The following is a 57,671-nucleotide window of genomic DNA, read 5'->3' on the forward strand; positions in this document are numbered from 1 at the left end:
CCCCACTGCCCGAAAACCATAAAACACACGCCCAAAGCAACAACCCCTAGCTCTGTCATTAATAAAAAAGGCGCAAGTGCTTTAGCTTGTGCCAAAGAAACGATTCGATACTGGGCAATCATCGCTGGCAGCGGGGCCCGTTTACCGAACTTGTTGGAAAAGCCTATCAGCAATACGGTAAGAGCAACGAGATTGACTGACAATACCAACAGCGATGCCCAGTGGTTTGTCACCTCCATTAGTGTTTCCCCGCGTGCAGAATAATCGGCATGGCGGTATCGCTCACATTGATATAACGCTGAAACTTACCTTCGACGGAATACACATCCAGGCCCATATTGACGTTGGTTACGGCCAAGTACGGCGTTTTTGAGTGCGTCACCTCAATGGAAAAAGCGTTATCCTTTAGGCTCAACTGTGCGACCTTGGTCTGGCTTTTTACATCAAACTTCCAGATCGTCTCACCACCGAATTTATGGCTTCCGTCGTAGCCGTTTTCGTGCATTACAACGTAAAGGTGGCCCTGTTTGTCCAGAGCAGAAATTTGCCAGCCACCAGGGCGCCAGTTGTCACCTTGCTCAGCTTCATTTACCAAAGACCAACCGGGCAAAACTTTAGGCTCTTCGCCGGAAATATCGATGGGTTGTATCTTCCCCTGGTAGCTGATGAAGTACGCGGTGGTGTCATCGAACACGGCTTTATCAAACAGCGGGTCTTGGTCGACATTAAAAAATGGCTCGTGTTGCTTGCGGCTTGTTTCCTGACCTTTTTCGTCCAATTGCACCGACAGCATTGCGCCGTTACTGCACAGCGACATAAAGCCTCTCTGCCCCAAGGGAAACGCCAAGGCACAACCCGCGATACTGACATCGTTGACCACTTCACGGGTTTTGGTATCAATAACGATGATGGACTGTGCCGGCGTAAAACCGTAGATCAACAGAAATTTATCGTCGTCGATCAACTGCATGGCATTTTTATTGGTGACGGTTTGACCCCTGTTGGTATTTGGCAACAGTATTTCGTCGATCACCTTTAACGACGACCTGTCATAAACCGTGACCACGTCGGTACGCTCACCCCGGGTGTTACGGGCATAGAAGGACTCCGCCACAAATAACACCGGCTGGTGTTTGGATTCAGCAAAGGTGGCCATTTGCGCGGCGTCGATCATGCCCTTGACTTCTTGGCTATCGGCGGCGACATCGACAATGACAACCTTACCGGCAATTAGGCTGTGAAAATTGGCATCGTGGGCAAACAACCAGGTATCTGGGTAGGTTTTGGGCAACGTGGCCACACTGGGTATGGGCTCCGGGGCCAGCTCCGCCGCCACACCGGTTGCCCAGCACAGTGCCAGAGGCAAGCCGACCTTAAAAAACGTTTTAAACATAGAATCCTCGCAAGCTAAAAAATGCATTAACAGTTACCACGTGTATTTCGCAGAAACGCCCCACCAACGAGGCTTACCGTAGTACTGCTCGGTGATGCCAAAAACGTCCAGACCAGAAAGGTCAAAGGTTTGTACCAAGTATTCTTCGTCGGTGACGTTATCCAGTGAGGCTATAAGCTGCCAATGTTCATCGGGCGAGGTGTAGCTGATGCTGGCGTTGAACACGGTGTAGGCATCCTGAGCCACGGTTTCAGCACCGGTGAGCGCAAAAAACACGTCGTCGCGGTAAACAAAATCGCCCTGAATCGCAAAGCCACCCAATGTGGAAGGAATTTCGTAGCGCAGTAGGCCATTAACGTTCCACTTAGGCGACTGGATTGGCGTTTGTTTGGTGCCATCCAACAGCTCTGCTTCGGCGTCGTTGTAGGCTAGACCAAGCAGCACATCGAGATGGGCACTGGGGCTCATTTGCAGCTCCAACTCAAATCCTTGGGAGTGTGCATCCGGACTATTAATGGTGAAGGTATCTAAGCCAATGATGTTGAAAATCTGGTAGTCGGAATAGTCGTAATAATAAGCCGCCATATTTAATCGGCCGATATTACCCACATCCATTTTTAGCCCGATTTCATAGGCATCCAGCTGCTCCGGCTCGTAGGCCATGGTGGCATCATCGTAGGTATTAGGAGCAGATAAAGGAAATATAGGGGCATTGTATCCGCCACCTTTTACGCCCCGATTCCAGCTGGCGTAGGCCAACATGGCGTCATTTACAAACCAATCGAGCTGCAGCCGACCTGCTAGTTCGGTATCTTTTCGGCTGCTGCTGTATTGGCCTAGAACGGCTTGCAACACCTGATTGTTTGCTGCGTCGAAACCCGGCGTGGAATCTGGGTTTAAAAATTCAACCACATTAACGCTGAAATCAAAGTCCTTTTTATCTTCAATCACCCGCAAGCCGGCAACAAAATTAAATTTATCGGCAAAAGGAAATTCCCACTGTGTAAATAACGATGTGCTGGTCAATGTCGATTGGTAAGGGTTGTAAAGTCCACCTTCACTTCCAACCTGAGTGGTTCCGCCACCGCCAAAAAATGGATCGCTTACCGCGCCGTTGCTGTCATTAATGTCCAAATCCATATAATACATTCCCGCCACCCAGCGCGAATCACCCAACTCCCCTTCCACGCGTAATTCTTGCGATAGTTGCTCGGCGTCGGTGGTAAGAAAGAAATTAAACACGGACACCGGTGACGCATCAGTATCTTCGATATAGGTGCGCTCAACGGTGGAGGTATCAGTGATAGAAACCAACTTTAGACGATCGCTCATCTGCCAATTAATAGTGGCTGTAGCGCCTTTAGTTTCCAGCTCATTAAAACCCGGGTCGTCGTAGTCTCCGGCATAGACATCGCCATCGTTATCGATGTAGCCCAGCACCGGGTTAAATTCGTTCGGCGTTAATTCGCCCGCCCGCACAGAACTGACGTTTTCAAAAAAGCCGGTGTCAATATCCTGCTCGCTGTAACGAAGGTTAAGCAGAACATCGAGCGTATCTGTGGGCATGTATAACAGTTGCAGGCGCGCGGACTGATCGTCGGCATTGTTTAGATCTTTGCCGGTGTAACGGTTTTCGATGTAACCATCGGCTCGGTTTATATTAAAGGACAATCTGGCCGCTAGATTATCGGACACACCCCCACCCAGCGCACCTTCCAATTTTGTTTGGGAAAAGTCTCCGCCGGTAAACTTGGCATAGCCTTCAAATTCTTGTGACGGTTTTACAGTAATAAAATGCACCAATCCGCCGGTGGCGTTGCGGCCAAACAGTGTTCCTTGGGGGCCGCGAAGAATTTCCACTCGCTCTAAATCGTAGAGGGCAAAACCCGCGCCGGACATTTGGCTGATATAAACCTCGTCCACGTATATGGCCACGGGGCTTTCCACGTTAGTGGTAAAATCTGAATTGGTAACACCGCGAATACCAACAGAATAATTGGCTTCGCCGTTGGGCTGTACGGTTTGCACTCCAGGAGCCATGGCCGTCACCTGCTGGGCATTATCGAAACCGAGCGCCTCCATCTGGTCGCCGGTCATAGCGGTTACGGCAATGCCCACATCTTGCACACTTTGTTCTCGTTTTTGAGCCACCACGGTAAGTTCTTCCAGAACCGCAGAAGCACACATTGAGCTTTGCACAAAACACGCTAGCCCTACTGTGAATGTTGTTAATTTATCCATTTTCGATACCGCCCCTAATGGTGTTGAGTGGTGTGTACTTTCCCGAAATAGCATCCATGCAAAATCACGGAGACAAAATTGGAAGAGCCTTTTCCTGCTTAATCTCCTGCTGTGTGAAACCTGATCACACGTGCTTGAGCGTAGATTTATCCTGAATCGGCAGCTGACAGCTTATTGAAGGTCGCTGTTAAATCGATGCCTTCAAACCTCCTTGAGCAACCCCCATGCCAAATTGGTACGCACGAACCATTTTGGAAAGGCGATGCTTTTGCAGGCAGGCTCCATTACACTTAGCAGCCAAATAATTCACACAACAAAAGCAGGTTGATCAACGTTGGCCACAGAGCAAGAAACACTCGTCAAACGAGGACCCTACAAAAGCGGAGTAGAGAGAAAAAAACAGATTATTGAAGCAGCACGCTTACAACTAATTGAGCAGGGATATCACAATTTCTCGATACGAAAGGTTGCCAAGCGGGTTGGCTTATCGGCGGGTAATGTGCAGCATCATTTCAGCAGCCGGTTGGAATTGATAGCCGCTATGCTGGACTATGTGATCGAAAATTACTTCACAGAATTCGACCAAGCCATTGCCAATATTAAAGACCCAAAAGAAAAACTTTTTATTATTATTCAACACGTTACGCGGGATTTAACCACGCTAAACACAACAGTGTTCTTTCCCGAGATGTGGTCACTGGCCAACCACGAACCTGAAATCGACGAACTGGTAGAAGAGATGTACCGAGTTTATCGTAACGTGTATGAGAGACTCGCCATCGAAATAAACCCGGCCTTGTCGCAAACCCAGGCAGAAAACTTCGCGTTGTTTTTAGCCTCGAGCTTAGAAGGCCACACGGTGTTTATTGGCCACAATAAAAAGCACACCCACGCCTGTGAGGCCGTAATAACCATGGCCTACAATATGGCTCTGGGTATGCTAAACAGCGGTAACATTCCAAAATAAATTCTGTTCAAGTGCGAGCTTTTCGCCACGCCATTGGTACGTTTGCAAGGCGTGAAAGTGAACAGCGCATTATGTTGACCGAACCTTGGTGAGCCTGAAATTGGTGCACCCGTACCATTTTGGCACTATTTTAGGCTGTTTTTTAGCCAAAACAGCGGCAGTTAAAATTGATAGGTCAACGCAAGGTAGGCGTAACGCGCATCCCCCTTGCCCACATGCTCCAGCACATCGCCTGCCGCCAAATAGGCCGCTGTGGCATCCAGCAGCCAGGGCGCACTAGGCCGCCAACGCAATCGCAATGACGCCTGGCTACCAATATATCGACTGCTGGCTTGGTTGCTCGTTATGCCTGCCGCTGGCAAGCCACCGGACTGGCTGGCCAGCCAATAACCTCTGGCCATTGCCTTAAGCTGCCACCGTGGAGAAGGTGATGTTGTGAGTGATAGGCCAGGGGTATTTAGGTTGGTGCGTGTAAAAGGCCCAAAAATACCCGTGGGCCCGAAGTCTCCGCGCCGGCCTCCGAATAAAGAATCGAACCCCTGGCTACGCTGGTCTGCGGGATTGTCATCGCCGGTAACATCGCCGGTAACATAGTCATAATGCAGCGCCCAAAGAGTATTTCGGGTTGAATCTATTTGATAGCCACCGGTTAGGTGAAAAAAATAAGCGCTGTGTTTCTGTCTGCCCTGTGATCCACGCCAAACTTCCCCCCATTGTGCGGCTGTCTCTACCTCAGCCATCCAACGCCCTGGGCCGGGTGTCGTTGCCAAGCTCACTCCTAAGGTATCAATATTACGATTGGCACTGGGCTGATTGACCGCATCCTGCTCTTTTAAGCCGAACCAAAACCACTGCGTTTTAAGCGCCCCGGTTTGCGAGGAGTTGTGCAAACCCCAAAAACGAGCCTTGGCTTGCACCTGATCGGTTTTGGCTCGGTTGTCCAATGCTAATCCGTCCACTCGACGCTGCACCGGTGAAGTATAAAACGCCCGCCATTGGCTGCCTTGCGCCCCACCCCATGACCATTCCAAGCCTGCGTAGCTATTGATGGTGTTACGGGTGCCGTTGCGAGTCACAAAGCGGCCGCTGCCTAGGTCCATGGTAAACCGGCCAAGCTTTAGCACGCCCGGGCCGAATTTAGCGAACTGCCCGGTGTTGAATTGCAGGTTGGCCTGCAGAACATCCAGCGGGTTAATGGTACTGGCAGACAGCGGCGAGCCGCCATCGGCGATGCCCAACACGTGGCGGGCATCCAACACTTCGGTTTCCAGCAGCACTGAACTAAACCTTGCCCTTGCCCGCACATTGGTGCGTAAGAATAAGCCTTGGTCACTGCCCTCTCGTCCCACCCGATATTGGCCGTGCAGTTGTTCAAACCGCAACCGCGATGCGCCGTCCAAACTGAACCAGTGTGGCTGGGTGCGCTCACCAGGTTGAACTTGGCTGGAGCAACACAAAGAAAAAAGTACACCGGCCGCCGTCAACGCGCAGCACAGTAAAGGTCTAAGGCAAGCTACCAACATGTTAATCCCCGTTCACCATCGTTGAAAAAATGATGAGCGAGATTTAATCAGCGGCCAGACACTGTTACATTTTTATTACTTGGCTTTTTGATAACAATTTCTATCGTTGCCGAGCGTTAAATTGCACGCATAAAAAAACCGCCTCAAATGAGACGGTTTTTTGTGTTGCGTTTGGTTATCGAGCTTTGGAATTAATCCAAAGAACCTTCGATAATCCATCCTGCCCACCAGGCGTCTGCCGCTGCGGTGCCAGGCTCAACCGCACCGATGAAGCCAGTGGAGTCAAAGGTGAAACCAGAACCGTTATCTACTGGTACAAAAGTAGGCGCAGTTACAACAGCTTCGGCGTCGGTCAGGGCGTAGGCGCCATCTACTGTTACGCTGTTCGCCTGTACGATACCGGCGGTAGCGTCTGGCTCTTCGTGGGAGTAGAAGTCCTCGTCACACTGGCCAATGACGTTGTCCAGAGTTACGTCAGACAGTGCCATGGTGCCAGCGCCATCGGTATCGGCGTCATCAATACGCACACAGTCGGTGAAGGCTGTGATAGCGGTGTTGTACACACGAGAAGTCAGCGCGCCACGTAAACGCATGGCTGGCTCACCGCCGGCTTTGTTCATATCCGAACCGATGATTAGGATATTGGCCAAGGCACCTTCGGTTTCAGGGGTGTAATCCTGATCACTGGAGTTAGCTTCGATGGCACGTGGGTCGTTAGAACCTTGTGGCGCAGTTGCGGTTTGATCCTTGCGAATAATCGCGTATTGGATGTTACCTTTATAACCTTCATCGAAATCGATATCGTCGTCATCGTTGCCCGTTAACACCAAGTATTTCGCGTTAACAGTACCACCAAACCACTCGATACCGTCGTCCAAGTTTTGGTGAACTTGCACGTACTCAACGGTAGTACCGTAACCCACGCCTTGCAGGGTTAAACCGTTAATTTCGTTGTTAGGGCCTGCAATTTTGCCGCCTTCAGCGATACGTACATAGCGAATGGTACCGCTGTCGTCAGCTGGATCGTTACCACCGAAGTTACCAACGACGGTACCGCCCTCGCCTTCAACATTACACACGTTGCCAGAGCCGTAACAAGCACCGGTGCCGCCTTGGCCGTACTGTGGCGCAAAACCTTGAACAATAACGCCGCCCCACTCACCGAGGCCTTCCAGGTCGTCATCTGCCGCACTACTGAAAGTAATTGGGCTTGAAGGAGTACCGGCCGCTTCTAATTTCGAACCACGAGTCACCAACAGAGAACCGTCGTCAAAAGCGCGTACGTGAACGCCAGGTTGAATGGTTAAGGTAACGCCGTTATCTTTAACCGCTTGCACGTCGGCATCGGTTGCTACGGAAACGTTGCCTTCACCCACAATCACTTCACCGCTTAAGCGCCACTCGTAACCCGCAACAAAGGTGTAGTCTTCGTCGATACGACCAGTCACAGTACAAACGTCGTCGGCACAGGTAACGAAGCTGGCTTCAGCTGGCTCTACCGCATTTACCGAACCTGGGATAGTCCAACCTTCCCACCAGCCAGAGGCCGCCGCTGGGTCAACCGCTCCGATGTAGTTGGTAGGGTCAAACACAAAACCGGAACCGTTATCCACTGCAGTAATGGACGTTACGCTGTCTAGCTGAGCAACGGGCTCGGCAATAGCGCGGGTAGCGGTGAAGCTTAGAGTGGTGTTGATGTCGGTGTTGGTTTCAACATCGGCAGCACGTCGTGCGTAGAAAGCATCGTCACAGTCACCAATGACATTTTCCAAGGTAACGTTAGAGAAAGAATCTACTGTGCCGTCACCGTCGGTATCGGAATCATCAATGCGAACACAATCGGTGAAGTTGGCTACCGCAGAGTTGTATACACCGGTAATTAATGAACCGCGCAAGCGCATACCTGGCTGGCCATCATCACCGCTGGAGTTAGCCGCTTTGTTCACTTCAGAACCGATGATGGTAACGTTAGCAATAACTGCGTCGGTTTCTGGGGTGTAATCTGCGTCACTGGAGTTGGCTTCGATACCGCGTGGGTCGTTAGAACCTTGTGGGCCGGAAGCGTTAGGATCTTTTTCAATTAAAGCGTACTGGATATTACCTTTAAAGCCTTCATCGAAATCGATATCGTCGTCATCATTGCCGGTTAATACAACATACTTGGCGTTAACAGTACCACCGAACCACTCGATACCGTCGTCCAGGTTTTGGTGAACTTGTACGTATTCAATAGTAGTGCCGTGGCCAACGCCTTGCAGAGTTAAACCGTTAATCTCGTTGTTAGGACCAGCAATGCGACCGCCTTCGGCAATACGCACATAGCGAATAATACCGCTGTTGTCGTCGTCTTCGTTACCGCCGAATACCGATACGTCGGTACCGCCTTCACCCTCGACGTTACACACAGTGCCAGTGCCATAACAGGCGCCGGTGCCACCTTGACCGTACTGAGTAGCAAAACCTTGGATAATGACACCACCCCATTCGCCTAGGCCATCAAAATCGGCATCGGCAACACTGGAAAACGTGATGGGCTCTGCAGCAGTACCGTCGGCCATCAACATAGAGCCTCGAGTAACCAACAAGGTACCGTCGTCGAAGCTGCGAATGTTAGTGCCAGGCTCGACAGTCAGTGTTACACCGGCGTCTTTTATGGCTTGCACGTCGGCATCGGTGGTAACGGCCACGTTGCCTTCACCCACCTGAACAACGCCAGCCAATCGCCATTCAATACTGCTTACCAGGGTAACATCTTCATCGATAATACCTTCCAAGGTACCTACGGAATAATCTGAGTTGTAAGTAACGAACGCTTTAGAAGCATCTGGAGCGCCATCTGGCAATACGCCAGTGCCACCAGAGCCGCTGTCGCCACCATCGCTACCACTGCCGGTGTCGTCAGTAGTTTGCTCAATGTTAATGGTAACGTCGTCGCCGTCGTCACCGCCACCGCAACCGGTAAGCACTGCAGCCGCAGCCAACATTGCAATGAATATTTTGGTTTGTTGCATGTCTACACCTTAATTGTATTGTGCTTAAAAGTGATGTTACGCCCGATATGTGGCCGCCAGGCGAAACTGATTTCCTTAGGAAAATTAAAATTCGTAGGACGCGCTCAAAGAGAATGAAATACCATCTTCAAAGCTCTCAATTACTCGACCGCCTCGGCTCCACTCAACCGGCTCGTTAAGTAAATTCTTAACTTTTGCCTTTACGGTTAACGATTCGCCGATCAATTTTTCATAGTTCAAGTCAACCAGTGTGCGGCTGTTGTATACAATCGGATCGAATGCCGCGCCGCGGGATACTTGGAATATTTTGTCGTCAGCGTAATTCACTAGCAGCGTCAGTTTTTGCTCTGTGGCGAAATGGTCGAAACCTAGCTGTAAGTTAGCCAAACGAGGCGCCTGGCCTTGTAAATCACGGCCTTGTTGGTTTTCACCTTCCAAGCGCAGGTTGCTAACACCCAGTGTTACCTCGGACTCGATAAAGGTCAGGTTACCGGATAAGAACCAAAGCGAATCGGCATTTTCAAACAGAGTTTTATAGGCGTCGATTTCCACCCCTTGCAGCGTGGCTGATTCGGAGTTTCGGAAGGTAATACCATCGGTACCAGAACCGGACGCATCGGGAACGGCGCGCTCTACTGGATCGGTAATATCTTTGTAGAACAACGCCAGGGTGACATTCTCCTGATCGTTAAAATAGTATTCAAAGCGCATATCAAAGTTATCGATTGTGCTAGAAACCAAATCAGGGTTACCGAAAATGGGCTTGTCCGTTTCAGGGTCGAAGATAACGGATTCAGATCGCTCAATAATTCCTGGGTAAGAAACCGTGCTACTGAAACCTGCGCGGATTTGCAGTTCTTCTGTCACGTTGTAGTTAATCGATAACGCCGGCAACAGCTCTGAAGAATCGAGGAAGTTATTAGAGCCCGCCGCATTAGGGTAAGTGATTTCTTGGCTGAATTCTTCTTGTCGCAAACCTAAAACTACAGTCCAACTGTCACCAATCAACGTTTCCGTTGATAAGTAAACGGCTTCCATTTCCTCGTCGGAATTATAAGAGTCAGTATTCGTGGTGATGGTGGCCAAGCGAACCACATCCAGTGCGAAGTTTTGGTAGGAGAAAATCTCCTCTAAATTATCGTCTCGCATCAGAGAAACTTGGTCGCCGTTGTCACCCAACCCCAAACCGAAACGATACATTTCCCATTCACGGGATTTATCTGAGTACAAGCCGCCAACTTTAACAATGGTGGAAATTGAGTCGCTTAAAGTAAATGGGATGGAATAGTCCACAGACACATCAATGCTGTCTTCCGCCAGATCTGCCCAACGGCGCTCAAGGGAAGTAGTACTTAGGAAGCCATTAATGTAGGAATAGCCTCGACGATCTGGCTCGTAACGATTGGTTTGAGAATAGCCCATTCTCCAGTCTAGAGTGTGGCCCTCACCAATATTAAATAAGTTAGAACCGGTAAATTGCTGAGAAATAAACTCTCGCTCTACCCACTGTAATATAAAGCGGTCTTCCTGAATGCCTTCTTGATTGTTAACGGCTTCTTGAAAACGCACAGTATTATCGGTGCTGCGCAACCAAATGGATTTACTCTCAACAAGGTTAGCGTCACCGTATTCGTAACCTGCAACTAAATACCCACTCAAGTTATAACTTTCAGTACTGCGCTGGTAGTCACCTTCCAGTCCTACCGCATCGCTCAGCGTGGCATCAGCTCGGTTTTTAGTAGAGTGACTGTAATCCGCGGCAGCGTAGAAACCGAAATCACCATTAGCCAGTGCGTATCGATCACCGTACGCCAATGAAGCGCCGAAGTCCGGATCACCGGAATCACTCTTAATATTATAATCGTCTTGGAATTTGACACCCAATGCGGCGGCTTCTAATGGTGGCGTACAAATATTGGCGTCCACCGACAACTCACAAATCGTTAGGTTTTGAGCCTGATTGGTCGCACCTAATACACCGCTGGGCAGCTCGCGCAGGCCACTGTCATAGCCCCAAACGTCGGTGCTACTATCTTTATAGGTAACGTAATCTTCACCGGTGACCTCTGTGTTATAACCGCCCGATACTGACACTTTACGGACCGGCTCATCGGGGATACCGCGCGTAGTCATCCGTACGCTACCGCCGGTGGAAGTACCCAGCAGGTCGGCGCTGAAGGTTTTTTGCAGCTCCACGCCCCCTAATATATCGGAGGGGAATAAATCCAGTTGTACGTCCCTGCGCAGCGGGTCAGTACTGGGCATCAAAATGCCGTTAAGTGTGGATGAGATGTATCGGCCATCTAAGCCGCGCACAACCACAAACTTGTCGTCTGCCAGAGTAACACCCACTAGACGGGTCAAAGCGGCGGCAACGTTGGTATCACCAAAGCGTTCCAACTGGCCAATATCCAAGGCATCCACCACGCTGGTGGCAAAGCGCTCAATACCTGCGGAAGAGTCGGATGGGTTATAGGTGCCCATAATGACCACTTCTTCCATCTGTGCAGGGGCTTGCAGGGTTGGTGCCTCGATGCCACCGATGGAGGTCTCCACCGCTGCAGACCTCATTCGAGCAGAAACTACCACACCCAATTCCGCGGGCACGCGCACATCGGCAACGTCAACGACCTCAAAATCAGGGTGGGAAATCTCCACAGCGTATTCACCACGAGGCAGGGCTATCTGGTAAGCACCATTACGGTCGGTTTTAGCTGTGTATTGGCCATCCGCTACAGAAACCGTAGCGTCATAGATGGGTTCTCCACCCTGGGTGGTTACCACCCCGCCAACAAAGCCTTCGGCCAGATCACCCGGTGCGTAGGCCTTGATGGTGACACGCGGCTCGTCTGCCTCGGAGGAAAACCGAATGCTTATCTCAACGTCGTCCTGGGAATCAGCATCGAATGATACATCGCCAAGAGTCGCGCCAGAGCGCTGCAGTTGTAGCTGGTGTTGGCCGGCATCAATATTGTGCTCTGCACTGCCCAATCGGTTTGTTTTACCAACTACTTCACCGTCGATTACTACGTCCACACCCTGAAGTGGGTCGTCATCGTAGAGAACGTTGACGAAGGTATCGGCGGCCATTGCTCCTTGTGATACCAGTGCAATTGCCAATGCTAGTGAACGCGGTTTGAAAATCATATCAGCGGCCTTGAATTCTCTGTTTACCTGCCAGCAGCTGTATTCCGGGATACAACTGCACACAATACGTATTGGTGAAAGCTTGTTTTTTTACGCCAAACCTGCGCTGCAATCGACGCAGCATCTGTTGGTAGCAAGGGCCTCGGCAACGCTTCATTAGCTGCGCTGCTATAGGCTGGCCGGGTAATTGTTAACCAGATACCTGGCTATCCAACCTTGCCTAAAGCCCAAATAACTGCCTGGCGCTTATCAAAATCGACGGTAGGTTAGTTGGGTTTTATTACACTATTGTTTCAGGCGCGTATTATTTCGTAGGCAATATGGGAACTTTAGGCTACACCGCTGCAGCCCAGTAACCACGGGGCCTTCAGCGGCAATACAACGTATATCAGAGGGATTTTTTTGCGGGGCTAGAAGTTTATTTGGCGACCCAGTAAGGAAATAGGCGCCGGATTTGACCGTCGGCTAGAGATTCGGTCAATTGAATATTTCGCTCGGGGATAGCGTCTGGGTCGGCGACGCCGGCCAGCACCCTCGTTAGGCTTGCTTCTCTAATTAAATGGAAGATTGGATACGGTGAGCAATTGGTGAGGTTGCTTTGATCCTGCGGTGAACTGCCTTCAAAACAGTAACGAGGATGGAAACTGGCCACCTGAACCTGGCCAGACAAGCCACCCAAACCGATGAGCGTATCCACCACGGACAAAAACTGGTTGTAGTCCTCAAATTCGGCGAAGGCATAGGGTGTGATCAGAAGGCTCGTCTCCAGCTTTTGGACCGGCGTATGGACCAACCGCTGGAGCTCGGAGTCTATAAAGGCAGCAATATCTTGCTCAGCTTGCGCATTGCATACCTCAAACCCAATATTGCCCAGGCGCCGGGGAGCCGCCGCAAAGGGGCACAATCCCAGCCCGATGACTACGTCATCCAGCCACTGCTGTACCGCTGCCACTACAACGCTATCGTTAGGAGTGATGTCGACCACGGGCAAACCTAGGGCGCTAAACGTTCGATCTGCCAACGTTCATCCGCTCGGCGGGTATATTGAAAGCGGTCGTGTAGGCGATGGGAGCCGCCCTGCCAAAACTCAATCTCACTGGGTTTAACCCGGTAACCGCCCCAAAAATCCGGCAGCGGTATCTCACCCTTGGCAAACTTAGCCTTGATGTTTTCAAATTGGGACATCAGCAATTGCCTCGACGAGATAGGCTGGCTTTGGGCCGAGGCCCAGGCGGCCAGCTGACTTTCCTTTGGGCGAGACGCGAAATAGGCCAGCGATTGTGTCGCACTGACCTTCTCAACAACGCCACACACCTTCACCTGCCGCTCCAGAAAATGCCAAGGAAAATGTAAGCTGACCTTGTTGTTGCTGCTGATATCCTGAGCCTTGCGACTGCCGTAATTGGTGTAAAATACAAAGCCGTCGTCATCCAGTTGCTTAAGCAGTACGATGCGCTGGGACGGTTGGCCAGAGGCGTCCACGGTGGCCAGTACCATGGCAGTTGGGTCCTTCACACCGGTATCCACTATTTGGCGCAGCCAGAGATTGAATTGGTCAATTGGGTTATCGAGAAGATCTTCCTTCTTTAATTGCCCGAGATTATAGTCCCGCCGCAGGGACTGCAGATCGTCAGCCATGTGTGGTCTCGCAAGTTACGGTGTTAATTGGCGCTAGTTTAAAGCCCCGGTAGAATAAGACCAATACGCCATAGCATGATGAACCAGATTCCCCGCGCCAAATCGGATACAACTGGCGCGACCATTAAGACATCCCATTTCAAAACATGACGATGGTAAGCCAACCAGGATGCTCCAACCTCAACCGACCACACAGCCTATTATTGTCGGCGCTATCTTAGCCGGAGGCGAAAGCAGGCGCTTTAACTACCAAACCAAAGCCCTGATAGACCTTAACGGTAAGCCACTGATAGAACACTGTTTGGACCGGTTAGCCCCCCAAGGTCTTGCAACCATCGCAGTGTGCGCCAACCAAAACCCCGCGCTAACCGAATATGGCCTACCGTGCATAGAGGAATTGGATTGTGCCATTGCGGGGCCACTACGCGGCCTGTATAGCGCCCTAGAATGGGCCCATAAGGCGGCAGGCGACGCGCTACTATTGACCGTACCCTGCGATACCCCCTTACTGCCCCTAAATTTAGTCGAAGAATTAACCAATACCCTGTTGCTCACTCAGGACGACTGCGTGATAGCAAGCAGCAACGGAAGGCTACACCCAACCATTGGCCTATGGCGCACCAATCTACTGCAGCGCTTGGCTGACCATATAGCCGCCTCGCAAAAAGGCAGCCTGAAAGCGTGGCTGAGCCAGTGCAGGTTTACAGAGGTTAATTTCTGCTCAACTCAGATTGATCCGTTTGTAAATGTTAATTCTCAATCGGATTTAAATAACCTAACCCAGGCCTTAGCACCAAAATAAAGCCCAACGATTTTTTTTGCTTCCACCAAAGCTAAATTTGCTGCTCTTTTGACCAGTGATTCTTCTCACACGAACCACAAAAATGCACAAAAGAACCATAAAGGTGCATTTTAGAAGAATCTTAAATCACCATTTTAAGACACTTTATTCTTCACCACTCCATTTTGGTGCCACCCTAAACATGGGTAAATGCCTAACTCCTTTCTGGGGCAAGCATTTAAACATCTGTTTTTACTGTGTTTTTTTCTGATTTTGTGATTTTTACCAGCGTTGGCAAGGGTTTTGCGATTACAGGGCAAAGCATCAGAATTTTTAATTACAAACATAGCGTCACCAAAGGAGCCTTAGATGAGCGGTAGAAGTAATGAAACAAAAACTCTCATGGAACGACTCTCCAGTCTGCCTAAAAAACTGATCAGTACTTCCATAGCGTGCATAAGCATGTCTGTTGCAGTACCTGCGTTTGCGGAAGAGTTGGATGTTGAAAAAGAAGATTTAAAATTCGGTTTTATTAAATTAACCGACATGGCTCCTCTGGCTGTGGCCTATGAAAATGGTTACTTCGAAGACGAAGGTCTTTTTGTAACTTTGGAGGCGCAAGCTAACTGGAAAGTGTTATTGGATCGCGTCATCGATGGGCAGTTAGACGGTGCCCACATGCTGGCCGGCCAGCCCTTGGGCGCCACCATCGGCTTCGGTACTCAGGCTCACGTTGTTACTGCATTCAGCATGGATTTAAACGGTAACGGCATCACTGTATCGAATGAAATTTGGGAAGAAATGAAGCCCAATATCCCTAAGGATAAAGATGGCAAGCCTGTTCACCCCATTAAAGCAGACTACCTGAAACCTGTTGTTGAAAAATATAAAGAAGAAGGTAAGCCTTTTAAAATGGGTATGGTATTCCCGGTTTCTACTCACAATTATGAGCTGCGTTACTGGTTAGCCGCCGGTGGCATTCACCCCGGATACTACGCGCCACACAAAGGCGATACTTCTGGTACCTTGCAAGCAGACGCTTTGCTTTCTGTAACACCGCCACCACAAATGCCATCCACTCTGGAAGCCGGCACCATCTATGGCTACTGCGTGGGTGAGCCATGGAACCAACAGGCCGTATTTAAAGGCATTGGTGTTCCAGTCATTACCGATTACGAAATTTGGAAAGACAACCCAGAAAAAGTATTTGGTGTTTCTTCCAAGTGGGCCGAAGAAAATCCAAATACCCACCTAGCTGTGGTTAAAGCGATGATCCGTGCGGCCAAATGGTTGGACGAAAACGACAACGCCAACCGCCCAGCGGCCGTTAAGATTTTGTCTCAGCCGAACTACGTGGGCGCCGACTACGACGTAATCGCCAACTCTATGACCGGTACTTTTGAATACGAAAAAGGCGACAAGCGTGATGTTCCTGATTTCAACGTATTCTTCCGTTACTACGCGACCTACCCGTTCTACTCCGATGCCATTTGGTACTTAACTCAAATGCGTCGCTGGGGCCAAATCGCCGAGCCCAAACCAGACAGCTGGTACATGGAGATCGCCAAAAAGGTGTACAAACCAGAGATCTACATGCAGGCCGCTGAAATGTTAATCGAAGAAGGCAAAATGGATAAGAAAGACTTCCCATTTGGCACCGACGGTTACCGCGAGCCACAGACTCACTTTATCGACAACATTACTTACGACGGCCACAAGCCTAATGACTACCTCAAGCAATTTGAGATTGGCCTGAAAGGCGACACCGTACTGTAACACGCCGGGACGGGCCAGCCTGCTGTCCCGTCCCCTTAACGAAGCTTTAGCAACGAAACTTTAGCAACAAAATTTTGTAGCAACACACTTATTCATTACCTAAATAGGTATCCAACTATGTTAAATCGCAGTGTTCGATTTTTTGAGTTAACGGGGTTAGTTTGGTTAATACCTATTGCCAACCTGCTCGCAGGTAAAAACCCAAAACAGCAGCTTACCAACCTAGCCACGTCTGTGGGCGTGCCTATGATCGCCTTCCTGATCTTCCTACTGATGTGGAGCGTTGCTGCACAAAACGTAAAGACAAGTTTGGGTAACCTGCCTGGCCCGGTGCAAACCTGGGAACAATTTCAAGGCCTGGTGGTAGAGCATAATGCTGCGCGAGAAAGAGAAGCGTCTTTCTACCAACGCCAGGATGAACGCAATGCGAAACGCGTTGCTGAAGGCAAAGAAGCTAGAGCCATCCGCCCCTACACTGGCGCACCCACCTTCTTTGACCAAATCCTTACCAGCTTATACACCGTATTTGTTGGTTTTATCATAGCCTCGTTAATCGCTATCCCCGTTGGCATTGTCTGTGGTTTGAATAACACTATTTACGCAGGTCTAAACCCTCTAATCCAAATTTTTAGGCCTGTGTCTCCGCTGGCCTGGCTGCCTATCGTCACCATGGTGGTCAGTGCGCTGTATGTTTCCGACGACCCACTGTTTGCAAAATCGTTTGTTATTTCTGCCTTTACCGTAACGCTTTGTTCTCTGTGGCCGACGCTGATCAACACCACCGTAGGCGTTGCTACTATGGATAAAGACCTAATTAACGTCTGCCGCGTGCTGCGTCTTAACTGGATTACCAAAATTTTCAAAGTGGTGATCCCCGCTGCACTGCCTATGATTTTTACCGGTTTACGTCTGTCCCTTGGTGTGGGCTGGATGGTACTGATCGCCGCAGAGATGCTGGCGCAAAACCCTGGCCTAGGAAAGTTCGTTTGGGATGAGTTCCAAAACGGTAGCTCAAACTCACTTGGCCGAATACTAGTGGCTGTGTTTGTCATCGGCATCATCGGTTTTATTCTCGACCGCATTATGCTGACGCTACAAAAAGCCGTTTCGCACGACAAAACACAAGAAATCCGCTAATTAGGCCAACATATTTAAGGAGCTAATCATGTCCGCACATTATTTAGATATTTCGGGCGTTTCCATAGAATTTCCTACTCCCAACGGCCCTTTTAAAGCGTTGGATAACGTCAACTTAAAAATAGCACAAGGCGAGTTTATTTCGTTAATTGGCCACTCCGGCTGTGGTAAGTCCACGGTGTTGAACATTGTAGCCGGCCTGTATAACGCCACCCAAGGCGGCGTTATTTTACAGGGCAAAGAGGTGTTACAACCTGGGCCAGACCGTGCCGTTGTGTTCCAAAACCACTCGCTGTTTCCGTGGCTTTCCTGTTACGACAATGTGCGTTTAGCGGTAGACAAATGCATGAAAAACAAAAGCAAGGCCGAACGCCACGAGTGGACCGAACACAATTTAGAGCTGGTTCATATGGGCCACGCCATGCACAAACGTCCTGCCGAAATCTCTGGCGGCATGAAGCAGCGCGTGGGCATTGCTCGTGCGCTGTCCATGCAACCCAAAGTACTGTTGATGGACGAACCCTTCGGTGCGCTGGACGCCCTCACCCGCGCCCACATGCAAGATTCACTCATGGAAATTCAGACTGAACTAAACAACACGGTGATTATGATCACCCACGATGTTGACGAAGCTGTACTGCTGTCCGACCGCATCGTTATGATGACCAACGGCCCAGCGGCAACCATTGGCGAAATTTTAAAGGTTGACCTAGAGCGTCCGCGCGAGCGTTTATCACTGGCAGATGATCCAACCTACAACCATTACCGCGCGGATGTCTTGAAATTCCTACACGAAAGACACGCCAAAAAAGATGTGCCCGATACAAAAAAACTGAGGGCGGTTGAAACCGAGGATACCCCAGATTCAGCCGCAGACAGCAACGCAGCGGCGTAGTTTTTCCTGTTTGTAGTGAAATATCCGCTCAGTGTTTGCAGTAACTGAGTTGCGGAACAACCCATAATAAAAGTAGCTCCATACACGCTTGGGGGAGCAAAAATCTGCACGAGAACAAGCACACTTTTAGGTTTTTATTTTTTCTTGGAGATTTAAATAAATGAAAAAATTCAATCAATCGCTGTTAGCAATGTCTGTCGCTCTTTCTGCCACAGGGTTTGCATCGGTTAGCAGTGCGGAAGATTTTTTAACCGAAATGCTTGCCGACGCTAAAGTCTACGGCGATCTTAACTTACGTTACGAGACCGTAGACGACGACAACGCAATAGACGACGGACGCGCCCTCACCTTGCGTACTCGCCTAGGCATCAATACCGGCAGCGTGGGTAGTTTTTCTGCCACCGTAGAATTTGAAGACAGCCGTCCAATTTTAGGCGTTGACGAATACTCTGTACCGCCCACAGGCTACAACGTTGGCGAATACGGCGTTGTTGCAGACCCACAAACCACCGAACTGGACCAAGCGTTTGTTCAGTACAAAAAAGACGGTGTTATGGCTAAAGTAGGCCGTCAGGTTATCGCATTGGATGGCCACCGTTTTATCGGCCACGTTGGCTGGCGACAAGACCGCCAGACATTTGATGCGGCTTCCGTTACCTTTACCCCTAGCGAAGATCTGAGCATTTTTGCCGCCTACATTGGCCAACGCAACCGTATTTTCGCAGAAGATGCCGATATCAACTCAAAAGACGTATTATTGAATGTTGGCTACAATACTGGCGCGGGCAAATTAACCGGCTACTACTACGGCCTAGAAGTAGATGATAGCGGCGCTACCTTGGACACCATGGGCTTAAGCTTCAGCGGTAAAGCAGGTGACGCCGATGGCGTAACCTTCCTATACGCCGCCGAGTTTGCCACCCAAGAATCTGACAACGGCGCTGCCGACTTTGAAGCTGACTACCTAATGTTAGAGGGCGGCTTAACTGTCTCTGGTGTCACTGCTAAACTGGGCTACGAGGTGCTGGGTTCGGATGACGGCAACTATGGTTTCTCTACGCCGCTGGCAACCTTACACAAATTCAACGGCTGGGCCGATAAATTCCTAGGTACCCCTGCCGTTGGTTTGGTAGACACCTACGTAACTCTTGGCGGCAAGGTAGGCCCAGGTAAACTGACCGCCACCTACCATATGTTTGACGCCGACGATGCCTCGGAAACCTTGGATGAATTAGGTACTGAAATTGACGTGGCCTACGCCAGCAAGTTTGGTAAAGGTTATACCGCCGCCGTTAAAGCAGCGTTTTACAGTGCCGATGACTTTAGCGTTGACTCTACTCGCTTGTGGGTATGGGTAAGCAAGTCCTTCTAATTTAGGGGCTTTAATCACCGACTAAAAAACCGCGAGTCACATCGCGGTTTTTTGTATTTACTATTCGATTTGTGCGCGTAAAAACGGCTAGCAAAACTGCGCCCATATTCTACCCTTTGATCGTTGCTCTGTTCTATCTATTCACTTTTGCCTTTTTACCTGGCCTTTTCACGCTCCACTTCCCCCCCCTTTTCCAATTCTCTTTTATCCAGAGTTCACTCACCAAGGATAAACGCTTTAGTCGATAACGTTGCCGTGTATGCGCCGATAACGCCACAGGCTGGCAGCAATAAACCAGATAACGATGCTGTACACTAAAACCTTTTGCAGTCGCTGTGTCGGTAACCACCCTACAGGATAAAAAGTGACGGCCACGTAGGCCAAAACCAACAGCATAATCATCAACCCCCATAGGATAGGCAACTGCCTGATATGGGCTCGGTACACAAGCGTAAAGCACAAGGTGGCTAAGAAAATACCCGATAACCAGGCGGCCACGGCCCAATAATGAGCATCAAAGTAAATGGTATACGGGGTAAAGCCCACGGCGATAACTCCCAGCGCTGAGACTAGTCCAGCGCCAACACAACCCCAAACACTTATGGATTTACAACCGCCCGCCAACATTGAGCTGTAAAAGGTAAGCATACTGGCCGCCATGGCTACCAAGCTAATGGCAAACAAACCGGGCGCTATGGGGTTGTCAAACCCTGCTGCAGTGGTGGGCAAGCCCAGATCGCTAAAATAATTGTAAGAAAATAGATAGCCATCAGCGTTCGGGAAAGCTTCAGCGCCCCCGGGGTAGACCAGCATGGCCAACCCTGATAAGACAACAAAACACAATTGGCAGGCAATGACTGCTATACAAACACCTTTTGACACTGCCAGCGGCTCCCTAAGTGTAAAAGGCCCATGTTAGCTTGGAATAGTCACCGGCACTACTGATCAACAGCGAGAGGGTGGCCCCTGGGCCGTCGCCGTGGCTCAGCTTACCTTGGAGGATACGAAGGTGATTGGCTATTGCCTTGGTGTCACCGCAGCGTTCATCCACGCTGATGGGCCAATGGGCCGATCACGCATCACCTAGACATTAGCCAATAGACCCTCCCACGGCCACGACGCCCTTCAGAGCCCGCACCCCTGATAACAGGAGGATAACGAGTGTCAACGGGTTGTGCGGGATTAACACCGTATTAGCAACACTATGTAACCAAAACTTAACCTCAAAACCAACGCCTTGGTAGGGTGCTATGCGTTTAAATGTGCTGACTGGGATTGTCGTCGCTGTGTGTTTACTGGTCTTTATTTGGGCCAATAACCACGATACGGCGTCGATTCCGCTCTTAGTCTTCGTCTTGGGTGCGTTGGGCTCGGTCATTAGAGAACAAGTAGCAGCATTGGCACTAATAAAAGAACAACCCTATTCAAAGCCCGAGCTACTCTACGCAGCGCCCTTTATCGGCGGGTTATTGGCGCTGCTGTTTATGCTGTTTTTGATGTCGGGATTACTGGGCGGATCGCTGTTTCCGAACTTTCTCATCAGCGATACCGCCTTCGAATCGGCGAGACATTCCCTACGCTCAGGCATCAGCCTGGCCAGCAATTTGGATTTCTACAAAATGATCGCCTGGTCTATCGTGGTCGGTTATTCAGAGAAGATCGTCGTCAGCCGGCTGGACCAGATTGCTAATTCTCGTCCGCAAGCCTAAATGCCACACATCCGAGACGGGTTTTACAAATTCTGGGATTGAAACCCCATCACCACTTCACCAATTCGGTAACGACTGGCAAAATGCGTAAGATCCACATTCACATCAAACTGCTCCGCCAGGGTATGAATGATCTCGCAATAATCTACCGAGTTAATCCCTATATCCACCAAACACAGATTATCAATCAGCGCATCGTTGGCTGTGGGCCTCTCTGGTACGGGGCCAGAAGTACCCTCAGAAGAGTTGACAGCACGGATATATTCGCGAGCGAATTCTGATGTTTCTGCCAAAGCGACAAGCAGAGATGACCGGATAACGTTCTGTTGTAACATGCTTTGCTCCAAACGAAATGGGGAGGTGGGGACGCAGCAACGAGGTAAGCATTAGCAATGCACGGCGATACTGCGGACTATAGTAACGGCAGGCTAACTCACAGATAGCGACACACATCACGCAAAAACAATCCCTGACAGAGCTGAACGGAATGCCTACCTCAACTACGACGACATTTTAGCGCATTTTTCATCATGTCCGTATCCAGGCCTAACGAGGAATCGTCAGTTTTACTGTCGTACCGCCGATATCGTTGTCCTTGATCGCTAAACGCCCAGCATGCATAGAAGCAATTTTATTAACAATGGCCAAGCCCAACCCGTAACCACTGGTTTCACTACTTTGAGTGTTGTCCATACGATAAAACGGTTGCAGTACTTTTTCGCGATATTCCTTGGGTATGGCACTGCCGTCGTCAGACACCATAATATACACGTTATTTTCATCGCCAGTTACGGTAATCCACACGAGTGACTTACCATACTTTTGCCCATTGGATATTAAGTTTACCAAGGCTCGTTCAATGCTCTTCTTCTCACCGTAAAAATCAACATCCCCCACGCAATCGAAACTTATTTTCAGCTCCGGTTTGAGCGGGCGTAAACGCAGACAGATCTCCTGCAATAGAGTGTAAGGCGAGATTAAAGACCGCTTCAATTCTGCCGATTGATAACAAAATTTAGAATAGGCCATAAACTCTGTCACCAATTGTTCGAGTTGCTCTGTATCTCTTTCCATCTCGCACAATTGGGCGTGTAATTGCTGCGGATTTCTTTCTTTTTTGGCTATATCCAGAGCCAAAAATAAGCGTGTAATCGGCGTGCGAAACTCATGGGATGCTGAACTCGTGAGTAACTCTTGCTCGGTGATAAGCCGAGTGATGGTGCGAGTCGCTCTATTAATTGACACTGCCAACCGGTCCAGGGGCTGCGGCAAATCCTCGGCGACCTCGCGCCCCAAATCCCCTTTGGCGATAGCGTGGGCCGCTCTGACCATTGTGTTGGTGTGCTTAATCATTGGCCAGGCAACGAAAAATACCGCTACCCCAATACCCAACACTAAAAATACCAACAAGAACACAAAATACAGAGCATCGCTGCTAATATCGGCAAGCGGTTTATAGGTAACGAAAAGATTAATGCAACGGCTAGGGTAAACGAAACTAACAATCCGTTTTCCAAATGGGCTAAGTTGTGTGGTTATGGATCGGCCGTTACGGTTTAACTCGGCTTGCTGGGCGGTTGATAAAAATGATCTTTCTACGAGCTGAATTTTATAGCCGTAATTCACCTTGAACGATGCCAATATTTCGGGCATTTCGTCAGGGTTAGACTCGCACAATTGCGGCTGCAACAAACCGTGCACCGCTTTTACCGCAGACACTTGGCTTTGCGCTACTGTTTTATTGACTTCACCAAAAAAAAGTACTCCAGCTAAGAATATACTGGTCAGCACTACAGCCGAAATTACCAGAAAAAATCGGACGAACAGACTTAGCATAATTTACGTGCGAAAAGGTACCCTTTGCCTCGAACGGTCCTTATATACTGAGAAGCTTGACCATGATCACCCAGTTTTCTGCGTAGCATACTTACTCGTTGGTCAACTGAGCGATCTGTACCGTTGTAATCCAGCCCACGCAGAGAGTTAAATAACGTATCTCGCTCCACGATAGAACCGGCGTTTTTCATCAACAACACCAAAAGATCGAACTCGGCATCGGTAACGTCAACCGGTTGGCCCGCTTTTGTAATGCTGCGATCCAGTACGTTAACTCGCAAATCCTGCGCGATGAGAAATTCATCACTTGGCGGAAGAGCTATTTCTTTGCATCGACGCAGCAATACATTGATTCGAGCGAGCAATATATGAGGCCGGAACGGCTTAATAATGTAGTCGTCAACGCCGGTATTGAGGGCTGAGACTTCGGTAAAGTCGTCATCCTGTGCGGTGAGCATTACGATTGGGCAATTTAAAGAGGTTCTTAGTCGGCGGCAAATCTCCAGGCCGCTCATACCAGGCAACATTAAATCCAAAATGACTAGGTCTACAGTGCGGCTGAGGATTTCACTAACAGCGTTATCCCCGGAGTACAATGTCGTTACGTCGAAGCCTTCGCTTGTAAGATAGGTGCTTACTAACTCTGACAATCTCTTGTCGTCTTCTACCAGTATCAACTGTTTTGCCATTTCTCTCCAACCCTGGAATCGACATTTACCAAGCACAGTTGTTAACAAATTAACAAACGTACATCAGCGCTTGCTTATTTTAAATTTATTTACAGTAGTTTTACTACGAAAATATTTCAAAAGCCGAAGTTTCAGCAACTAAACAAGCTTACGAGATTGTTTTCGACTGAAGAATTGTATTAGGAATGCGCGCTACGGGAAGGACTTGCCTGCTTTGTCAGTATTTGTTGTGTTCCGTAACTGGCCAGTATCGGAACCAATACTAGGGTGATCATGGTGGCGAATACTTCACCAAAGGCAAGCGAAACGGCAGCGGGAATCAGATACTGAGCTTGCTCTGACGATTCTAAAATTATTGGAGCAAGGCCAACAACCGTGGTGATCGTGGTTAGAAGGATCGGTCGAAATCGACTACAGGCCGCGGACATTACTGCTGCTTCATTACCAGCTCTTTTTTCAAGGTTAATGCGAGATATTAAAACCAAGCTATCGTTTACAACAATACCTGCGAGAGCCAGCATGCCAAAAAACGATAACAAACTCAGCGGAATGCCGATCAGTGCGTGACCAAGGGCCGCCCCCACAAAACCAAAGGGCACCACACTCATAATAATAAGCGGTTGCCAATACGACTTTAGCGGAATAGCCATTAATATATAAATTAAAAGGCAGGAGATAATCAGCGCTTTCCACAGAGAATCGCTGATTTCGTCCTCTTGCTGCAACTCACCGGCGGGCTCTAGGACAATATGGGAGTGAGACTTCGACCACTCCTCCAAATTACTCATCAGCGCTTGATAGACCTTGGGGGCCGAAGTCACGCTTTTATCAATGGACGCCTGGATGCTGGCACCGGCTTGGAAATCCTTGCGCCAAGACCAATGCGGCACATAGTGCGACTCCACCGTGGCTACGGATAGCAGCGGTACCCACGAATCATTGGGAAGAAGTATCTCCAACTCGTACAAATCGTTTAGCGTGTTGCGATTTTGCTCTGGGAACCGGGCGTAGGTTTTGACTTCGTCTGAGCCCCTTTGAAAGCGCTGAATTTCCACTCCGCCGTAGGCGTTACTTACCTGCCGGGTCAACATCTGCGTGTCTAACCCCAAAGCGATACCATTTTCATTCAGCGTTAAACGCAGCTCGGGTTTGCCCGACTGGACATTGCTCCAGGCGCTCACCACACCGGGAATTGCATTCAATTGATCAATCACAGCGGTGGCCGCAGGCAACAGTTCTTCACCGCCGGGACCGAATAAATCCAATTCGAACCCTCCTACTGCGTCAATTACACCGGAAAACTCCAGCTTAACCGCGCCTTCCAGCTCACCCGTTGCCTGCCGCCATTGATCGACGATTTCAAGCGTGGCCAAAGGCCTTGAATTGGGTGGGGTTAATTCCGCGTATATCTCAGTACTCGATGCGCCCACGACAGCAACCATCAGTTTTTCAATGGGCGGCCGATCCAAGGAGAACTCCTCTCCCCAGCGTTGGTTTAGTTGCTCCGCCGCAGCGACGATAGCGCGGGCGTTGGCCACCGTTTGGTCGTGATGAATGCGGCCGTCGGTCTCCATGGTAACGGTAATGATATTGCCGGGAATGTCCGGGAAAAACGTGGCTCGTATTAAACCCAGCGATACTAGGCTTGAAACCAAATAGCCGACGATAAAAAACACAGCAATGGTCTGCCATCGATGGGCGAGGCAGAACTCCAGCACCGGCCGATAGCACCGACCAATAAAACCTTGCAATCCGTTGTTAAGTGCCCGCTGCAGGGCGGCAAAGCGCCGCACCAAGCCAAACCGAGATTGGCTGCCATCGCCAATAGACGATTGGGCAAGATGACTGGGCAGAATAAACTTGCTCTCAATTAACGAAAATACCAAAGCGACAATAACCACCACCGCGAAACTGCCAAAGGCCTGGCCTAACGGGTCGGTAAATACCGTCATCGGATAAAACGCGGCTATGGTGGTGAGCACACCGAAAAGGGTTGGCATCATCACTTGGTGCACGCCCTGCTCTGTGCCTTTGATAGGATCGGGTAAACGTCCACGAGCGTCAAAAACACTCTCGCCCACCACGGCATCGTCGACTAAAATACCGAGCACTAAAATCATGCCAAAGGTGGTGATGTCGTTTAGCGAGTAATTAAAAACGCTGCTGCTCATCACGGCCACGGTGCCCGCCAAAGCCACAGGAATGCCCAGGGCCACCCAGAAAGCGAGCTTGGCATTTAAGAACAGCGCAAGCACCAGAAACACCAGAATTAGCCCTTGCCAGGCATTGGTGCTTAACATCGAGATTCGCTCCTGCGCAAATCCGCTTTGGTTTGCCCACACCGTGGCCTGAACGTGGCCGTTGAGGATATCGCTGGATTGGGCGATAACGTCATCCACGGCTTGGCTAAGGGCCAATAAATTACCATCGCTGCCTATGACAGCCTCAAAGCCGATGGCCTGCTGGCCTTGGAACTCAACCAAAACTTCTTGATCCTCAAAGCCGTCTCGTATGGTTGCGATATCGGCCAAGGTAACGACGCCGACTTGGGCGCCCCGGAATACGGGAATGGCCTCCAGTTGCCGCACATCTCGGGCGAGGTTGTCGGAGCGAACCTGTACCCTACCCGCCTGCCCTTTGAGTTCTCCAGTACGGTATTCCAACGAGCTCTGCTGTACCAGCTGAGCGATGTCATCCAGGGTCAGTTGGTAGGATTTAAGTGTCTCTGGCGGTATTTCAATGATGATTTCGCGCTGCTTTAACCCCCATTGGTTAAGCTGGGCAATTTCTGGTCGCGCTAACAGGCGTTGTTTTAACATCGTCGCAGATTTTTGCAGCTCATGGGGGCCAACGTTGCCGTACACCTGTACGATCAAGGCTGGGTAGTTGAACTCCGCCCGCCGCACCTGCGGCCGCTCGGCCAAACTTGGCAAGGTGGTGATGTTGTCGATACGCAGCTTTACGTCTTCGATCAGCCGCTCTAGCTCATAGTGATCCTGGCGCTGAACGTAAACCGTGGCATAGCCCTGGGCAGAAATACTGGACACCGTTTTAGCGCCGGGTAGCCCTTCCAGGGCTTCTTCCAAACTGCGTGTGACGGACTCTTCTATCTGCTGGGCGCTGGCGCCAACTTGCACAACGGTGATTTCCACGGTATCCGGCGGCAACCTTGGAAAGCCCTCAATCCGAACATCCATCAACGCCACCGCACCAGCCGCGAGAATAAGCAGCATCAGCATGTTGGCGGCAACGGAGTTGCGAATAAATAAGCCGACCAGTGCATTCATGGCGTGGTAGAGCCCTGTACGGCCAAGGTTTCTTCAGCGGTATTCGGCATCAGCTCTTCCACCGGCTGGCCCACGGTGAATCTCGCTTGAGGAAAGCGAACCACCCGAATGGGCTCTTGCTGATCGAATGGCGAGTGACGATCGATCACCAACACATTGTGGTCCGCAGTGAGGAGCTCTACCGGCTCCTTGGCCAAGCGGCCCTGGTCATCAATTAGCCAGATATGAGAGTCTCTGGTAAAAGCGGATTCCGGCAGGCGCCAAACTTTGTGCAACGTTCGGCCGGGTAACGTCACCTTAACCAAACGGCCGGGCAGCATGACGGCATACTGATTGGTTGTTAGGGTGTTGGGTAACAGGCGGCTGGCGTCACTGTCGGCTTGCGCAACCACGGAGTCGCCGGCCAGTGATTGCTCTACATCCACATCGATGTAGACATTGCGTAGTTGCGTGTCGGATTCCACAAACAGCCCGGTAGAGCGGATTTTTGCCGGCAGCTTTTGCTCCGCGCCGGGCAGTTCAACGTAGGCTAAACTCTGCTCGGGCTCAGCTTCCAGCAATGCCCACTGACGCTCGGTTAACTGGGCCGTAATCTGGTACTGCCCCACGGACATAACGCGGCCCAATAATTGGCCCACACTGACCGTTTCGCCGGGGTCGATATCCCGCGTTACCACGGTGCCTTTGTAGGGGGCTCTGACGGTGGCGTAGGACAGTAATCGCTGAGCCCGCTTTAGGTTTTGCTGCGCCGCAGTGACGTTTAACTTGGCGGCGTTGAGTTGCGGTTCTCGAAACACCAACGGTGAGTAAGGTTTTTTATTTTTGCTGGTCTTAGCCCACTCACGCCGCGCTTGCTGAACCTCTCGCTCCTCTTTTAATAAGTCTATCTTTGCTTGCGAAAGCGTATACTTGGCGTTGGCCACCTCAGCCCGCAATTCGCTGTCTTCTATGCGGATCAATACGGTGCCGGCATCAACTAAGTTGCCTTCGGTAAATGCGGGCTCCACCGAGGCCACACGGCCATCGACCAAACTACTGAGCTCGCTGTCGTACAGCGGTTCTATACGCGCCAGGGTTTCTATTTCTACGTTGTGTTCAACCGGATTGAGCTCAACCACGGAAACTTTGAGCGGGCCCTTTTTAAGCACGTTTGTAGTACTGGCCTGTTGTTGTTTTTCCAGCTCGTCGACCACCACCAATACGGTAAAGCCAAGCAACACCACGCCAATGGTGACAGCAAACCTTTTGATGTAGCGCGTCCATCGCTTCATAACAAAACAACCCTAAAACTTTACTTTTCAGCCACATCCAAACCGTGGTCAAAGGCTAGCCGGCTTGGCAGCAGCGACATCAAATAACAGTAGCAGCCTGCCCAGCTTCTGAAGAGGCAGGCGATAAGTTTTTGGCTATCCCGTTGCTGCCATGGTGGCTGTCTGCTTGATCGTTTTCCCACGATACTATTTTTCCCTCTTCGCACTTAAGAATGCGATCGGCGTGGTGAAAGTAATTGTCATCGTGGGTAATGACGATAAGCACTTTACCCTTTGCTTTTAGTTCTGGCAGAATTTGCTCGTAAAACACGCGTTTAAACACCGGGTCTTGGTCAGCCGCCCATTCGTCCAACACTATAATGGGTTTGTCTTCACACAACACATGCAACAACGCCAAACGCTTACGCTGCCCCTGGCTTAAATCCAATTGACTGAGGCGAGATTCGCTGTCGACTTTAATTTTTGGCGCAAGGCCAAAGCGTTGCAGCCAACGTTGAACAAACGCAATATCCCCAGGATCACCCTTAGCATCCACCACCTGTTCATAGAGGTAAAAATCCGCGCTTATAAGCGCAAAGTGTTCTCTGAAGGCGACAATATTGTCGCGGGTTACCGACACGCCTCCGAGAGCAATATTACCACTGCTGGCCGGATACAACCCGGAAAGCACCTTAATAAGCGTGGATTTACCACTGCCGTTACCACCGATGATATAAGTTAATTGGCCTGGGCAGAATTCCACATCAATGGGACCCAAGCTAAAAGTCTGCTCTCCACTGTCATTTTTTTTACTGTAGGTATAGCCTACATTGTTTAACACCAAACCTTGCTCGCCACGCAGATTATTGCTTATGCCGTCAACCGCAAATTTATTACCGATGTTTGCGTCTGCTAAATCATCAAAAGGATTATTTAAAGCCGGCTTTAAATTAAGCTTGTCGATTTTTTCAAAGGCCACCTGAGCCTCGACAATCTCGTCTGCACTTTTGATAATAATTTCTATGGGCTCCAGCATAAATAACATAGTCATCACAAAGGCCACGACCACTTCAGTGGTGAGATCAAAATACGCAGCGGAGAAAAACACAATGCCACCCAAAATGACGAAGAGCGCCACCTGCGCCCACTGCTCCATTAGAGCAAGCACGCTTAACACGTTGCGCGTTCTAGCTCGCATACCAGCCAATGTCTGTAACACACTTTGGCCGTAGGCCCGTCGGCGGTTCTGACTAAGGGCCATTTCTTTAGCACCCAACACCAAGCACTGATAGTTGCCCATCATGGTATCGATTAGCTCACGCAGTTCGACCCGCTGTTGCTTTGTACTTAACACCAGTAAGGTGATACCCACGCCTATGACGACTATGCCAACACACACTATTGCGAACAAACCGGGCGATAAATAGGCCATAAAGGCCAATCCACAAAGCACGATTGCTATATTGATAAATAGCACCGGTAACACATGGAAGAACTTAACCGCTTTTTCGATATCCTCCGATAGTGTGGCAACCACCTTAGATAACCCTAGGGACTCCAATTGCGCTAGGGGAGTGGCCGCCACTCGGCCCACCATCACTTCCTGGATATCGAAAATGACTTTAGCGTAGAGCGAGGAGCGAATTAATTCTGTAATCAAACCTAGTACAAACAACACGCTGATGACACTAAAGAACCAGCCGGCTCCGAAGCTCATATCATCCAAACCATTACCGATGGCATCACTGATGATGGCCACAACCATCATGCTGGTCATTCCCAACAATACGCTCATCGGTACAGTGATTAACAGGTACCATTTATACTTTAAATACAATTGCTTTAGCATAAGATCGCCTCAACAGGGCAGACAGGCTTAGTAATACCCATTCACAACCTACAGCCGACTTGCTCAGCGCGATGGCCAAGATAAGGGCAAAGAGAATGAGTATTAATTCGTTATAACGTAAAAGGATCTGACTCGGGTAAAAACGGAAACTGGCTCCGAATCCCGGTCAATGCGGTTTTATCTAACTGAGTAAAATGCACCGACTCTTGGTGGCTCAGGTGAACCTGGCATCGGCCCATGGCGTCAACCACCTGGCTGTCACCACTGTAAGAAAAATCATTGCCATCAATACCCACTCGGTTCACCGCCACCACATAGGCCTGATTTTCGATGGCTCTAGCACGCAGTAACGCCATCCAGTGTTCACGCCTAGACTCTGGCCAACTGGCCACAAACAAAGCGGCATCGTAGAATTGCTGTTCAGTATTTCTACACCAGGCGGGGAACCGCAGGTCGAAGCAAATAAAACTGGCGAACTTCCATCCATAGACATCCACCACACACTGACGATCGCCAGCAGAGTAATTGTGGTGCTCCCCGGCAAAGGTAAACAGGTGCTTTTTGTCATAGGTGACGGTGCTGCCGTCGGGAAAAACCCAAAATAGACGATTGTAATATTTATCCTCATCCTGGGTGACCACACTACCCACCAACACACAGTCCAACCTGGCAGATTGTTGCTGCATCCAGGTTACGGTTGCACCGTCGCTGCTCTGGGCTACCTTACCCGGCGATTGAGTAAAACCGCTGCTGAACATTTCTGGTAACACCACCAAGTCAACATCCGTGGTCAACGAGGACAATAAACCATCGTAATAACGCTGGTTAGCCGGCCAATCTTCCCAGACTGGGTCGGCCTGAACCAACGCTACATTTAAGCGTTCTTTAATGGGTAGCGACTGGCCAATCATAACCACTCCTGTAATGATTAGTTTTCGGTATTAACGGTGGATGTTGGACGCAAGGCGTATTTACCGTCGGAGTCCTCGCCCTGCTCTTTAATTAACCAAATACCGCTGTCATCTTGTGCAAACCATTGCTCCGTGCGTTTGCGCTTTGATTTCATCGCTAATCTAAGGCAGTCCAGTCGCTGGCCCTGCACCTCAAGCTCGGCACTATCGAGCTGCGTTACGGCGGTTTTTTTAATTTTAAAATCGTTCAAGTCCAATATTTTTAAAGTCGCCTCGGTAACGCCTCGGCTTAGGTAACGATTAGCAAACACCCAACCAATACTCAATGACGTCGCATCGTACTCCCCGGGCGGCAATAAAGCCGTGAAATTATCACTTTTTTTATCACCGGTAGCGTTAATATCCAACCCTTCAGCCGTCGCCTGAGCAACAATGGTTGACTCACGGTCGTTCTCGTTGGATTGCCCCTGATAATAAATCACCGCGGAGTCTTCAATAATCAGTTCTTCGTGTGCCTCCAGGGCATAATCGCCCCAGAAACTCTCTACCTCGATATTGATATCAGTGACTATGGCCACTCTTGCCAAGCCGGCTTTTGTAGTGGAGCGTCGACGAATGCTATGCACCTTGCCAACCACCTTTTCCTTGTCGCCACTGAGAATTTCCAGCCGGTGCTCATTGGTAAAGTGAATCTGAGCCTCTTGTGGCATTTGCTGTAATGTTTCTGATTCCATGTTTTGACCGTAAATAGTGGTTGCAAACTGAATGGCTGCGCAAGCGCTAACGCTGGCCGATGAAGTAATCCTCATCGTCGTCATCGTCTTGGGAAAGGATTTCTGCCTGCGGGCCTTGGCTGGCCACGCTATTGATCCACCCTCTTTGCTCGCAGTAATCCAAATACCGATTCATAATCGTTTGATCGAAATCTGGGTACTGGACAAAGGTTCCTGCCAATAACCCAGTAATGGCACTGGTGTCCCAGCGACCTTTCTCGGTAAGGTCTAAATCTTCAAATTCATTCATCAGCATGCCAGCAAAATCGGTGAACATAGATCGATAGACCTTGCCATCACGCATAATTCGAGTGTCTTTGATGGCCGAAAAGTAGTCTTCACTGGGGACTTCATCAATCCGGTAGCCTTTATTCCGAACCCCTTGAACCAACTGGTTGTAAGTGATCGGTGCGCGGCTGGTGAGGTGGTAGGTTTGGTGATTGGTTTGGTGAATATTCAAACCGACAAACAGAGTGGCCTGAGAGACATAGTCCACCGGTGAAATATCGAAATTCTCTTCTGACGTGTAGGTAAGGCCAGTTTCTACTAAGGTTTTGATAATTTCGTAATAGATGCCTTTAACCTTGGTTTCAAACAGGGGGTAGGCCCCGGTTTGACTGTCGCCCCAAATATTACCCGGCCGCACAATGGCCCAATTAAGGCCTCTCTCGGAAGCATTATGAATCAGCGTTTCCGCCTCAAATTTAGAACGTTCGTAGTTTAAATCGGGGAAGTTTTGGCCGCGATCTAGCTCCGTTTCCAACATGGTTACGTCGTGATACAGATCATCGCCAATGACGCTAAAACTAGACACAAATATCAGCGGAATCTGTCCACAGAGGCAAAACTCAACCATGGTTGCCACGGCATCGACGTTGGTTGGTTTTAACTTTTTAAACGACGCAATTAAACTCACATTGGCGGCGCAGTGATAGACGATATCTGTAGATTCCGTAAGCTCCTGGTAAACGTCCTCCGCTAGACCAAATTGAGGCTCTATCAAATTACCGAGTACCGGCACAATTCGCCAGCGCTGATCTTTGCTGTCCTGGACCGTATCGTATACATCCACCAAAGCATTGATTCTTTCGGCGGCGTCAGCGGCTGACTTAGCTCGACTTAAACAGTACACCATGGCATCCGTGGTGCGTAACATTTCTAACAGCAGGCGTGCGCCCATTACACCTGTGGCACCGGTCATAAAGATATTGTTAACCGAAGTTTTGCCTTGATAACTCATTCCAGCAATACACCTATGTTTTATTAAATTTGGCCCACTCGCATACCACCGTCCATTTCAATGACCGTGCCATTGATAAATGTGGTTTTACAGGTAGCGAGAAAGGTAACAACCTCAGCGATATCCTCCGGCGTGCCAAAACGGCCACTGGGTACCATCGACTTTTCCAATTTGCTGGCGTTTTCGGAAGCCGAAGCCTTCTCGACATTAATAAACTGGCCAAACATATTGGTTTTACAGATTCCCGGTGCAACCGCGGTGACCACGATATTCAGCGGCCCAAGCTCACGCGCCCAGGATTCGGAGGCCTTGATAAGACCGGCTTTGGAGGCGGCGTAGGCAGAGCCACCCGAGGCTCCCCAAACACCGGCGATAGAGGCGATGTTTATAATGCGGCCGTAGCGCTGCTTGGCCATTTTACGAGACAGCACCGAAGTACAGTTAAAACAGCCCTTGAGGTTAACATCAAAAATTTTATCCGCCGCCGGAGGCCCGGTGTCTTGTAAGCAGTAGTTTTTTTCTAAAATCCCGGCGTTGTTCACCAAAACATTGATGTTTTCGCCCACATTGGCCTGGATGGTATCGGCCACCGCTTGCACTTGGGTGATGTCGCATACATCCATCACCATGTACGTGTAGCGTGATGACGCACCAAGGTGTTCTGACAGTGCCTCTAAACGCTGCTGGCTGATATCAGCCAGCACCACGTGATAACCGACATCGTGCAGTGATCTGCCAATGGCGCTACCAAAACCACCGGCGGCACCCGTTACCAACGCTACCTGCTTGCTCACGCACTGGCCTCTTCTTTAAATGCCAGGTCGATCATTTTTTTGGCTTCGGTCAGTGAATCGTGAATTCGATCGGCAAAGAAATCCACATCGCTTTCGTTCAACATTAGGTTGGGATACAAACGCGATAACGGCGAGAACTGCAGACCAAAACGTTTGGACACCTCTCGGATGATGACATCGCCGAATTTGGTTTTATCGGTATAACCTTCCGACCGATCAACCAACTGACCTTGGGAGTGATAAACCAAAGCGGTTGGCATACCTTGGACAACCATTTCCATGCCCACGTCCACGGCGGCGCGGACAAATACGTTGGAGATTTTGCCCATCAATCCGCCCATGCGCTCATAACAGCCTGGGTCATTCTCAACAATCTCATAGGTCGCTTGCACCGCAGCCAGCCCCAGTGGATACCCGTTAAAGGTACCCGCATGGATAACACCGCCTTTGGTGTAGAGGTTCATAAGGTCTTTTTGCCCGGCTATCAAGGAGATTGGCATAGAACCGCCACCGAGCGCTTTGGCGAATACCGATAAGTGCGGTGTAACGCCTAGGATTTTTTGTGCCCCACCCAAGCTAACTCGAACACCGGTAATGACCTCGTCGAATATAAGGACGACATTGTATCTTTCGCACAGCTCCTTGGCCTGCTGTAGATACCCGGCGCGCGGTAAAATACCACCGCCGTTCATACAAATGGGCTCCATTAATACCGCCGCTATTTGGTCGCCGAAACTGCGCAGGGTATTTTCTAGGGCGTTAATGTCGTTCCAGGGCAGAATAAAGGATTGCTCCTGCAAGATGCCATCCGCGCGGCCTTTTGTGTCCATCAAATCGCCACGGTACATTTCTGGTACAGGCCAGGACAGATCCTGCGGTTTGCGCCCGCCCATCACGTTATCGGCATTACCGTGATAATGCCCCTGGAAGCGAACAAACCGGTTTTTACCGGTGTAGGCGCGCGCTAAGCGCAACGCATTTTGTACCGCCTCGGTTCCGCTCAGTGCAAAGCGAACCATCTCTGCGCAGGGGATATGACGAGATAAGGTTGAACACACTTCGTATTCCAAGTCACAGGTATCGACTGACGTGACCTTGTCCATGTATTTACGTAATGCCGTCATGTAGTCGGGATTATTATGACCCACAAACATAGCACCAAACTTGGCAAACAAATCCAAATGTTCGTTGCCGTCTAAATCCCACACCCTTGAGCCTCGGCCTTTATTAAAAGGGATCACCAACGGGCGTTCTGGGTCGGCAAAATTATAGTGGGCTCCGCCCGGCAACAAGTCCCAGGTTTTTTTGTAGTACGCTTTAGACTCTTTTAAATTAAGCTTGGTTGTTGCTTCGGTTACTGTAGACATCGCCGTGTTTCCTTCTAAAGGTTGCGTGGGGTTGCCATGATGCTCACTTGCGGGCGTTGGGCCAAAGCTGTATTGGAGTGAACCAACCAGCTCTTTTATTTTGCTAACAGATAGTACGGGGCTAGCCGCCAACGCCGGCGGCACTATTACGCCCAAATTCTTTAACACCGCGACCCGCGCGAGGTAGGCCGCACCAAACATAATATTCTCAGCAATGGCCACCACGGAGCGAGTTTTTTCCATGCTGCTACCTTGCAACCATTGGTTACAGGTCCCCATGGCTGGGCCACACCAAATTTGATAATCCACTTTGCGCTCGTCGTTGCCTTCAATGGCCCACTTCGATGACTGCCCAAGGTACCACTGGAACACCAACGCCATTTTCTTTTTGGCATTGGCTTCGGCCTTGGCGACGATATCCTGCATATTACGGGACTCGAAAAACGCTTTGGTGTCCGCCCATACAGCTGCCAGCGGTTGGCCAAATACGGTTTTTTCTAACACCGAGGTTTCTTTCTCCGGCAGCGCCTCCATAGACTCGTACTGTTTGTATAAGCTATACAGCTTTTGTGCGCGTACGCCGTACATGGAGTTGGCTTTTAACACCTGAACTTTAGCGCCCAGTTCGAACATATCCGCCGAAGGCGCCGACACAACGTCGGTGACAGTGGCGGCTTTTAGCAGCTCACGAGCAGTCTCGGAGGTGCCTGATTCTTCGCAGGCCTGGTTAATTGAACCGGTAACAATATAATCCGCGCCCATAGCAAAGGCAGCCCAGGCACCCTCCGGTGAACCGATACCGCCAGCCGCCCCCACTCTGGGAGCCTCCGGGTAGTTTTGCTGCGAAGTTATTTGATTACGCAGGGCCACTATCTCAGGGAAGATACAAGACAGCACACCGTGGTCGGTGTGGCCGCCGGAATCCGACTCCACGGTAATGTCATCAGCCATGGGCACTGATTTGGCTAGGGCCATCTGTTGTTCAGTGACTAGGCCTGCTTTTGCTAACTTGGATATCAATTTCTCCGGTGGTGGCATTAAGAAGTTTTTGGCCACCTCCGCCCGAGATACCTTAGCGATAATTTTGTTATCGCTTACTACCCGGCCATCTTCTAACTGCCTTAAGCCAGCAACCCGGTAATACACTAATGCAGCGGATAAATTAATATAGGCGGATGCCTCAACTAACTTTACGCCTTTGTTAAGGCAATGTTCTACACACTCCATTTCCCAGGTTGGGTGGCCAGGATTGTGCAAAAGGTTTATCGCGTAGCGTTTTTCTGGCAAAGCCTGATTGAGTTCATCAATAGCGTCTGCCACTCGCTGGGCAGATAATCCACCAGCACCAAAAGACGATAAAATACCCGCCTGGCCCAGAGCAATAACCATAGCAACGGAGTTAATACCGTTGGCCATGGCACCAGCATAATAGGGATAACGTGTGTTATAGGCCTGGCAGAAGGTTGCGTTACCAAGATTCATGGGTGCCAGTGAGTTGATCATACCCAGGCAACCAATACCGTCGTCATCCACGGCAGCCAGTCGGCCGCGCTCTTCCAACACAACGTTGCCGTTAATATTAAGCACGTAGAGCGGCGTTTGCAGGCTTTGCAATAACCGCCGGACTTCCGCTTCGGTTTGATAAACATCGCGTGGTGCGCCTTCCCACACAAATGTCTGGTTGCCCTGCGCCACCGAAAGTTGCAATACCGATTGTTTCATAGGTGTCTCTAACCTTTAATAATGTCTATTCTTCGCCGCTGGTAAAACGCATGCCTAAGTTGTCACAAATGCCGATGACTTTATCTCGGTAGAGTGTTTCGGCAATTACATGCAATGATATTTCAGTTATGTCGCTGGCGGTGTTTTTCTGTACTGAAAAGTCTTTCACCGACAGTCGATAGCGCAGCTTGTCAACGGCACACTTCACCTCACCGCGAAACTTGGCGCTGTAGTGGTGATCTTTAAGTAGCGACGCTTTGAGGTGCGTTAAACTGTGAATACCAAGATAATAGGAATAAAAGCGTAGTACTTGCTCTGCGCCCTCCACAATCAAGGTGCCTGGTAGTACTGGGTCATTTTTGAAATGGGCTTTAAATGCCCAATGGCTGGGGTCGATATCACGTTCACCAATGATTTGACCCAACCCCCAAGCGCCACCGGTTTGGTCTACCTGTAGAATTCGGTCTAACATTTTCGATTGTGTAGCGTATAAGCCAGGGACTTTCGCGTACCCAAAGCCTTGACCAAAACACGCGGCCAAATCACCTCGTTGTACCGCTTCAATATCGCCGCTGCTGAATTGAGTTTTTTGACATCGCAAAATGGGTGCGGGTGCAGCGTTAGACTGGGCACTGGCAAATAACTTTTTGGTGTCGAGGTTTTTTGATTTTTCAATATCTTTTAATGGGAAAAACCCGGAGGTAGCGGTCAATTTAAAACAGTGCCGCTCACCGACATAACCATCGTATTCATAGTTAATCAGAATATTTTTGCCCACCTTGGTGAACGAGTGAATTTGAACTCGTCCTTTTAATACCTCACCGGCTTTTGGCATGGGGCTAAAAATTTCGGTTTTGCTGTCGATTGCCCGATATCGTAACTCCCCCTTAAACATTTGATCGCAACCAATGTAGGTGAAGGCAACAATCATGGCGTGGGAGGATTCTAGGCTTACAAACGCTGGCACGGAGCCGTGATAAACAAACCAATCCTGCGGGTGTAAATCGTACTCCCATTGAATCTCGCAGGGTTCCAGCTTACCGGGTTGGGCGGTAAGTTTTGTAATGCGAGATACAAACATATAGGGTGGCGAAGGCATGCGAGTGCGTATGGCGTAGGTGTCAGCTTCGGCATAGTCCGGGCCTAAAACCTTCGCCACCGAACCGTTAGTGATCTCTACTAACTGACGTTCGTTTAACAGACATGAGGGATTGTACAATTGTTCCAGAGGCACCGCCGCAGGCCGTGCTGCCACAGGCTGTGTCATGCCATGAGCTGCCGTCAATTGCGCAGTATTAGGCTGCAAGTTGTTGCTTTGAGCCACGCCGTTTCGGCTCATGGCCGCCCCCCAAGCGTCACCTCGCAACATCGAGGCGACACGATTGTAAAATCGCTGTTCAACTTGCAAATACTGGAGGTGTGTCGCTTCCGCACGTTGAAATTCGGCCTGGGACAAACGAGCCAACTGCTGCTGGAACGCCTCAGGTTGTGACTTAGCCGCTTGCCCGTTGGCAGCAACCATCTGGCTGGGCTCAGCCTGATAACTTGGTACTGTTACAGTTTCCGGGCTGGCTTGCAAAATCGGTTGTGAATTCGATTGAGAGATTGGTTTCGAGATCGGCTGTGAGATCGACTGCGCCACGGACTTTGCTATTGGCTCAAGCCCAAGTGCCCGGCGATTGTCGTCATTAACAATCTTGTCGGCGATGGTTTTATCGCCACCAATATAAATGGTCTTCAACAACGACCGCTGTTGCGCTCCGGAGTCAAAGCGTTGCTCACTTAAGGCTTTATATTGAGACGCCTTAGCGGCACTTAGGATCATGTGCGCATAGCAATAGTCGGCACCTAAGCTGTTTATCGCCGCGTATCGGCCCTGGCCTTTAGTTGGCCAATCTGAGGACTGTTGTAAAACCTGCAAGCCGGAGCCATCGTTGAGCTGAGGATACTTTGCCCCCTGCCAGTTCGGTGTACCCGGCAAATATCCCTGGGCCAAACATAGACAGGTTTTTAACAAACTGGCCATGCCGGAAGCACTGCCGGTATGGCCGTAATTCGCTTTGACCGAGCCAACGGTCATGGGCCGCGCAGGGCATGCGTATAATTCAGCCAGTGCCGTTACTTCAGCACTGTCCTCTCGGCTGTAGCCACTGGCATGAGCTTCAACGTAACTAATATCCGCCGCTGCCACACCGGCCTGCTCCTGTGCTTGCCTAGCGGTGGCGATGATCTCTTCGACCTGCGGGATAAAGTCGCTGTTGGATGACTGTTGGCTATGTTCAATGGCTAGGCCATCAATGTTGGCATAGACCGCGGCGTTGTCTCGCTCGGCATCTTGCGCACGCCGTAGCACAACCACGCCGCCGCCCTCGCCAACATTTGCGCCGTTGCTATCGATACCAAAAGACAAACTAAAATTACCAGTATTAGGCGCAGCTTGGCCGGTGTGGTAAATATTTTCAAACCCACCACAAAAACTGCCGCTGCCCACAATAACCGCCTCCACTTCGCTCAGCGAAAGTAAAAACTGAGCCAGCTCAATGGCCCGGAATACTGAATTTTCTTGCGCAAAAATAGACAGTGCCGGGCCATTTAATCCTAAGGAAGCAGAGATGCGGCTGGCTACCACATTATTGATTCCCCCGGTAATACCTTCAGCGTAGGGTTCGGGGAATAGGCTGTCTTTGACAATAGATTCCAGCGTTGCAGTTTGCTCTGCGGATAAATCAATACCGGACTTTTGCAGACTGTCTCTCACCTGCCAAGCAGCTTCGTTACGCGCTTGATAACGGTAGCAGAGGTAGTCGTTATCTGAAGCAACAATAACGGCAATGTTACGTCTTTCTTTCCCAGGTTGAAAACCCGCATCTTTGTATGCGGCCGCTGCCAGCTGCATCAACCACATGTGTGATAACAAATGCATACCAGCCACATTGGGTGGCAACTTAAATTGCTTACAATCGAAATCAAACTTTTCGATATAGGCCCCAAGCGGCGCATCGGCCAGGCCGTTGGGTATCAGTAAGTCAGGGCGTTGCTGCAAGCCTGACCAGCGCGTTGGTGGTAATTCGTCGGCCACACAGGCTGAATTTTTTAACACCTCGTTAAATTGGCTGATGCTACTGGTGCTGGCCATACCAACACCCATACCCACGACTGCCAATGGCATAAAACTGTTGCTTTGGTCAGCTGCAGATAATTCCGCTACCAGCTCTTGGCCAGGGCGGAATTCACGTACCACCATGTGGCCATTCACACCACCAAAACCAAATGCGTTTATACCGGCTCTTTTATAGCCGCGCTGTTGGTGACTTGGCCAGTCAGTGGTTTCGCGCACAACGTTATCGGCGGTTAACTTACCCTGCTTGGTGGCCACCATATCCTGCAATTGTACGGTGCCGGGAATGACGTCGTGCTGCATGGCCAGTAATATTTTCATTAAACTGGCCATGCCCGATGCTGTGAGCATATGGCCAATATTACCTTTGTTGGCACCGATCAAAGGCAACTGCCCGTGCTCTGTAAAAAACCGTTCAACGGAATTTAATTCTACCTGATCGCCCACGGGCGTTCCCGTAGCATGGCACTCAAGGTAGTCGACATCGGCGCCCTCGTTGGCTGCATTTTGCCCATAGGCTCGCTGCAAAGCCAACATTTGGCCTTCGTGGTCGGGCACCAATATGTGCTTGGCGCCACCATCGTTAGACAGGCCAATGGACTCAATCACGCCGTAAATTTGGTTGCCGTCGGCCACGGCATCACGCAATCGTTTTAACGCTACAACGCCAGCGCCCTCACCGGCCTTGAGTCCGTCGGAGTTGCGATCAAAAGGAATGGAGTCTTTGCCGGTATCAGGAAATGCCTGCAGAATATTAAAGCCGTGGTCTATATAGATATGATCGGCGTGGCAAACGGCCCCGGTGAGCATGACATCGGCTTTGTTGGTTTGCAGGTAGAAGCTGGCCAGTTGCATGGCATAAATGGCCGATGAGCAGGCGGCGTCCAAGGTGTAACTTGGGCCTTTAATACCCAGAGCCTCGGCCGCCAGGATGCCGTTCAAGCTTGCGGTGGATAAATTTTTATCGCTAATTCCCTCCGCCGGCCAGTAGTTGGCGAAACTAAATCTATCGTCGCCTAACAGTTGTTGGATATAGGGTTCGAGTATTTGGCTGTACAACCGGTTACTTAGCTGTTTTCCCAAATGGGTGGGCATGCCGATATTGCCTAATAGCAAACCGCAGCGGCTAGCCTCCCTAGCGGTGATATGAGCATCGTTGTACGCCGCTTTGGCTGCGTACATCGTCCATTTAAACAGATTATCCAAGCTGCCAATAAACTGGGACGCCAGTTGAAATTCGCTGGCATCGAAATCAAAACCGCGCACATGACCATTTTTATGGTAGTGAATTTTATCTATGGTACCGGCTTTCTCAGCAAAATAATAAGCGGGGTCTACACCAATAAGGTCTTCGGTCAGGGCGCTGGAGACATCCTTTTGCGCCAGTAAATTCTGCCAATATTGCGCGGGGGTGTCGGCGCCTGGGAATAAACATCCCATGCCAACAATAGCGATAGGTTCCATAAATCGGCTCTAAAAACGTTTAACTCGATAATATCTGTGGGAAACGGCGAGATACCGTTTCAAAAACTCTAGTAGGGTAAGCCCCCACTTGTGCGTTACACCTCCGTTTGCACGGTATCGTTGTGTAAGACTTTACTGCGTATTTTTTTGGAACAAGTAAATTGCACACCTGTGAGCTTAATAAACACTTCTCCGGTGAAATCGGCGACCTCGATATTGGCCAGCAGCCTACTGTTAGAGCTCTCTACAATAGTTGCCCGTAACAGCACTTTTTGGTCAAACGCTAACGGCTTGGCAATTTCTATACTCTCAACGCCTAAAGGCAAGCCGGCGCCGTCGGTATTGAGCAATACCCAAAGATACGGGGCCTGCAACAATACATCGGCCAGATAACCATTAAAGCGCCGGGGTGAAAATTGCCCGTACTCAGCATCGGAAAGCCTTTGCAGTTCACCGCTGGCAACAATTTCTGTGGCAGTCACCTTGTGTATCTTCTTTAACCCGGCGAATGCGGGCCCATGAAAAAGCCAAGCTGGCTCACCACTGGCCGAGTACAGAGCTCGTTCACCAAGATCCGCTTCCTGCGATAGGTCGATGGCCAAACGCCCTAAATCCAACTCCGCCTGAGCGTCTTGTAACTGCACATCAGCGCTGTAATGCTGCACTGTTTTACCTTGATTGGTACTGGTAATCACAACGCTCAACGTCGGGCTTTTGGCATCGAAGCTAACATCGCTGGCAGGAGCCACAGAGGCGGTAAAGTGTTCAGATTGCTTGCCGTCCAGCACAACACCCTTCAAAACGCTGAAGCCAGTGATTTTTTGAACGGCAAAATTGGGGGCATAATTACGAGCGCAGTCGATTAACCAGCCAAGGGCACAGGTTGCCGGCAATACAGGACTACCACCAATCACATGGCTTTTCAGGAAGGGGTTCGCTGCTTGAGCTAAGTCTCGGATATAGCTCCTTGGGGTGGCTTCGCTGCGAACCCATTTACCACTACGAGCGTAATTTGCGCTGCCCACAACGATTTGCACATCGCTTTGATTACTGTACTCCCGCGCAAATATCTGCGCGCCGGTATCTACAGGAATAATAGCCACGCCCCGCTCTTGGTAGGCCTTTTTCAAAGCCGCGTTAACCATACCACTGTCCCAAGGGCCCCAATCAATAGACTTAACTTGAACCCTGGGGTGCTGACTCTTGAACTGATAAGCCAACTTGTTGAGTACCTCGTTGGCGGCGGCGTAATCTACTTGCCCGGCATTACCGAAATACCCCGAAACCGATGAGAACAAACACAATGTCTTAAGTTGACTTGCTGGAATAACTTCCAGCAGATTTTCCAAGCCTTTTACTTTAGTGCCAAACACCATTGTAAAATCGACCAACGTCTTTCGATCGATTTTTTTATCGGCTAAATTGCCTGCGCCGTGTACGATGCCGGTTACTTTACCCAGCTGTTGTTCGGCTGCAGTAACTTTTTCCGCCAGATCTTTTTTATCCAAAATATCGCAAGCCAGGTAGACGGCTTTACCACCACAAGCGGTAATATCTTTAATGGTTTGACGTATCTCGAAAGCCTGGACTATAGGGTTCAGACGTTTGTCGATTTTAACCGGGGTTAACTGTTCACCCTTAGCCTGCATATCAGCGATAGCCGCCGCCCGCAGTGCGTTTAAATCGTCGCCGCATTCTGCTACCCAGCTCGGCTGACCTTGTTCAATGTCCGTGCGGCCCAGCAAAATAAAGCTGGCTGAGGACTCGGCGGCCAAGGCCTTAACGCAGGACGCCGTAATGCCACGCCCACCGCCTGAGACCAGAATCACATCGGCGTCGCTTACACTGTTGCTTGCTGAAAAATCCAACGGCGCCAGTTGCAGAGACAGCGTGCTACGCTGACTGAGCGACATGCGCCCCACTTCTAACAACTCACTGCTTGGATCTTGTAGCTCTTGCAGGATAACACCAGCGGCATCGCCTGCTGATAATTTCGGTTTAAGATCAACGGTTTTACAGCGCACGCCGTTCCATTCATAGTTCAGCGACTTCACCAAGCCACTGTAGCCCGAGGTCACTGTGGCAAAAACGCGTTTACCAGAGGTCCCTAGCTGGCCATCCATTTGCGAACACACCATAAAAACGGCATCGCCCGCGGCGGCTGCGGAGTTTAGACTCTCTTGCAGATGCTTTGCCAACAGGAATAACGCATCAACACTGGCGTAGTCTTTTTTATTGAAGCTTGCTTTGATGGATTTGGCAGTCGGCGAGGTCGAGACTAAAAATAATACACCGCCAATTTTTCCATGCTGTTGCTCGATGCTACCCAAGGTATCTGTAATCGCCGCTTCGGTGAGCTCAAGCAGGCTAAAATCGGCGTCTTTATCTTTGCCAGTTAAGCTCAACCGGATGGATTTCTGCTGCTGTTCTTGCAATTGTTTTGCCACAGCACCGGCCAGTTTAGGGTCGTCATCAACCACTAGCCAAGCAAACCCTTCGGGCAAAGCCAAAGGCTGTTGGTCTGGCAGAGCGATCTCAGTGAGTTCTGCCCTGTAGCGCTCTATAGGTGTAGAAGACTCTAGCGACTGCGCCAGTAACACTGGCGCGGATGCAGAGAAAGTTTCTTCGACTGATGATATTGCTCCTGCCGTATTTCGAAGATCGGCTTTAACTACGACAGGATCAGACTTTACCGAACTCACATCATTGGATGATGTTACAAAGCCAATGGAGGTCATCACATCTTGCACGCCGGCATCTACCGGGCCGGCCGGGGTTTTAGCGGGTGCAGCCGCAACGGGGCTAGGCTCCGGTGCTGTTACAGCAGAGCCCGCTGTCTCTTTAAGGCTGTTCATATAGGCCTGGATTCGACCGTATAAAAACTCAACCATTTTGTTGATGGTGCTGAATTGGTCTACGTCGACGGTTTCTAAATCTAAGTATTCCTCGGCGTTTTCAATGCCGGGCATGACGTTAGAATCAAAGGTTTCAAACATGGCACCAATGATTTCGATTCGCTTAATAGAATCGATGCCTAAATCGGCCTCTAGATCCATGTCCACGCCGATCATGTCGTCGGGATAACCGGTTTTATCGCTGATGACTTTGATCAGGTCCTTAGCCATTTTCTCTTCGGTGAGATTTTCCAGCTCCGCCAGGGCTTTTTGTTCCTCTTCGGTTAATCCCGAGGCCGCAGCTGCGGGAGCAGGCTCAGGTGACGCAGCAACGGTGGGCTCAGGCATGGCTGCAGGGCTAGTCATTTCCGGCAAGTTTGGCGCCGGTGCGGCTACGGTAGGCACAATAGATGCGTAGGCGTTGGTAGCTTCTACGGCTGGTGTTGCCGCCGGAGCTGGCATCGTCACAGGCTCGATTGCAGGCTCCGCCAACTGTGGGCTGATGGCCGAGGCAGAAGGCGCGGCACTCACACCAGCACCCATTAACGCCTGCTGATTCAGGAAGTACTTTTCGTGATTGAGGTGATAGCAGGTTTGATTTTTTTCTAACAGCTGCAGCGTTTGGTTTAAGCTAGCCACCATATCTTTGAAGTTTGCGCTGTCACCATGCTTATCGAAAACTTCGAATTGTTTATTCATCATTGCCTGGAGAAAACCAACGTATTCTTTTTGGTTTTCTTGAAACTGCTGATGAACCTGATTAACACTGTTCTGGGCGTTGATCTGGCTACTAAGAAGCCCTGCTGCTTGGCCTCTTGCTGCTTTGCTTTGGTCAGTCATATGATTTTCTAACTCCTCGTAATCGTTTAGGTCGTCCAATAACAGGGCATGAGTCCAATCTCTAGCCTGCTCACGCGGCGCCAGAGAATCGTCTGAGACAGGCTCAAAAACAGGCTCGGTAGGGGAAGAAGTCTCGGTAAGGTCGGCGCCTGGCTTGTGAGTTACCAACATAGCTTGTACTTGCTGCTCTATGTAGTCATCCAAGGCCGCGGTGTCCACACGGTTGGCTTTTTCTCGGCGAGCTTGGGACGCCGCGGAAAAATAATAGCCACCATTCACTCGGAAGGTTAGCCGTTTGTTGGTGGACTTAGACTCAGGCAAAATGGCGTAAGGGTCCTGACCAGAAAGCTCAATGCCATCGACAATCATCTTCGCCAGCGCCTTGCGAAAGCTCTCACTCTCGTTCGCATTTTGGCCTGGATCTAGGCTAACTACGGTGTGCTCTCTATCACCGAGTATTTCGCTTACCAACTTGCCTAAAACACCTTTCGGCCCGATTTCGACAAACCGTGTGCCGCCAGCCTGATAAATGTTTTCTATGGTTTCTTTAAAACGCACAGCACTGGTCAACTGCTGAGCCAGGGCAGATTTTATGGCATCACCTTTTACTTGATGCTCACAACCGCTCACATTTGAATAAACAGGAATGTGTGGCCGTTTAAACTTAAAGTCTTTCAGGCCTTTCTCAAACGGCTTTGCGCCATGGGCAACGTAGCGTGTATGGAATGCGGCGGATACGGGTAGCCGAGCACAACGCACACCGTCATTTTTAAGTTTTTCACACAGCCGGTTTATTTGATCGCTACCTCCACCCAGCACGATTTGATCGCCGGAATTGATATTCGCCAAATAGATATCATCGTAGGCTTTTATTTCCGCCTCTACGTCAGCTAACGCTAGGTTAACCGCCAGCATGGCGCCACTGTCTTTTCCGTCTTCTGCCTGGCTCTTCATTGCGCTGCCGCGCAATATAGCCAATTGGTTGAACTGGTCTTGATCGATTACTTCTGCGGCCAACAAGGCGGTTAACTCGCCGAAGCTGTGGCCAGCCACGAAATCAGGTTTAAAGCCATACCGCTTTAAAATATTGTAGTAACCGGCACTCACCGCACCAATGGCAGGTTGGGCGTTATCGGTACTGGTTAATGTTGTTTGGTTAGCTTTGGCATCGCCTTCGTTAAATACCGGCGCTGGGTACACAATGCGAGAGATGGCCTCTTGTTGTAAATCTGTCCGGCAGGCATCCATGCTGGCCAAGGCTTGTCGCATCTCTGGGTATTCATTGGCGATGCGACGCCCCATGTCCACATACTGAGAGCCTTGACCAGGAAACAACGCTACCACCCTGCCCTTACCATTGGTTGGTGTAGCAAAGGGACGATAGTAAATTCCTCGAGGGTGCTCCCAGGGCTTGTCGCCGTTACGCTGTAACAGGCCAATAGCTGTTGCCAATAATTCTGCCGCCTGCTCTGCATTTTTCGCAACAAATCCGATTCGCGCTTCGTCTGCGCCCAGTGCGGTATGGTTTTGACGCTTTAGCAATTCGGTAAAGGCCTGCTCTGGACTATCGCCACTTAGCGCGGTCAATTGCTCCTGACAAGACTCAGTTAATTGCAGACAAGAATCTTTGTGTAATATCACCACCTGTGGCGTTATGTTCAGTCGATATGGCTCGGTTTGTTCTTGTTGGTACTCCTGCATTACCATATGGTAATTGGTACCGCCAAAACCAAAGGCACTGACTGCGCCGCGCCTTGGGCCCGCTTGCTTAGCCTTAACCCAGGGGCGATTTTCTGTATTGACGTAGAACGGCGAATCCTGTTCCACAAAGAATTTATTGGGCTGCTTTACATTAATGGTAGCCGGATACACTTTATGATGTAGACTCAGCGCCATTTTAATCGCCGAGGCAGCACCGGCAGCACACCGTGTGTGGCCAATTTGCGATTTCATGCTGCCCACAGCGACGGATTGTTTATCCAGGCCGAGATCACCGTATACGGTGTGTAAACTTTTTAGCTCGGTTTGATCACCGGCTGCGGTGCCCGTGCCGTGAGCTTCTATCAGCTCGATGTCTTTGGCGGTTATGCCGGCAATATCGTAGGCGCGATTGATCGCCAATACCTGGCCCTCTCGGCGCGGAGCAAAAATACTTTTGGCTCGACCATCACTGGCACCGGACAATGACTGGATTACGGCATAAATTCGGTCGCCGTCGCGCTCTGCATCTTCCAATCGTTTCAGTACTAACAAGCCCACGCCGTCGCCCAGCATCATGCCGTCGGACTTACTGTCAAAAGGACGTGAGGTGTTACTGGGTGAAAGCGCCGGGGTACGGCTAAAACATAAAAATGAGAAGATGGAGTTTTCGAGATTAACACCGCCGGTCAATACTGCGTCACAACTACCATCGGCTAATTCGCCGATGGCCGCCTTCATTGCCGCCAAGCTACTGGCACAGGCAGCATCAACCATGTTAGACGTGCCGCCTAAATCGAAGAAGCTGGCAATACGACCACAGGCAACGTTGCCCAAAAAACCGGGGAAGCTGTCTTCATTCCACTCTAAGTATTGATCGAGTAAGCGGGCAACAATGTCATCTGCCACTGGCTCTGGTAGACCGGAGTTTGACAGGATTTGTTTTAGGAAAGGCGCCTGCTGACGAGCCGCTAGCATAAAAGAGGTGTTACCGTTACCGGCGCCGCCCAGGATAACACCTACGCGCTCGCGGTTAAATTTGCAATTCTCGTCGAAAAGACCGGCATCTTTAAAAGCCTGCTTTGCTACGTATAGGGAAAAAAGCTGCGCGCTACAAATAGATTCGAGCATTGCCGGGGGAATTTTAAATTCCACCGGATCGAAATCAATGGGGGGAACCCAACCGGCCTTGTGGGCATAGGTTTTGTCTTTGTCCTTAGTGCCGGGCTCGTAGTAATCGCTTTTTTTCCAATAACCCTCGAAGTCTAAATTATCGGTAATAGCATCGACTTTGTTTTCAACGCTGCTCCAAAAGTCGAATAGATTTTCAGCACTTGGAAAGTGGCTGGCCATACCAGTGATGGCAATAGGCACACCTTTTCGCATTCCCTACTCCTGTTTCCTTGATGCACTTACGTGCGAAATCAAAAACGTTTTGGCTTCCTGCCTCTATCTAATCTATTTTGCTGTCAATCAGGCGCGACCCCCCAAACCAGATACAACGAAAAGCCGACACACCTGGGCCTGCTAGAATAAATCCAATGGCATTAACTGCTTGGTTAAGTATCTGCGTAGGGAGAGTCAATAGACTGAACAAAGGGATAGGACAAAACATATAAACCGCAACCAGCCCAACTATATTAGGCCCAGCTAAAAGATGCAGCTAGTGTAACTAGTATCCGTGGGGTTTGCAGCAGGGCCGACACTTCACAAATACTGACATACAAAAGACTTATGCTGACACATGGCCACACAAACTAGGTTTTAAAGACAATAAATATAAAAAGAAAGATAACGGCCGTCGCTAGACATGACTGAGCGCACAGTATTTTATTTTTTTATTCGATCAAAATCCATTACCGCCCTAGGTTGGCGGGCCAAATAGCCTATACACTCAGTGACAACATTTTGCGCCGACCTAACTGACAACCCACTTCTGACGTGCCAGATTTATTATTGCTTTAGCCCTCGAAAACCTTAATAACTTATCCATCCCTCAACCCTGCCAACCCTTTTCGGCCACTGCTTTTTTCCACTGGATATAAAACGACAATAGCCGTGGCTGTACTCGCAATTAATTTGAAGAGATTTTTACGTACTGGATCAACGACACGCGTTAGGACAATGAGTCACTTGGATTATTTGGAGACGTTAGATTTTTCTTATTTTTAATGTTGTTAGCGCAGTGTTGGGGCTGGCGCTATTGGGACTTATTTAACCTCTGTTGCCACACTCTATTTTTAAGCCCAATTTTTAAGCCCAATTTTCAACCCCTGCTTTCTCACCCTGCTCGCGCTCTGTTTTCATACCGACTTTCACACCCCAACCGGTGCAGCGGCTAGAGTGTTTAGCGTGCCTGCCAGGCTGCAATGCTTGGCTAGGCCTGCATCTGTAAAACCATTGAAAAGACGGATCAACGATTGAACACCACCGTTTTATCCTCGTTCAACAAGACTCGGTGCTGAGCGTGCCAAAGCACAGCTCGATACAACACGACTCGCTCCACATCACGGCCGATTTCCACTAAGGCATCGGGGGTATTGGCGTGAGTGACTCGCTCCACGGCTTGCTCAATAATCGGACCTTCGTCTAGGTCCGGCGTCACATAGTGCGCCGTTGCACCGATCAACTTAACCCCGCGCTGATGAGCCTGGTGATAGGGTTTAGCCCCTTTAAAGCCGGGCAAAAACGAATGGTGGATATTGATGGCCTTGCCCTTCAGCTGCTGGCACAGGTTATCCGACAAAATTTGCATATACCTCGCCAGCACCAGGAAATCCGCTGCAAGCTCTTGCATCAACGCGAGTATCTGCTGCTCCTGCTCTGCCTTGGTGTCTTTGGTAACTGGCAAATAGTGGTAAGGCACACCGTACCACTGGCACAAAGAGGCCATATCCTGGTGGTTTGACACCACTGCCACTATATCGATGGGTAACACCCCTCGCTTCCAGGAGTTGAGCAAATGTTCCAAGCAGTGCCCCCATTTGGATACCGCTATCACCACCTTGGGTTTGTATTGGTAGTCGTGCAACTGCCAATCCATATCGAAACGCTGGGCTAAGGGCTGAAAAACCGACCGCACCTGGGCTAAAGATTTCTCGCCCTGACAGGAACTCAGTACCGTGCGCATGAAAAATTTACCGGTGTGGGGATCTTCGAACTGAGACGATTCTCGAATGTTGAAACCCTGGAGAGCGAAGGCGTTGGCCACTGCGGCCACGATGCCCGGTTGGTCATTGCAGCTAAAACGCAGTACGACTTCGCTGACGTGTCCATTGTCGGCCAATGTGTTGCTGGCGTTCATTAATACTCCCTGGGCTTTCCATTTTGGGCGGAATATACCACATTGCTCATTAGCTGGGTAAAGCTGAGGCTGGTTGCTTTAATCAGCCGCGCTCAAATCGATTTTGCATTAGTAGCCCAGGTTCTATGTCATAAACTTTATAAACCGAATGACAGGCTGAAACCGTAAAGCCTCCTGAGGTTCCCGTAGTGTCGAGCCCTGCGCAAAGTTTGTGGGAGTCTTAACAGTGATGGCTGGCATGTGGGTGAACTATCCGTCCTCACGGCAAACTAATATAGACGACTGGTGGCTTGGAGAATGCCTACTAGCAGCGTGGGAACGGCTATACTTGGGTTACTGTGGTTTGGTGTTGCCCGACCCTCAGCCCTATCCGACGTACATCCGTCATTGTCCATACACGTAACGGCGCTTAGGCATCCGTTCTGGGGTAAGTGACCCCGTAAAGATAGGATCGTAATGTCGGGGCCACCCTGAAGGTCACCAGCAAGACCAATAATTATTAACCTGCAGTCTGCTTAGAAATCGACAGAATCGCCAAACGGATTGGCACACTTATGGCTTCGCCACTGTTTATTGTGTATCCATGCCAAATGGGTGACACGTGCAAACAGCCGTGGTCTTAACGCCGGTGTGGCGTGGTTACTAACGTGTCAATCATGGCAGACCCGTATAAAAAAGTGGGCTATCCAACAATGCCAAAGTCCCTGTTTTGTCGCTGTTCACCCAAAGTTTATCGCCCGGGCATACTCGCCAGGGCCAGCCTGTGGTTGCTACTGCCCGCTGTAGCCAGCACAGCCCAGGCAGCCCCCGCCGACGACGTGTACGATGAAATAGCCCGAATCGAATCGGAACAAGGCGCCTTTGGCGCATCGCTAGGCGAGCACCTGCTTAGCCTTGCCACCGGGTACCAAGCCCGTGGCAAACACGTTGAGGCCGTTGAAGCCTTTAAGCGTGCCCTGCATGTGCAACGCATTAACGAAGGCTTGTACAGCATGAATCAGGTGCCGGCCATGGAGGCCATGATCGAAAGCCAAATTGCCCTGGGCGATTGGGACGAAGCCGCCAAACGGCATTCGCACATGTACTGGTTACACCAGCGCAACTTCGGCGTCGATGACCCTCGCATGCTGCCAATGCTTGAAAAAATGAGCTCCTGGCATCTGAACGCCTTCTCCTTAAGCCCCGTGAATATCGCCAACCATTTGTTGAGCGCGCATCAGTTGTTTGCCATGTCGATTGACATTATCGACAAAAACTACGGCCGCGAAGACATGCAAATGATCAAGCCGCTGAAGGGTTTGGCCGTGTCTAATTATTATCTCGCCACCTTAAAAGCGGAGCAAAGCCGACGCTCGGCAATGATGACCACCAGTAGCAATGGCAACGACACCGCCCAGGCCGAGCGCAAAGCTCGATTGGATCATTACATCCTCAACAGTTATTACAATGGCAAACAAGCCATCACCAAAATGATCGACATCTACGAGACCGCCGATCACACCGATCAATCGGATTTGATTGCTGCCCATGTACAGCTGGGCGACTGGTACATGATGTTTGATCGCTCCAACGCGGCCATGGGCCAATACGAGTTGGCGTTTGACAAAATTGCCACCACTAACACCTTGGATGAGTTCTCTAAAGAACTGTTCGATAAACCTCACGCACTGCCAGATATGCCACTGCTGGAAACCCAGGCGCACAACCCAAACCAGCCCCACGACTATGTGCTGGTGAAATTTGATGTCACCTCCCGTGGGGAAGCGCGCAACGTGGATATTTTGGAGTCGAAGCCCGAAAACCACGTCGGCAACCGCGCTATGGTTCGCCGCAGTTTAAAAAGCGCGAAGTTCAGGCCGCGCATGGTGGCCGGTAAACCGGTTGACACTAAGGGCATCGTACATCGCTACATACTGCCTAAATCTTAATTCAGCAGTAATCATTGGCAGGACGGCGCGGTTTATCGGCGGATGTAACAACCAAGCCATGACGTCGGTATGCCGAGGCGGCGTTACCTGTTTATCCAAGGCCCGCTAAAAGCGAACCTACACATTAAACACAGAGTATTTCTTGGGATTATGGAGTGCTCTGTGAGGATAAAAATTTGTGGTAAATTGGTAATAACGGACGACGAATAATCGTAACAAGACCCAACGGATTATGGGGTGATAATGACGAGCCATACATAAATCGACGTCTTTAGGCGTTTTGCTCGCTGGGGGTAAACTTTCTTCTCACTTCTGTGTCCCAGATTATCGTCCCGTTAAAATTGCAACCTTATCTCATTGAGGCCGCCATGCTTATGCACCGCAGCGATAGAAGAAAACTTTCGCCCCTGGCCCTGCTGGTCGCAGCCATTACACCCTTAGTTTTAAACGGCTGCGGAGCACAATCCACTCAATCCCAAGCTTCACTCCCAACGCCTCCTAGCGCTAGTAGCAGCTCATCGGCGGGATCAGCCGGTGCCAGTGCCGGTTCCGTCGGCGCCAGTGCGGGGTCTGTAGGTGCTAGCGCGGGTTCCGCGGGGGCCAGCGCCGGGTCCGTTGGCGCTTCTGCCGGCTCAGTGGGCGCCAGTGCCGGATCCGCCGGAGCCAGTGTCGGCTCGGTTGGCGCTTCTGCTGGCTCAGTGGGCGCCAGTGCCGGATCCGCCGGAGCCAGTGCCGGCAGCGTATCGGTTTCCGTGGGCAGCAATGGTGCCAGCACTGGCACCATCAGCACCGGCTCAGGCAACAAACCCGGCAACCAATCACCTGGCTCCAGTCGCCAGGGCGACGGGCAAGACGGCCAGCAACAAGCCAGCAGCGCAGACCGCGGCCAACACAGCGACCAGCCACCCAGCCTCGACGAGGGTTCCAGTGGCGAACTTGAAGACTTTTCCGAACAGGCCAGTGGCGGCGGAGGCGGCGGCGCCAGTTCAGCCGAGCGAGTGGCAGAACTCGAAGGCGCATTGAACAGCTCAATCAGCAGCTACGATGGCATGATCCTGCGCGAGCGAGAAACCATGGCCAACCGAGCCAATGCCGCCGGCAGCGAAGATGAACTCAGTGAAACCGAAGTGTCCGGGCCTTTATTCGACGAAATTGGCAGTGGCCAGCCCGAACAAGACGGCCCAGGTGACGCTTACGAATCCAGTGGTGGCGGCAACATGCCCGCTGGCACCGCCGGCCGATCCGGAGACTACTCGCCCACCGGCAGCGGCGCCCCACCGGCGGATATCCCCAGTGGCAACGACGATGACATCGTAGCTCGCCAAATCCGTGAGGCAGCGATGAAAGAATCAGACCCAGAGCTGCGGGAAAAACTGTGGGAAGAATACCGCAAGTACAAAAACCAGCAGTAATTTTGGTTTTGCTAACTGAGCCCGCGACGGAATAAAAAAATCTATGGTCAACACCAACTATACCAGGCTTGCAACATCCACTCTTTGGCTGCTGACGCTACTCACCGTGATGTTCAGCAGTGGCTGCGCCCGTACCATCGTTAAATCTACTCAGCAGACGCAATTGGATGTTACTCAACAAGCGATCCCAGACAATCAATTACTGGACGTTGGCATAGTGGTATTCGACCCGGGCATCGACTATGACAAAAAACAGTTGGTGCCGGTATTCCCAGAAATCCGCAAAGCCGAAAGCCACTATTTCGCTGTGCAACTGATGAACTCCTTACAATCCAGTGCCGCCTGGGGCGCCGTGCGGGTAGTGCCCAGCGCCAACGCGGCTGTGGACTTGATCATTGAAGGCAAAATCGTCCAATCCGATGGCGAATCCCTGGAGCTGCATATCAAGGCCGCCGATGCCACCGGCTTTACTTGGCTAGACAAAGAATACGAACGCGTCGCCAGCCGCTACAGTTACGACCAAAAGTCCGGCATAAATCACGACCCATTTATGGGCATCTACAACGAAATTGCCAACGATCTTCTGAACATAAAACGCAAACACAGTGGCGATGATTTGGCTAAAATCCGCGTAATTAGCGAGCTTAAATTTGCCCGAGACTTCTCCCCCGAAGCCTTCGATAGCCATGTCGAAGTCAATAAAAAAGGCGTTTATGACGTCGCTCGCCTGCCGGCGGAAAACGACCCCATGCTAGCCCGCATCCGCGACATCCGCGAGCGGGACTATCTGTTTATCGATACCCTGCAAGATTATTACGGCACCTTTGTAAAAGAGATGGAAAATTCCTACGACGACTACCGCAGCCAAAGCTACGAAGAAGTTTTAGCGGTAAAAGAGCTGCGTAAACAGGCGCGCAACCGCACCCTGGCCGGCGTGGCCGCGGTGGTGGGCGGCGTGGTTGCTGCAGGCTCCAGTAGCGGCAGTGCTCGCGCCGCAGGCCAAATTGGTGTTATCGGCGGCGGCTATTTAATTAAGCAGGGCTTGGACAAACGTACCAACAGCCAGATGCACGTTGAAGCATTACAAGAACTCGGCGATTCCTTGGAAGCCGACGTTGAGCCGCACTATTTCGACCTGGAAGACCGCACCGTTACCCTCACCGGCAGCGTGCAAAACCAGTACTCCCAATGGCGAAAAATATTGCGTGATATTTATCAACTCGAAACCGGAGGCGTCGCGAGCCAGTAGATTGCGAGTGCCTGCGCCACTCGCCCCGGTGCCAACTAAGCGCCTTACACCACAGACTACCCTCTAGACCGAACGCAAAAGCTTATGGAAAACCAAAAGCCGAACACTCCCCCCCCCTGGGCACAAGCCCCTATAGAATCCACACCCGCCACCCCTTGGTGGCGCAATCCGAAAACCGCTTTGCCCTTAGCCGGCTTACTGGTTTTATTGTTGGCGGTGGTTTTTTGGCTGCCCAATCAGGTAACGGTGCCGGCCAGCACGGCCAATAACTCTTCAACCGCCAGCACGGCGGTTGCCAAAAAACTCGAAGAATCACCCTGGACCGATGCCCAACTGGCCAAACAACGACGGGACGCGCAAGACATATTGGCGCGCCTTTTGGACAAGCAACAGTCCCTGGAATCCGCGGCAGTAAACCTGTGGGCGGCAGAGGCTTTTGCCAGTGCCATGGCAACCGCAACCGAAGGTGACGACCTGTATCGGCAACGGGACTTTGAACCCGCTAAGCAGCGTTATTTAGCCGCAGAAAGGGCCATGGATGAGTTGCTGGCGCAAGTCGACCAGCAGTTTGCCCAGCGTTTAGCCGCGGGCGAAACCGCGTTGGCCGGCAACGACGCCAAAGCCGCTGTGGAAGCGCTGAGTGCAGCGGCGGCAATTGACCCAAGCGATGCCGAGGCCGCCCAGCTACTGGCGCGGGCGGAGGTTTTAGGAGACATCCTCACCCTGGTGAAGGAATCGGACCAAGCGTTGCTGCTCAACGACATCACCACCGCCGAAGCCAAACTCAACCAAGCACGAGCCTTGGACGATCAATCTGACTACGTCGCGAGCAAACAAGCCCAATTGCAAGCGACGCAAAAAGAAACGAGTTTCGCTAGCCGAATGTCGAAGGGCTACACCGCCCTGCAAGCGAAACAGTTTACCGACGCCATAACAGCGTTTGAGTCGGCACTGGCGCTGAATCCGGGCGCAGAAGATGCTCAAGCGGCGTTGCGCCAAGCGCGCAATGGCGCCAGTCAGCACACCATCAACAACGCCATCGCCAGCGCCCGGGCGGCAGTCCAGGCCGAGGATTGGACCCAGGCAGTTGCCCACTACGACCAAGCCCTAAAACAAGACCCAACGTTGGTGTCTGCCAAAGTGGATCGCATCAAGGCCGAGGCCCGCCGTCAGTTGGACGACAACCTAGGCAAGCTGTTAGCAGACCCACTGCGCTTGTCAGACGACGCCGTGTATCGCGCCGCACAGAAAGACCTAGCCGACGCACAGTCACTTGCGACACCGGGCTCGCGCATGGCCAAGCAAGTAGATCAACTCAGAAGCGCCATGAAAACCGCACAAACACCGGTGCAAGTGACGCTAACATCGGATAACCAAACCAAGGTGACTTTATATCGCATCGGCCAGCTGGGTGAGTTTGAGCAACAGTCCTTAAATTTAAAGCCCGGCCAGTATGTGTTGGTGGGTTCTCGGGCTGGATTCCGAGATGTTCGCAAGGAATTTACCGTGCAAGCGAACCAACAACAAACCATCGATATTCAGTGCACAGAGCCCGTAGCCAATGGTTGAAGCCCAGCTACTGCCAACCAATCAATTTAAAACGCTGGGGCAAACGCGCCCTGCAACTTGCCACCGACGGACCCAACTTCTGCTCCCTAAGGCCGCAGTGCACAATGAATGATATGACCACGAATGAAATAACGGCGCCTGCCAAACAGAGGCGAATCACGGCGATTGGGTTCACCCCCACATTGGCCAGTGAAGCCAGTAAGGGCCCTAAAATCCAACCTTTGTACATAGGCGTTGGCGTGCTGTTGGCGGTGGCCCTAGCCATAGTTTGGTTTTTGGTGGCAGCTCGCTCCGTTATTGTTACCGCCACGCCCGTGAATGCAGCCATCAGTATTGAAGGAGGGATGAGTTTTCGCATTGGTGGCAATTACTTGATGCTACCCGGGGATTACACCCTTATCGCCCGCCATGAGGAATATCATCCGCTAACGCAGGACTTTACTGTAACCAAGCAGGACGTTCAAACCCTCACTCCCAGCCTCACGCCCCTGCCCGGCTCATTGAAAATCATCACCCGCCCTGCAGCGCAAATAACGGCTTACCTAGATAACCATGTGGTGGCGCCAGAGGCCGTGCAGCTGCTGGATGAAAAAAACACGGTTATTGCTAACATCAGTGCCGGTAACCACAGCTACGTGTTCACCTTTGAACGCTTTCAAGATGTGCGCGGGTCTATCGACGTGGAGGGTCGCAAACAACAGCAAACCTTAGAGCTGGAATTAGAACCCGCCTGGGCCGATATAACCGTAGCCACAGTGCCTGCGGGGGCCGATATTATTTTGGACGGGCAAGTGATCGGCCAAACACCGGGCACAGTGGAGATTCTCTCCGGCGACCGAGAAATCGTACTGCAAAAAGACGGCTTCAAAGCCAAAACCTACCCACTG

General features: G+C 50.6%; 35 protein-coding genes (2 of these 35 cut by a window edge). 12 read left to right on the forward strand and 23 right to left on the reverse strand.

Annotation, left to right across the window (positions count from 1 at the left end):
- The 3 genes in view from ACGHM3_RS16320 to ACGHM3_RS16330 are tightly spaced (at most 33 nt apart) and all read right to left on the reverse strand, a layout consistent with a single transcriptional unit that may run on beyond the window.
- Positions 1-239, reverse strand: the beginning of a protein-coding gene (locus ACGHM3_RS16320) for a MauE/DoxX family redox-associated membrane protein (protein ID WP_390517252.1). 331 nt of this gene lie to the left of the window's left edge; only the first 239 of its 570 coding nucleotides appear in the window; its start codon is at positions 237-239; the stop codon falls past the left edge of the window.
- Positions 239-1,393, reverse strand: coding sequence for an amine dehydrogenase large subunit (locus tag ACGHM3_RS16325; protein ID WP_345425087.1), 1,155 nt, complete (start codon positions 1,391-1,393; stop codon positions 239-241). The genes ACGHM3_RS16320 and ACGHM3_RS16325 overlap by 1 nt, the downstream gene beginning before the upstream one ends.
- 33 nt (positions 1,394-1,426) lie before the next feature.
- On the reverse strand, positions 1,427-3,634 hold the full coding sequence (locus tag ACGHM3_RS16330; RefSeq protein WP_345425090.1) for a TonB-dependent receptor domain-containing protein: 2,208 nt from the start codon (positions 3,632-3,634) through the stop codon (positions 1,427-1,429).
- Between the two features lie 334 nt (positions 3,635-3,968).
- Here ACGHM3_RS16330 and ACGHM3_RS16335 point away from each other — a divergent pair, with 334 nt between their 5' ends.
- Positions 3,969-4,601, forward strand: coding sequence for a TetR/AcrR family transcriptional regulator (locus ACGHM3_RS16335; protein ID WP_345425093.1), 633 nt, complete (start codon positions 3,969-3,971; stop codon positions 4,599-4,601).
- 161 nt (positions 4,602-4,762) lie between these two features.
- On the opposite strand, the gene ACGHM3_RS16340 is transcribed toward ACGHM3_RS16335, so the two are convergent.
- The 5 genes from ACGHM3_RS16340 to pdxH all read right to left on the reverse strand — a co-directional run bounded on the left by ACGHM3_RS16340 (position 4,763) and on the right by pdxH (position 13,920).
- The gene (locus tag ACGHM3_RS16340; protein ID WP_345425096.1) at positions 4,763-6,124 is read right to left on the reverse strand and encodes an alginate export family protein; all 1,362 of its coding nucleotides are present in this window, start codon (positions 6,122-6,124) and stop codon (positions 4,763-4,765) included.
- Between the two features lie 191 nt (positions 6,125-6,315).
- Positions 6,316-9,135, reverse strand: coding sequence for a hypothetical protein (locus ACGHM3_RS16345; protein WP_345425099.1), 2,820 nt, complete (start codon positions 9,133-9,135; stop codon positions 6,316-6,318).
- An 84-nt stretch (positions 9,136-9,219) separates the two neighbouring features.
- Positions 9,220-12,282, reverse strand: coding sequence for a TonB-dependent receptor domain-containing protein (locus tag ACGHM3_RS16350; RefSeq protein WP_345425102.1), 3,063 nt, complete (start codon positions 12,280-12,282; stop codon positions 9,220-9,222).
- A 418-nt stretch (positions 12,283-12,700) separates the two neighbouring features.
- The gene (locus ACGHM3_RS16355) at positions 12,701-13,303 is read right to left on the reverse strand and encodes a DUF1415 domain-containing protein (RefSeq protein ID WP_345425105.1); all 603 of its coding nucleotides are present in this window, start codon (positions 13,301-13,303) and stop codon (positions 12,701-12,703) included.
- Positions 13,276-13,920 (reverse strand): pyridoxamine 5'-phosphate oxidase, encoded by a 645-nt coding sequence (gene pdxH / locus ACGHM3_RS16360; RefSeq protein WP_345425108.1) that lies wholly within the window; start codon positions 13,918-13,920, stop codon positions 13,276-13,278. The genes ACGHM3_RS16355 and pdxH overlap by 28 nt, the downstream gene beginning before the upstream one ends.
- A gap of 169 nt (positions 13,921-14,089) precedes the next feature.
- Here pdxH and mobA point away from each other — a divergent pair, with 169 nt between their 5' ends.
- The 5 genes from mobA (at position 14,090) to ACGHM3_RS16385 (ending at position 19,881) form a co-directional block, all read left to right on the forward strand.
- The gene (gene mobA, locus ACGHM3_RS16365) at positions 14,090-14,722 is read left to right on the forward strand and encodes a molybdenum cofactor guanylyltransferase MobA (protein WP_345425111.1); all 633 of its coding nucleotides are present in this window, start codon (positions 14,090-14,092) and stop codon (positions 14,720-14,722) included.
- A 441-nt stretch (positions 14,723-15,163) separates the two neighbouring features.
- Entirely contained in the window at positions 15,164-16,477 is a 1,314-nt protein-coding gene (locus tag ACGHM3_RS16370; RefSeq protein WP_390518260.1) for a CmpA/NrtA family ABC transporter substrate-binding protein, read from the forward strand.
- Positions 16,478-16,594: 117 nt separating this feature from the next.
- Positions 16,595-17,614, forward strand: a complete 1,020-nt coding sequence (locus ACGHM3_RS16375) for an ABC transporter permease (protein ID WP_345425117.1) — start codon at positions 16,595-16,597, stop codon at positions 17,612-17,614.
- A gap of 28 nt (positions 17,615-17,642) precedes the next feature.
- Positions 17,643-18,509 (forward strand): ABC transporter ATP-binding protein, encoded by an 867-nt coding sequence (locus ACGHM3_RS16380; RefSeq protein ID WP_345425120.1) that lies wholly within the window; start codon positions 17,643-17,645, stop codon positions 18,507-18,509.
- 160 nt (positions 18,510-18,669) lie between these two features.
- Positions 18,670-19,881 (forward strand): alginate export family protein, encoded by a 1,212-nt coding sequence (locus tag ACGHM3_RS16385; protein ID WP_345425123.1) that lies wholly within the window; start codon positions 18,670-18,672, stop codon positions 19,879-19,881.
- A 237-nt stretch (positions 19,882-20,118) separates the two neighbouring features.
- Here ACGHM3_RS16385 and ACGHM3_RS16390 read toward each other — a convergent pair whose 3' ends face one another.
- Positions 20,119-20,763 (reverse strand): hypothetical protein, encoded by a 645-nt coding sequence (locus ACGHM3_RS16390; RefSeq protein WP_345425126.1) that lies wholly within the window; start codon positions 20,761-20,763, stop codon positions 20,119-20,121.
- 368 nt (positions 20,764-21,131) lie between these two features.
- Here ACGHM3_RS16390 and ACGHM3_RS16395 point away from each other — a divergent pair, with 368 nt between their 5' ends.
- A complete protein-coding gene (locus ACGHM3_RS16395; protein WP_345425129.1) occupies positions 21,132-21,590 on the forward strand; it encodes a hypothetical protein in 459 nt (152 codons plus the stop codon).
- 23 nt (positions 21,591-21,613) lie between these two features.
- On the opposite strand, the gene ACGHM3_RS16400 is transcribed toward ACGHM3_RS16395, so the two are convergent.
- From ACGHM3_RS16400 to purU, 14 genes are all read right to left on the reverse strand, one after another.
- Entirely contained in the window at positions 21,614-21,925 is a 312-nt protein-coding gene (locus ACGHM3_RS16400; RefSeq protein ID WP_345425132.1) for a hypothetical protein, read from the reverse strand.
- 211 nt (positions 21,926-22,136) lie between these two features.
- Positions 22,137-23,309 carry a HAMP domain-containing sensor histidine kinase gene (locus tag ACGHM3_RS16405; RefSeq protein ID WP_345425135.1) on the reverse strand — a complete coding sequence of 391 codons (1,173 nt, stop codon included), beginning with the start codon at positions 23,307-23,309 and terminating at the stop codon, positions 22,137-22,139.
- 110 nt (positions 23,310-23,419) lie between these two features.
- On the reverse strand, positions 23,420-24,115 hold the full coding sequence (locus ACGHM3_RS16410; RefSeq protein ID WP_345425138.1) for a response regulator transcription factor: 696 nt from the start codon (positions 24,113-24,115) through the stop codon (positions 23,420-23,422).
- A gap of 179 nt (positions 24,116-24,294) precedes the next feature.
- Positions 24,295-27,402, reverse strand: coding sequence for an efflux RND transporter permease subunit (locus tag ACGHM3_RS16415; RefSeq protein WP_345425141.1), 3,108 nt, complete (start codon positions 27,400-27,402; stop codon positions 24,295-24,297).
- The gene (locus ACGHM3_RS16420) at positions 27,399-28,673 is read right to left on the reverse strand and encodes an efflux RND transporter periplasmic adaptor subunit (protein WP_345425144.1); all 1,275 of its coding nucleotides are present in this window, start codon (positions 28,671-28,673) and stop codon (positions 27,399-27,401) included. The genes ACGHM3_RS16415 and ACGHM3_RS16420 overlap by 4 nt, the downstream gene beginning before the upstream one ends.
- Positions 28,674-28,752: 79 nt before the next feature.
- Positions 28,753-30,501, reverse strand: coding sequence for a cyclic peptide export ABC transporter (locus ACGHM3_RS16425; RefSeq protein ID WP_345425149.1), 1,749 nt, complete (start codon positions 30,499-30,501; stop codon positions 28,753-28,755).
- Positions 30,502-30,611: 110 nt separating this feature from the next.
- Entirely contained in the window at positions 30,612-31,412 is an 801-nt protein-coding gene (locus tag ACGHM3_RS16430; RefSeq protein ID WP_345425152.1) for a nitrilase-related carbon-nitrogen hydrolase, read from the reverse strand.
- A gap of 17 nt (positions 31,413-31,429) precedes the next feature.
- On the reverse strand, positions 31,430-32,146 hold the full coding sequence (locus ACGHM3_RS16435; RefSeq protein ID WP_345425155.1) for a hypothetical protein: 717 nt from the start codon (positions 32,144-32,146) through the stop codon (positions 31,430-31,432).
- Positions 32,147-32,192: 46 nt separating this feature from the next.
- Positions 32,193-33,425 carry a thioester reductase domain-containing protein gene (locus ACGHM3_RS16440; protein ID WP_345425158.1) on the reverse strand — a complete coding sequence of 411 codons (1,233 nt, stop codon included), beginning with the start codon at positions 33,423-33,425 and terminating at the stop codon, positions 32,193-32,195.
- 23 nt (positions 33,426-33,448) lie between these two features.
- Complete coding sequence (locus tag ACGHM3_RS16445; RefSeq protein ID WP_345425161.1) at positions 33,449-34,219, reverse strand: SDR family NAD(P)-dependent oxidoreductase; 771 nt, start codon at positions 34,217-34,219, stop codon at positions 33,449-33,451.
- Entirely contained in the window at positions 34,216-37,308 is a 3,093-nt protein-coding gene (locus ACGHM3_RS16450; protein WP_345425164.1) for a PfaD family polyunsaturated fatty acid/polyketide biosynthesis protein, read from the reverse strand. The genes ACGHM3_RS16445 and ACGHM3_RS16450 overlap by 4 nt, the downstream gene beginning before the upstream one ends.
- Positions 37,309-37,333: 25 nt before the next feature.
- Entirely contained in the window at positions 37,334-41,890 is a 4,557-nt protein-coding gene (locus tag ACGHM3_RS16455) for a beta-ketoacyl synthase N-terminal-like domain-containing protein (RefSeq protein WP_345425167.1), read from the reverse strand.
- 95 nt (positions 41,891-41,985) lie between these two features.
- Complete coding sequence (locus tag ACGHM3_RS16460) at positions 41,986-48,708, reverse strand: SDR family NAD(P)-dependent oxidoreductase (RefSeq protein WP_345425170.1); 6,723 nt, start codon at positions 48,706-48,708, stop codon at positions 41,986-41,988.
- Positions 48,709-49,735: 1,027 nt separating this feature from the next.
- Positions 49,736-50,626 carry a formyltetrahydrofolate deformylase gene (purU, locus tag ACGHM3_RS16465; RefSeq protein ID WP_345425174.1) on the reverse strand — a complete coding sequence of 297 codons (891 nt, stop codon included), beginning with the start codon at positions 50,624-50,626 and terminating at the stop codon, positions 49,736-49,738.
- 656 nt (positions 50,627-51,282) lie between these two features.
- Between purU and ACGHM3_RS16470 the strand changes: the two genes are divergently transcribed.
- The 5 genes from ACGHM3_RS16470 to ACGHM3_RS16490 form a co-directional block, all read left to right on the forward strand.
- A complete protein-coding gene (locus ACGHM3_RS16470; protein ID WP_345425177.1) occupies positions 51,283-52,554 on the forward strand; it encodes a hypothetical protein in 1,272 nt (423 codons plus the stop codon).
- A gap of 368 nt (positions 52,555-52,922) precedes the next feature.
- Positions 52,923-53,966 (forward strand): hypothetical protein, encoded by a 1,044-nt coding sequence (locus ACGHM3_RS16475; RefSeq protein ID WP_345425180.1) that lies wholly within the window; start codon positions 52,923-52,925, stop codon positions 53,964-53,966.
- A gap of 43 nt (positions 53,967-54,009) precedes the next feature.
- Positions 54,010-55,215 (forward strand): hypothetical protein, encoded by a 1,206-nt coding sequence (locus ACGHM3_RS16480; protein ID WP_345425183.1) that lies wholly within the window; start codon positions 54,010-54,012, stop codon positions 55,213-55,215.
- An 84-nt stretch (positions 55,216-55,299) separates the two neighbouring features.
- Positions 55,300-56,784 carry a hypothetical protein gene (locus tag ACGHM3_RS16485; RefSeq protein ID WP_345425186.1) on the forward strand — a complete coding sequence of 495 codons (1,485 nt, stop codon included), beginning with the start codon at positions 55,300-55,302 and terminating at the stop codon, positions 56,782-56,784.
- Positions 56,785-56,888: 104 nt separating this feature from the next.
- On the forward strand, positions 56,889-57,671 hold the 5' portion of the coding sequence (locus ACGHM3_RS16490; RefSeq protein ID WP_345425189.1) for a PEGA domain-containing protein. The gene runs 1,326 nt beyond the window's last position; 783 of the gene's 2,109 nt are visible here — the first part of the coding sequence; the start codon lies at positions 56,889-56,891; its stop codon lies off the right edge, out of view.

It is taken from the genome of Halioxenophilus aromaticivorans, from assembly GCF_042850945.1.
GTDB classification, from domain to species: Bacteria; Pseudomonadota; Gammaproteobacteria; order Pseudomonadales; family Cellvibrionaceae; genus Halioxenophilus; species Halioxenophilus aromaticivorans.

Bases quoted from the DNA above. Each gene is read 5' to 3' on its own strand.
- ACGHM3_RS16325 (WP_345425087.1), bottom strand. From the start codon at position 1,393: ATGTTTAAAACGTTTTTTAAGGTCGGCTTGCCTCTGGCACTGTGCTGG.
- ACGHM3_RS16330 (WP_345425090.1), bottom strand. From the start codon at position 3,634: ATGGATAAATTAACAACATTCACAGTAGGGCTAGCGTGTTTTGTGCAA.
- ACGHM3_RS16340 (WP_345425096.1), bottom strand. From the start codon at position 6,124: ATGTTGGTAGCTTGCCTTAGACCTTTACTGTGCTGCGCGTTGACGGCG.
- ACGHM3_RS16345 (WP_345425099.1), bottom strand. From the start codon at position 9,135: ATGCAACAAACCAAAATATTCATTGCAATGTTGGCTGCGGCTGCAGTG.
- ACGHM3_RS16350 (WP_345425102.1), bottom strand. From the start codon at position 12,282: ATGATTTTCAAACCGCGTTCACTAGCATTGGCAATTGCACTGGTATCA.
- pdxH (WP_345425108.1), bottom strand. From the start codon at position 13,920: ATGGCTGACGATCTGCAGTCCCTGCGGCGGGACTATAATCTCGGGCAA.
- mobA (WP_345425111.1), top strand. From the start codon at position 14,090: ATGCTCCAACCTCAACCGACCACACAGCCTATTATTGTCGGCGCTATC.
- ACGHM3_RS16370 (WP_390518260.1), top strand. From the start codon at position 15,164: ATGTCTGTTGCAGTACCTGCGTTTGCGGAAGAGTTGGATGTTGAAAAA.
- ACGHM3_RS16375 (WP_345425117.1), top strand. From the start codon at position 16,595: ATGTTAAATCGCAGTGTTCGATTTTTTGAGTTAACGGGGTTAGTTTGG.
- ACGHM3_RS16380 (WP_345425120.1), top strand. From the start codon at position 17,643: ATGTCCGCACATTATTTAGATATTTCGGGCGTTTCCATAGAATTTCCT.
- ACGHM3_RS16385 (WP_345425123.1), top strand. From the start codon at position 18,670: ATGAAAAAATTCAATCAATCGCTGTTAGCAATGTCTGTCGCTCTTTCT.
- ACGHM3_RS16395 (WP_345425129.1), top strand. From the start codon at position 21,132: ATGCGTTTAAATGTGCTGACTGGGATTGTCGTCGCTGTGTGTTTACTG.
- ACGHM3_RS16400 (WP_345425132.1), bottom strand. From the start codon at position 21,925: ATGTTACAACAGAACGTTATCCGGTCATCTCTGCTTGTCGCTTTGGCA.
- ACGHM3_RS16410 (WP_345425138.1), bottom strand. From the start codon at position 24,115: ATGGCAAAACAGTTGATACTGGTAGAAGACGACAAGAGATTGTCAGAG.
- ACGHM3_RS16415 (WP_345425141.1), bottom strand. From the start codon at position 27,402: ATGAATGCACTGGTCGGCTTATTTATTCGCAACTCCGTTGCCGCCAAC.
- ACGHM3_RS16420 (WP_345425144.1), bottom strand. From the start codon at position 28,673: ATGAAGCGATGGACGCGCTACATCAAAAGGTTTGCTGTCACCATTGGC.
- ACGHM3_RS16425 (WP_345425149.1), bottom strand. From the start codon at position 30,501: ATGCTAAAGCAATTGTATTTAAAGTATAAATGGTACCTGTTAATCACT.
- ACGHM3_RS16430 (WP_345425152.1), bottom strand. From the start codon at position 31,412: ATGATTGGCCAGTCGCTACCCATTAAAGAACGCTTAAATGTAGCGTTG.
- ACGHM3_RS16435 (WP_345425155.1), bottom strand. From the start codon at position 32,146: ATGGAATCAGAAACATTACAGCAAATGCCACAAGAGGCTCAGATTCAC.
- ACGHM3_RS16440 (WP_345425158.1), bottom strand. From the start codon at position 33,425: ATGAGTTATCAAGGCAAAACTTCGGTTAACAATATCTTTATGACCGGT.
- ACGHM3_RS16450 (WP_345425164.1), bottom strand. From the start codon at position 37,308: ATGAAACAATCGGTATTGCAACTTTCGGTGGCGCAGGGCAACCAGACA.
- ACGHM3_RS16455 (WP_345425167.1), bottom strand. From the start codon at position 41,890: ATGGAACCTATCGCTATTGTTGGCATGGGATGTTTATTCCCAGGCGCC.
- ACGHM3_RS16460 (WP_345425170.1), bottom strand. From the start codon at position 48,708: ATGCGAAAAGGTGTGCCTATTGCCATCACTGGTATGGCCAGCCACTTT.
- purU (WP_345425174.1), bottom strand. From the start codon at position 50,626: ATGAACGCCAGCAACACATTGGCCGACAATGGACACGTCAGCGAAGTC.
- ACGHM3_RS16470 (WP_345425177.1), top strand. From the start codon at position 51,283: ATGGCAGACCCGTATAAAAAAGTGGGCTATCCAACAATGCCAAAGTCC.
- ACGHM3_RS16475 (WP_345425180.1), top strand. From the start codon at position 52,923: ATGCTTATGCACCGCAGCGATAGAAGAAAACTTTCGCCCCTGGCCCTG.
- ACGHM3_RS16480 (WP_345425183.1), top strand. From the start codon at position 54,010: ATGGTCAACACCAACTATACCAGGCTTGCAACATCCACTCTTTGGCTG.
- ACGHM3_RS16485 (WP_345425186.1), top strand. From the start codon at position 55,300: ATGGAAAACCAAAAGCCGAACACTCCCCCCCCCTGGGCACAAGCCCCT.